Origin of the sequence: Rhizobium sp. 16-488-2b (assembly GCF_017741815.1) — a bacterium.
GTDB lineage: Bacteria > Pseudomonadota > Alphaproteobacteria > Rhizobiales > Rhizobiaceae > Rhizobium.
The window spans coordinates 173,015-223,023 of record NZ_JAGHMF010000031.1; the positions used below are offsets into that span (position 1 = coordinate 173,015).

Annotated in this window: 41 protein-coding genes and 1 pseudogene (1 of these 42 cut by a window edge); 25 read left to right on the forward strand and 17 right to left on the reverse strand. The window is 57.4% G+C overall.

The genetic code is table 11. The features are described 5' to 3' along the window. Positions 1 to 285, forward strand: partial view of an ABC transporter substrate-binding protein gene (locus J5286_RS23065; protein WP_042474731.1) — the end only. 1,245 nt of this gene lie to the left of the window's left edge; the window shows 285 of its 1,530 coding nt (coding positions 1,246–1,530); its start codon lies off the left edge, out of view; its stop codon occupies positions 283 to 285. Positions 286 to 797: 512 nt separating this feature from the next. Continuing rightward, positions 798 to 1,037, forward strand: a complete 240-nt coding sequence (locus J5286_RS31780) for a hypothetical protein (protein ID WP_209193653.1) — start codon at positions 798 to 800, stop codon at positions 1,035 to 1,037. A 139-nt stretch (positions 1,038 to 1,176) separates the two neighbouring features. Here the strand turns inward: J5286_RS31780 and J5286_RS23075 are convergent, their stop codons facing one another. Genes J5286_RS23075 through J5286_RS23090 form a run of 4 tightly spaced genes read right to left on the reverse strand, consistent with a single transcriptional unit; the run spans position 1,177 to position 7,106 of the window. Next, entirely contained in the window at positions 1,177 to 2,829 is a 1,653-nt protein-coding gene (locus J5286_RS23075) for a hydantoinase B/oxoprolinase family protein (protein WP_209193654.1), read from the reverse strand. Continuing rightward, complete coding sequence (locus J5286_RS23080; RefSeq protein WP_042474725.1) at positions 2,826 to 4,880, reverse strand: hydantoinase/oxoprolinase family protein; 2,055 nt, start codon at positions 4,878 to 4,880, stop codon at positions 2,826 to 2,828. The genes J5286_RS23075 and J5286_RS23080 overlap by 4 nt, the downstream gene beginning before the upstream one ends. 37 nt (positions 4,881 to 4,917) lie before the next feature. Continuing rightward, on the reverse strand, positions 4,918 to 6,231 hold the full coding sequence (locus J5286_RS23085; protein ID WP_015084394.1) for an NAD(P)/FAD-dependent oxidoreductase: 1,314 nt from the start codon (positions 6,229 to 6,231) through the stop codon (positions 4,918 to 4,920). 20 nt (positions 6,232 to 6,251) lie between these two features. Further along, positions 6,252 to 7,106 carry an SDR family NAD(P)-dependent oxidoreductase gene (locus J5286_RS23090; RefSeq protein WP_245206677.1) on the reverse strand — a complete coding sequence of 285 codons (855 nt, stop codon included), beginning with the start codon at positions 7,104 to 7,106 and terminating at the stop codon, positions 6,252 to 6,254. Positions 7,107 to 7,237: 131 nt separating this feature from the next. On the opposite strand from J5286_RS23090, the gene J5286_RS23095 reads away from it, so the two are divergent. From J5286_RS23095 to J5286_RS23110, 4 genes are read left to right on the forward strand one after another with little or no spacing between them, the layout of a single operon-like run. Next, positions 7,238 to 8,947, forward strand: coding sequence for an ABC transporter ATP-binding protein (locus tag J5286_RS23095; RefSeq protein ID WP_209193678.1), 1,710 nt, complete (start codon positions 7,238 to 7,240; stop codon positions 8,945 to 8,947). After that, positions 8,947 to 9,918: an ABC transporter permease gene (locus J5286_RS23100; protein WP_209193655.1), complete on the forward strand. Its 972-nt coding sequence runs from the start codon at positions 8,947 to 8,949 to the stop codon at positions 9,916 to 9,918. The genes J5286_RS23095 and J5286_RS23100 overlap by 1 nt, the downstream gene beginning before the upstream one ends. Continuing rightward, positions 9,915 to 10,742 (forward strand): ABC transporter permease, encoded by an 828-nt coding sequence (locus tag J5286_RS23105; protein ID WP_209193656.1) that lies wholly within the window; start codon positions 9,915 to 9,917, stop codon positions 10,740 to 10,742. The genes J5286_RS23100 and J5286_RS23105 overlap by 4 nt, the downstream gene beginning before the upstream one ends. Before the next feature lie 26 nt (positions 10,743 to 10,768). After that, entirely contained in the window at positions 10,769 to 12,298 is a 1,530-nt protein-coding gene (locus tag J5286_RS23110) for an ABC transporter substrate-binding protein (protein WP_209193657.1), read from the forward strand. A gap of 128 nt (positions 12,299 to 12,426) precedes the next feature. Here the strand turns inward: J5286_RS23110 and J5286_RS23115 are convergent, their stop codons facing one another. The 4 genes from J5286_RS23115 to J5286_RS23130 form a co-directional block, all read right to left on the reverse strand. Continuing rightward, complete coding sequence (locus J5286_RS23115) at positions 12,427 to 13,476, reverse strand: LacI family DNA-binding transcriptional regulator (protein ID WP_209193658.1); 1,050 nt, start codon at positions 13,474 to 13,476, stop codon at positions 12,427 to 12,429. A 230-nt stretch (positions 13,477 to 13,706) separates the two neighbouring features. Next, positions 13,707 to 14,762: an aldo/keto reductase gene (locus J5286_RS23120; protein WP_209193659.1), complete on the reverse strand. Its 1,056-nt coding sequence runs from the start codon at positions 14,760 to 14,762 to the stop codon at positions 13,707 to 13,709. A 68-nt stretch (positions 14,763 to 14,830) separates the two neighbouring features. After that, entirely contained in the window at positions 14,831 to 16,645 is a 1,815-nt protein-coding gene (gene edd / locus J5286_RS23125) for a phosphogluconate dehydratase (RefSeq protein ID WP_209193660.1), read from the reverse strand. A 29-nt stretch (positions 16,646 to 16,674) separates the two neighbouring features. Beyond that, on the reverse strand, positions 16,675 to 17,421 hold the full coding sequence (locus J5286_RS23130) for an SDR family oxidoreductase (protein ID WP_042474704.1): 747 nt from the start codon (positions 17,419 to 17,421) through the stop codon (positions 16,675 to 16,677). A 305-nt stretch (positions 17,422 to 17,726) separates the two neighbouring features. Here J5286_RS23130 and J5286_RS23135 point away from each other — a divergent pair, with 305 nt between their 5' ends. The 8 genes from J5286_RS23135 to J5286_RS23170 all read left to right on the forward strand — a co-directional run bounded on the left by J5286_RS23135 (position 17,727) and on the right by J5286_RS23170 (position 25,285). Further along, positions 17,727 to 18,521 (forward strand): GntR family transcriptional regulator, encoded by a 795-nt coding sequence (locus J5286_RS23135; protein ID WP_015084405.1) that lies wholly within the window; start codon positions 17,727 to 17,729, stop codon positions 18,519 to 18,521. Positions 18,522 to 18,919: 398 nt separating this feature from the next. After that, the gene (locus J5286_RS23140) at positions 18,920 to 19,867 is read left to right on the forward strand and encodes an extracellular solute-binding protein (protein WP_209193661.1); all 948 of its coding nucleotides are present in this window, start codon (positions 18,920 to 18,922) and stop codon (positions 19,865 to 19,867) included. Positions 19,868 to 19,986: 119 nt separating this feature from the next. Continuing rightward, a complete protein-coding gene (locus tag J5286_RS23145) occupies positions 19,987 to 21,114 on the forward strand; it encodes an ABC transporter ATP-binding protein (protein WP_280637017.1) in 1,128 nt (375 codons plus the stop codon). Positions 21,115 to 21,116: 2 nt separating this feature from the next. Continuing rightward, a complete protein-coding gene (locus tag J5286_RS23150; RefSeq protein ID WP_042474699.1) occupies positions 21,117 to 22,016 on the forward strand; it encodes an ABC transporter permease in 900 nt (299 codons plus the stop codon). Beyond that, a complete protein-coding gene (locus J5286_RS23155; protein ID WP_209193662.1) occupies positions 22,013 to 22,831 on the forward strand; it encodes an ABC transporter permease in 819 nt (272 codons plus the stop codon). The genes J5286_RS23150 and J5286_RS23155 overlap by 4 nt, the downstream gene beginning before the upstream one ends. A 64-nt stretch (positions 22,832 to 22,895) precedes the next feature. Beyond that, positions 22,896 to 23,879 carry an SIS domain-containing protein gene (locus tag J5286_RS23160; RefSeq protein WP_209193663.1) on the forward strand — a complete coding sequence of 328 codons (984 nt, stop codon included), beginning with the start codon at positions 22,896 to 22,898 and terminating at the stop codon, positions 23,877 to 23,879. A gap of 136 nt (positions 23,880 to 24,015) precedes the next feature. Continuing rightward, positions 24,016 to 24,858, forward strand: coding sequence for a PfkB family carbohydrate kinase (locus J5286_RS23165; protein ID WP_209193664.1), 843 nt, complete (start codon positions 24,016 to 24,018; stop codon positions 24,856 to 24,858). Between the two features lie 181 nt (positions 24,859 to 25,039). Then, positions 25,040 to 25,285, forward strand: a complete 246-nt coding sequence (locus tag J5286_RS23170) for a hypothetical protein (RefSeq protein ID WP_245206679.1) — start codon at positions 25,040 to 25,042, stop codon at positions 25,283 to 25,285. Positions 25,286 to 26,049: 764 nt separating this feature from the next. Here J5286_RS23170 and J5286_RS23175 read toward each other — a convergent pair. The 8 genes from J5286_RS23175 to J5286_RS23215 all read right to left on the reverse strand — a co-directional run bounded on the left by J5286_RS23175 (position 26,050) and on the right by J5286_RS23215 (position 34,550). Next, on the reverse strand, positions 26,050 to 26,670 hold the full coding sequence (locus tag J5286_RS23175) for a TetR/AcrR family transcriptional regulator (protein WP_209193665.1): 621 nt from the start codon (positions 26,668 to 26,670) through the stop codon (positions 26,050 to 26,052). Between the two features lie 301 nt (positions 26,671 to 26,971). Beyond that, positions 26,972 to 27,592, reverse strand: a complete 621-nt coding sequence (locus J5286_RS23180; protein ID WP_174080954.1) for an LOG family protein — start codon at positions 27,590 to 27,592, stop codon at positions 26,972 to 26,974. A 100-nt stretch (positions 27,593 to 27,692) separates the two neighbouring features. Then, positions 27,693 to 28,301, reverse strand: a complete 609-nt coding sequence (idi, locus tag J5286_RS23185) for an isopentenyl-diphosphate Delta-isomerase (protein ID WP_174080866.1) — start codon at positions 28,299 to 28,301, stop codon at positions 27,693 to 27,695. A 112-nt stretch (positions 28,302 to 28,413) separates the two neighbouring features. Continuing rightward, complete coding sequence (locus J5286_RS23190; protein WP_174080867.1) at positions 28,414 to 30,039, reverse strand: B12-binding domain-containing radical SAM protein; 1,626 nt, start codon at positions 30,037 to 30,039, stop codon at positions 28,414 to 28,416. Between the two features lie 76 nt (positions 30,040 to 30,115). After that, a complete protein-coding gene (locus J5286_RS23195; protein ID WP_174080868.1) occupies positions 30,116 to 30,874 on the reverse strand; it encodes an isopentenyl transferase family protein in 759 nt (252 codons plus the stop codon). A 571-nt stretch (positions 30,875 to 31,445) separates the two neighbouring features. Next, entirely contained in the window at positions 31,446 to 32,189 is a 744-nt protein-coding gene (eutC, locus tag J5286_RS23205; RefSeq protein WP_209193666.1) for an ethanolamine ammonia-lyase subunit EutC, read from the reverse strand. Next, positions 32,186 to 33,583, reverse strand: a complete 1,398-nt coding sequence (locus J5286_RS23210; RefSeq protein ID WP_174080870.1) for an ethanolamine ammonia-lyase subunit EutB — start codon at positions 33,581 to 33,583, stop codon at positions 32,186 to 32,188. The genes eutC and J5286_RS23210 overlap by 4 nt, the downstream gene beginning before the upstream one ends. 139 nt (positions 33,584 to 33,722) lie before the next feature. Beyond that, positions 33,723 to 34,550 carry an N-formylglutamate amidohydrolase gene (locus J5286_RS23215; protein WP_209193667.1) on the reverse strand — a complete coding sequence of 276 codons (828 nt, stop codon included), beginning with the start codon at positions 34,548 to 34,550 and terminating at the stop codon, positions 33,723 to 33,725. A 315-nt stretch (positions 34,551 to 34,865) separates the two neighbouring features. Here J5286_RS23215 and J5286_RS23220 point away from each other — a divergent pair, with 315 nt between their 5' ends. The 10 genes from J5286_RS23220 (at position 34,866) to hisN (ending at position 46,374) form a co-directional block, all read left to right on the forward strand. Then, complete coding sequence (locus J5286_RS23220) at positions 34,866 to 36,380, forward strand: amidase (RefSeq protein ID WP_174080872.1); 1,515 nt, start codon at positions 34,866 to 34,868, stop codon at positions 36,378 to 36,380. Continuing rightward, positions 36,353 to 37,918: an ABC transporter substrate-binding protein gene (locus J5286_RS23225; RefSeq protein ID WP_209193668.1), complete on the forward strand. Its 1,566-nt coding sequence runs from the start codon at positions 36,353 to 36,355 to the stop codon at positions 37,916 to 37,918. The genes J5286_RS23220 and J5286_RS23225 overlap by 28 nt, the downstream gene beginning before the upstream one ends. 62 nt (positions 37,919 to 37,980) lie before the next feature. Next, the gene (locus J5286_RS23230) at positions 37,981 to 38,961 is read left to right on the forward strand and encodes an ABC transporter permease (RefSeq protein ID WP_209193669.1); all 981 of its coding nucleotides are present in this window, start codon (positions 37,981 to 37,983) and stop codon (positions 38,959 to 38,961) included. A 1-nt stretch (position 38,962) separates the two neighbouring features. Beyond that, entirely contained in the window at positions 38,963 to 39,880 is a 918-nt protein-coding gene (locus tag J5286_RS23235; RefSeq protein WP_080705456.1) for an ABC transporter permease, read from the forward strand. Beyond that, positions 39,881 to 41,692 carry a dipeptide ABC transporter ATP-binding protein gene (locus tag J5286_RS23240; RefSeq protein ID WP_209193670.1) on the forward strand — a complete coding sequence of 604 codons (1,812 nt, stop codon included), beginning with the start codon at positions 39,881 to 39,883 and terminating at the stop codon, positions 41,690 to 41,692. It abuts the gene before it with no gap. Then, positions 41,682 to 42,440, forward strand: a complete 759-nt coding sequence (locus J5286_RS23245; protein WP_209193671.1) for a DeoR/GlpR family DNA-binding transcription regulator — start codon at positions 41,682 to 41,684, stop codon at positions 42,438 to 42,440. Before J5286_RS23240 ends, J5286_RS23245 begins: the two co-directional genes overlap by 11 nt. Further along, positions 42,433 to 43,695, forward strand: coding sequence for a Zn-dependent hydrolase (locus tag J5286_RS23250; RefSeq protein ID WP_209193672.1), 1,263 nt, complete (start codon positions 42,433 to 42,435; stop codon positions 43,693 to 43,695). Before J5286_RS23245 ends, J5286_RS23250 begins: the two co-directional genes overlap by 8 nt. Next, on the forward strand, positions 43,688 to 44,617 hold the full coding sequence (locus J5286_RS23255; protein ID WP_209193673.1) for a phosphotransferase: 930 nt from the start codon (positions 43,688 to 43,690) through the stop codon (positions 44,615 to 44,617). The genes J5286_RS23250 and J5286_RS23255 overlap by 8 nt, the downstream gene beginning before the upstream one ends. 11 nt (positions 44,618 to 44,628) lie before the next feature. After that, complete coding sequence (locus J5286_RS23260) at positions 44,629 to 45,567, forward strand: choline kinase family protein (RefSeq protein ID WP_174158441.1); 939 nt, start codon at positions 44,629 to 44,631, stop codon at positions 45,565 to 45,567. A 3-nt stretch (positions 45,568 to 45,570) separates the two neighbouring features. Beyond that, on the forward strand, positions 45,571 to 46,374 hold the full coding sequence (hisN, locus tag J5286_RS23265) for a histidinol-phosphatase (RefSeq protein WP_042474640.1): 804 nt from the start codon (positions 45,571 to 45,573) through the stop codon (positions 46,372 to 46,374). Positions 46,375 to 46,429: 55 nt separating this feature from the next. Here hisN and J5286_RS23270 read toward each other — a convergent pair whose 3' ends face one another. Then, positions 46,430 to 47,188, reverse strand: coding sequence for a DeoR/GlpR family DNA-binding transcription regulator (locus J5286_RS23270; RefSeq protein ID WP_042474637.1), 759 nt, complete (start codon positions 47,186 to 47,188; stop codon positions 46,430 to 46,432). 1,601 nt (positions 47,189 to 48,789) lie between these two features. Between J5286_RS23270 and J5286_RS31365 the strand changes: the two are divergent. Next, positions 48,790 to 50,009, forward strand: a pseudogene (locus tag J5286_RS31365) (methyl-accepting chemotaxis protein); the annotation flags it as partial.

The following is a 50,009-nucleotide window of genomic DNA, read 5'->3' on the forward strand; positions in this document are numbered from 1 at the left end:
TATGGCCCAAGTCAGATCGGCGCGCCGGGGCAGGTGACAAACTTCTCCCATTGCGAGGCTGCCGACGCAGAAATCAAGGCGGCGAAGGCTGAAACCGACCAGGCAAAGCAGGTCGCTCTTTGGAAGGAAGCCCAGAGCAAGATCATGGCGAATGTCTGCTCTGTGCCGCTGGTCGAAAGCCGGTTGATCTATGATCGCAAGGCGTCGCTGGATTGGGGATACGACCTCAAGGGCGCAATGAACCTCGGCCCGATCGTGACGGAAAAAACCCACTTTACTGAATGAAATGATGTGGCGATCCCTAAGGGGTCGCCACACAAACATTTCGCCGCCGCTGCAACGCAAGTTGCCGATCCCGACCGTGTTCTGCTTCACTTTTGAACGGCAATTCCCGTCTGATTGAATCAAACTGGGGTTGGCGCATAGGTCGCGGGATGACTGGATTGCAGTCTTTGACGCTACCGCTATTGCGTTGCCTTTGCGGCGGACTAATTTTTGGGCGTGAGCCTGACAGCATGCAATTGAGACGTTGCTACCAATTGTGATCTCGGCCTTCTTCGCGTCGAAGGATCGCGCACGCAGTCGGAGGTCGGCGATCGATTTGTAGCGGCCGATTCGGTTTCGACCAGCGCCCATTCCGGCCTTCAGCCGATCGCCATGTCCTTGCCCGGCGGCTTATAGCGTTGTGTGATCGGGAACCGCGGGTCCAATCATATCAACGCCAGTACCGATGCCAAAAAAGCCTGCCGTCAGGCTGGCGTAGACCGCACACCAAGCCCAGCGGCAGGCCGACACGATTGCGAGATCTGAATAGCGCCGCTGGCTGCCTCGCGTTCGTTGGCTTTGGTGCCTGCCACGACGACGACAGCACTTCTGCCTCCATCTACACCAGCAGTTTTTCCGCGCCTGCGAAGGCTTGCCTCGTATTCCGACCAGGTCGTCAACTTCATCTTGCCGATGCGATGGCGGCGAAAGGCATTGTTTTTGGGGAGCGTATTAGCGCGGCGCAGCTGTTTCCATCAGACCCGCTTTATTGATCACAATAAAGGATACGGGCACCAATGCCGGTCGAAGCTGATCTCCGTCGTCACCCATTTCGCCGCGATTTGCCCGTAACGATATACTGCTATTTGTGCCAAAGCTCCCTTTGGCACAAATAGGCGGAATTCCTCATATTTAGGCGCTCACTGCGCGATGAGGGTTCTGCTTCGAACTGAAGCCGTAGACGCGTTCAGCGAAATCGGAGGTGATGCGCTCCTCTTTGATGTCGCGGCGAACAGCCTCCGAAGATCGACCGGATGATGAGCCATAACCGCCGCCGCCGGGAGTCACGATCTCAACGATCTGTCCCGCCCTTAACTGGACTGTTCCCGGAAGATTTTGCTGCCCGTTTCCGAAATCGAAATGCGAGCCAGCGGCCTCCAGACCGCCATCGAGCCCCCAGGGGTGGACAGAAAAGCGTGCTCCGTCGACTGCGCAGCGGCAATCTGCCTCGATACGGTAGACACGTCGCAAACCCATACCTCCGCGCCATGTGCCGGCCCCTGCTGAACCGTTAGCGAGTTCGTAGCGCAGCAGTGTCAAAGGATATTCGAGTTCGAGTGCTTCGACGGGAAGGTTGGATGTGTTTGTCATGTGGACGTGGATACCGCTCAACCCATCCGCCGTCGGACGCGCGCCGCCGCCACCTCCGATCGTTTCCAGATAGACCCAGAGCGAACCGTCCTCGCGCGTGCCGGTAAAGAGCGCGCCGGTGCAAGCGCCGTTGCCAGCAGCGGTCACTTTGCCAGGCAAAGCTTTTGCAAGCGCACCCTGAACCAGGTCGGCAACCCGCTGGCAGGCGATGATGCGCCCATCAACAGCCGCGGGGTGCTTGCAGTTGAGCAACGATCCGTGTGGCGCCTCAACGCTGATCGGCCGCGACAGACCGGCATTCGGCAGAATGGTCGGATCGATGACCGCTTTTACGGCATAGTAGCAGGTAGCGAGTAAGGCGGTGTAGATGACGTTCAGACCGGCAGCGACCTGCGACGGCGCATCGAAGGCCAAGTGCATCGCATCGCCCTTGATGGTAATGTCGACCTTCAGCTCCATCACGTCGGCGAATTGGTTGCTGTCGAAATAATCTGTGAAGCTATAGGTGCCGTCCGGAATTGCCGCGATGCCGGCGCGCATCTTACGCTCGGCGTAATCCTGCAGGGCGTCGCCCGCCGCCAAGACCTTATCGCCGCCGTATTTGCTGCAGAGATCCTGCATGCGCTGAACGCCGAGCCGGTTGGCAGACATCTGCGCGCGAAGGTCAGAAAGCCGTTCGTGAGGAACCTGGCAGTTCAGCAGAAATACGTCCTGCAGGTCCTGCTGGAGCTTGCCCTCGCGATAGAGGCGGACTGGCGGCAGGCGTATCCCTTCCTGGTAGATATGGGCATGTCCCCGATCGGCAAAGTCGGCGTGGTGGGCCGTGTTCACTGCCCACCCGACCATGGTCGGACCGTGGAAGATCGGTTCGGCCAGCACTATGTCCGGCAAGTGAGTAGCGCCGCCTTCATAGGCATCGTTGCCGATGAAGACGTCGCCGGGCTTGATGTCATCGGCTGCAAAGCGCTTGTTGATGTGTGGGATGATGCCGATAAAGCTGCCGAGGTGCATCGGAATATGCTCGGCTTGGCACAAAGTGTTGCCATGCCGGTCGAACAAAGCCGTCGAGCAATCGCGACGCTCCTTGATGTTGGTCGAATAGCTGGCGCGAACCAGCGCCTCGCCCATTTCTTCTACGATCGACGTCAGCGCGCTGCCGATGACTTCTATGGTGATCGGGTCGATCTTGGTCATGACTGCGCCTCCAGAATGAGGTTGAGATAGGGATCGACCGTGGCCTGCATGTCCGGAAGGATGACGGTCGTGGTGTCCATCTGCTCTACGATTGCGGGTCCCGCGATGCGGTTGCCGGGCTTCAGCTTCTCGCGCGTGTAGACGGGGCAGCTGACGAAGTCCTTGGCTTCGTCCATGTAGACCTGCCGGGAGCCGATGACGGCCGCCTGGCAATCCAGGCCAGCGTCGGGCTGCGGCACAAACTCGGCTTTGTTGACGACACCTACCGCCTCCAGGCGGAGGGTGACGATCTGGATCTGCTCGCCTTCGGCGATGAACCCGAACCGCTGCAGATGGGCCTGTTCGAAGCCCTTGATCAGGGCATCGAGCGTGTCGGCACCGACAGTGCCTGCAGTTACGGAAACCTGGAGTTCATAGTTCTGGCCGACATAGCGCACATCTGCGGTGCGGTTGACGATGCGGCGGCCGGCTTCGATGTCCTCCTGGGCGAACCAGGCATCGGCCTGAGCCTCAAGTGCTTCGAAACCGCTGATCATCGGCTCGACGGCGTCCTGGCTCACCTTCATTAGCCGCGAGATCGCGAAGTCGGAGCGCAGGTCGGTCAGAAGCAGGCCGAGTGCGCAGAGCGTGCCGGGGGTGAGCGGCACGATCATGCGGCTCATGTCGAGTTCTTTGGCAAGGCGTGCAGCATGCAGCGGGCCTGCGCCGCCGAAGGCCATTAGCGCATAGTCGCGCGGGTCATGACCGCGCTGCACGCTGATGAGGCGAATGGCCTTCGCCATATTGGCGGTCACGACCGAGATGATACCCTGTGCCGTCTCCATCAGTCCGAGACCGAGCTGGTCGGCCAGTCTTTGAACGGCCTCGATGGCAAGGTCGCGGCGCACCTTCATGCGCCCACCGAGAATTTCGACGGGATTGAGCGTCTGTAGGACGATGTTGGCGTCGGTCACGGTCGCTTCCGTGTTGCCCCGTCCGTAGCAGACCGGCCCCGGATCCGCTCCGGCTGAGCGTGGGCCGACCTTGAGCAGGCCGCCGCTGTCGACGAAGGCGATCGAACCGCCGCCGGCTCCGACCGTGTGGATATCCAGCATCGGCGCCTTGATCGGGTAGCCGTGTACGTTCGCTTCGCCGGTGAGCTTGCAGACGCCACCCTGCAGAAGTGCGACGTCACTTGATGTGCCGCCCACGTCGAAGGTGATGATATTGTCGAAGCCCGCCATGCGGCCAACAGCCTGCGCTGCTACGACGCCGGTGCTCGGACCGGAAAGAACGGTGCGGACTGGGAGCTGGGCTGCCATGTCAAAGCCGATGACGCCGCCGTTCGACTGGGTCAGCTGCGGGGCGACCGGCACGCCGAGTTCCGACAGGCGAAGTTTCAGCCGGTCAATGTAACGCTGCATGACCGGGCCGAGATAGGCATTTACGACTGTCGTGGACATCCGCTCGTATTCTCGAAATTCCGGCGCCACTTCATGTGAGGCGCTGACGAAGACGTCAGGCATCTCCTCACGAAGGATCTCGACCACGCGCTTCTCATGTGCGTTATTCAGGAAGCCGTAGAGGAAGCAAACGGCAATTGCTTTGACGTCCTCTTCGGCGAGCTTGCGCACGGCCGCGCGCAGCTTGTCCTCGTCGAGCACGCGGTCCTCTGAGCCATCGCATTTGAGGCGTTCTGGAACTTCTTGCCGACGGTCGCGGCTGACCAGGGTTTCCGGCTTTTCGGCGTTCATGTCATAGAGACTTGGGCGCTTCTGACGGCCGATTTCCAGAAGATCACGAAAGCCGTCGGTGGTAATCAGCCCGGTGGCGACACCTTTCAACTCGATGAGTGCATTGGTGGCGACCGTCGTTCCATGGCCGAGGAAAGCCACATGGGCCGCGGTGCTGGCAACGGTCGCAAGCCCTTCCGAAACACCATCTGAGATTCCGCGCGAAGGGTCATCAGGTGTCGACGGTACTTTCCAGATGTCGAGTTTCCCCGTCTCCTCGTCGAATAAGCAGACATCGGTGAACGTGCCGCCGGAATCTACGCCAATTCTCAATGCCATGTCTTCACCCTCTTTGGCCAAGGTTTTGGCGAGCGGATCAGGCTGCCTTGGTCTTCTTGAAACGATCGAAGCGGAACGGAGCGGGGTCAACGCACGGCTGTGCGTCGGTGACGAGATCGGCCATCAGCTTTCCAGCACCAGGCCCAATGCCGAAACCATGGCCGGAGAAGCCGCTGGCAATAAAGAACCCGGGAATGCCGCCCGCCGGTCCAATGACTGGGACCGCATCAGGCGTCACGTCGATCAAACCGGCCCAGCTTTGGGTTATGCGGCTGTCAGCGAAGGCTGGAAACGCCTTGACGAGATGCGCAAAGCCTTCCCGGTTAAAGCGTTCGAATGGCATTGGATCAAGAATGCGCACATGTTCGAAAGGCGAAATTTCGTCCGCTGCCCAGGAGCGAGGCGTTCGCCATTCGTCGACGAACCGGCTGCCGACGCGGAGTTTGAGCTCGCGCCAGCTTTTGATCAATGTCGGTGCGAAATCAGAGAAGAGACGAAAGCTGTCGGGCACGATTGGAGCGATATTGGCGTTTCGCATGGCGATCGTGAAGCTACCGTCAGACCGCCTGCGGAAGGAAAAATTGTCGGCGCCAACGGGCATGTCTGGAACCCCATCAACAGACGTCGCTCGCGCCACCGATGCGAGAATCTTGAGCTGCGGAAAGTCGATGCCCATGTTGCCGCTAAAGAGCCGTGACCAGGCGCCGCCGGCAAGGACGACAGACGAGCAGGCGATGCGTCCGCGCTCGGTGACCACGCCGCTGACAGCACCTGCAGAACGTTCTATCGATCGGACCGCGCAGCCCGTGATGACGTGTGCGCCGGCGCGGATCGCGCCACGGGCTATCGCCGGCGCAGCCTTGAACGGTTCGGCACGGCCGTCGGTGGACGTATGCAGGGCAGCGGTAAAGCCATCGGCCATGCCGGGAAGATGCTGGCGCAATTCCTCGCTCCGCAGCAGGCGGGAATCGAGACCAAATTCGCGCGCATGCACCAGCCAAGCTTCGTACTCAGCCTCCTGGCGCGCATTGCGACAAAGATAGGCAACGCCCGTCTGCCGAAATCCAGTTTCCTCGCCAATTCGAGCGTTGAGGCCCTTCCAAAGCGAAAGGCTCTCTATCGCTAGCGGCAGTTCCGAAGCATCGCGTCCCATCTGCCGCACCCAGCCCCAATTGCGGCCGGACTGCTCGCCCGCAATGAGACCTTTTTCGCAGACTGCGACAGATACGCCGCGCTCGGCCAGCTCCAACGCCGTCGAGATGCCGACAATCCCGCCGCCAATCACGACGACATCCACCTTTGATGGCATGGCCTGATTGGAGGGGACAGCGTCGGGAATAATACGTGACATAATTTATCTCACTGGCTTTATTAGAGTGTGTCTTCGAGCCGGCAGTTGACCAGCATCTCCGCCATTGCAGCATTGTTGGGCAGTTCGATTGCGGTGCGCACGAGTGAGGCCAGCGTTTCCGGTTGGATCATCTCATCGGGCGTGACCTTATTGGTGTAGGAACTCATTTCGGTGCGCACGAAGCTCGGGCAGATCGCCGTTGCACGCACGCCTTTTTCCCACGCCACCTGGCGCGTCGTATGGGTCAGGCCCATCACGGCGAACTTCGTCATGTTATAGCCGACGAAGGCGTTCCTGACCCGCTTTCCCGAGAGCGAGGCTATGTTGACGATGCGCCCGGCACCCGTCGCCTCGAGGTGAGGCATGCAGAGGCGGGTGAGGCGCAAGGGTGCCTTCACGTTAACTGCCCAGAGCCGGTCGAGCGCCTCGTCGTTGTCGTCCATCAGGGAGACCTGCTCGCCGAGGCCGGCATTGTTTACGAGAGCATCGATCCGTTGAAACTTCTCTGCTGCTGACGCCACCCATCGATCCGAAGTTGCCGGTTCATAGGCATCAAAATGCGCATAGTGCAGTCGGTCGTTTTCAGGACCGAACTGCGTTTCCAGCATTTTGACGTCGCGAGCACCGAGGCTTAAGCGATAGCCATGCTCGGCGAGTTCGCGTGCGATTGCGAGCCCGATGCCGCGGCTTGCTCCAGAAATCAGTACTACGCGTGAGCTATGTGCCGTCATTGTCAAATCTCCTGGGCGCCATCGTCTGGTCGAGAATTCGTTTGTCTTGACGGTAAGCGGGCTTTTCATTTCTGACAAGTGCATTGTGGTAGAAATCGCCAAAAAAGCTTCAAAAACTCCCACGATTGAAATGACAATTGCCAAAATGCGAGCATCCACTTGACGAAGTTTGGCGTTTTATGGCTTAATCACTCAAAATACGTGCACAAGCGCTCAAAAGACTACGGGAACGGACTCTTCGACAAAGGAGAGTGAAACGCAGATCGGATCGCGGTATGCCGGGTAGGGAAATTCTAAGAATCGATAATCTTTCCATCGCCTTTAGGACGGATGGCGGCCTACGGGCCGTTGTCAACGGCGTCTCACTTGCACTGACATCAGGCGAAATTCTGGGCCTTGTGGGTGAGAGTGGCAGTGGAAAAACTATCCTGTCGCTGGCAGCGATGGGTCTTCTGCCGCACAACGCCACGGTTACGAGCGGACGGGTCGAGTTTGCCGGCGAAAATCTGCTGACAGCTCGTCCCGACGTCTTGCGTAAGTTGCGCGGCAAACGCATTTCAATGATTTTTCAGGATCCGATGGCGTCGCTCGATCCGGTGTTTACCTGTGGAAGCCAGATTGTCGAGGCAATCCAGCTGCACGAGCGGATAACTCGCCGCCAGGCCGGCGAACGTGCGCGGGATCTTCTGGCAAAGGTCGGGATCGCCGATCCGGCACGCTGCATGCGCTCCTACCCTCATGAACTGTCCGGCGGGCAATGCCAGCGCATTATGATCGCCATGGCGGTCGCCTGCAAACCCGACGTCATCATCGCCGACGAACCGACGACGGCTCTCGATGTTACGGTACAAAAACAGGTTCTTACCCTGCTACGCGATCTCAATCGGGAAATCGGAGCAGCAATTCTGCTGATCACGCATGACCTCGGTGTTATCTACGAGGTCGCTGACCGCGTTGCTGTCATCTATCGTGGTGACCTGATGGAGCAGGCCTCCACAGGCGACCTGTTTAGGGCGCCGCGAAGCGCCTACACCAAGGCGTTGATCGCCTCCATGCCATCGGCCTCCACGCCACAAAGCCGCCTTCCAGTCATATGCAGGGATGACCTTGGCCAGATCTCAAGCGTAGTCGAGGTTCGGCCGTCACAGAAGGAGCGCCTTTCGAAAAAGCCTGAGGGTGAAACGCTCCTCGAAATTCGCAATCTGACGAAAACGTACTGGCTTCGCGAGACTGCTCTTTCGGCGCCGAAGCCTTTTCGTGCCGTCGACGATGTCAGTCTGGTTATTCCGGCCCGGTCGACAGTCGGGCTTGTCGGTGAGTCCGGTTGTGGGAAATCGACGCTCTCGCGCCTTGTCATGCGCTTGATGCAGCCTGACAGTGGCGCCATCGAGTTTGAGGGCCACGATCTCGTTTCCCTTGATCACGACCGGTTACGTGCTGCCAGGCGCGACTTTGCGCTCGTGTTCCAGAACCCTTATGGCTCGCTCAATCCACGACAGACGGTCACCGATCTTGTCGCGGCGCCCATCGACATCCACCAGCGGGGACGCGATCGCGAAGCGGCGGTCGCCAGGCTCCTCGATGCGGTCGGCTTGCCCCGAGATGCCATGGGCCGTTATCCACACGAGTTTTCTGGCGGCCAACGCCAGCGGATCGTTATCGCTCGCGCTCTGGCTCTCAACCCAAAGCTTCTCATTTGCGACGAGGCCGTCTCGGCGCTCGATGTGTCCGTTCAGGCGCAAGTTCTCAACCTGCTGCACGATCTGCAGGACGAATTCGATCTCACCTACCTGTTCATCTCGCATGACATGTCCGTAGTCCGCCACGTTAGCGATACGATCGCAGTGATGCAGAAGGGCAAGATTGTCGAAATCGGCCCTGCTGCAGAGGTCTTCGACAATCCCAAAGAGGACTATACCCGCACACTCCTGAGCGCAGTGCCCAAGATCGGCACTGGCCGGCCAGCCGCTCTGGAGGCGCATTGATGGAGACCTTATCAACATTTGTCATCACACTGGGATCGAGGCTTGTTACCGCACTGGTTCAGCTCTGGGTCATTGCGACCCTCGTCTTCTCCATCATGTACATCATGCCCGGCGATCCGGTGCTGTTGCTCTTGGGACCCGAGAGCAATCCCTCTCCGGAGACGGTCGCCGCCATGCGTCATCAGCTCGGTCTCGACCAGCCCGTCCTGGCGCAATATCTCAAGTGGCTCGGCAATGCCGCAACCGGCGATCTCGGGAACTCCCTTGATGGCGTTCCCGTTGTCGAATACGTGACGTCCAGCCTCCCCAAGACTATCGAACTTGCGAGCGCTGCTATCGTCCTTGCCGCCATCATCGGCGTGCCGGTCGGTATATCGGCGGCCCTACGCCGCGGACGTTTTCTCGACGGTCTGTTGACGTCGCTCTCGACCCTTGGGATTTCGGTTCCTGTCTATATCCTCGGCTCGCTTCTCATCCTTCTTCTTAGCCTCAAGCTCGGATGGCTCCCTTCGAGCGGCTATACCGACATTTCCCGAAACGCATTTCTGCATTTCCAGAAGCTGACCTTGCCGGCTGTCACCCTCGGCCTCGGCCTAGCCGCTTCGATCGCTCGCATGACGCGCTCGTCGATGCTCGAGATCCTGGGCCGTGATTTCGTGCGATCTTTGCGGGCAAGGGGAATGCCCGAACGGCGCGTGATCTGGATTCACGTCCTTCGGAATGCAGCGATCCCGATTGTGACGATCGTCGGCCTGCAACTCGGCAACCTGATGGGTGGCACGGTACTGGTCGAAGCCCTCTTCAACTGGCCTGGATTGAGCACCCTTCTCGTCACGGCCGTTTCCAACCGCAACTATCCCCTGGTCCAGGGCAGCATCCTGACCATCGCGGCGTTGTTCATTCTGATCAATCTGTGCGTCGACATCCTCTACAGCCTTCTCGATCCACGCATCCGCCGGAAACGCGCATGAAGACGACCTTTGTTTTTCGCCGACCGCTCGTCGCCGCCAGTCTGCTTGTCGTGACGGTGGTCCTCGGGATCGCACTGGCTGGGCCTCTTCTCGCCCCGCACGATCCGCTCGCAATCAACCAGAACGCGGTCAACCAGGCGAGTTCGGCGCAATACCTGCTCGGCACCGACGAGTTCGGTCGCGATATCTTATCGCGTCTCCTGATAGGCATCCGTCCGACGATGATGGTGGCGGTTATCTCCACCACCATTGCCGCCATAGGCGGCACGGCTTGCGGCGTCGTCGGCGCCTATAGTCGGCCGGTTCTGGCCTTCTTCGTCATGCGTGGCGTCGATATCATGCTGAGTTTCCCGGCGATCTTGCTTGCGCTGCTCGCCGTCGGTTTCTGGCGCAGCGGGGTCGTCAGCCTCAGTGTGGTCATCGGCATCATCTTCATCCCGCAATTTGCACGCGTCGCGCAATCGGCGACGCTGCAGGTGATCAGGCAGGAATTCGTCGAAGCCGAGCACGCCATGGGCGCGCGCTACCTTAGAGTCGTCTTGCGGGCGATCCTGCCGAATATTCTGTCGCCACTGGTTGTTCAGGCAACATTGACGATAGCAGCGGCGATCCTGCTTGAATCCGGCCTGAGTTTTCTCGGTCTCGGCATCGTGCCGCCCGAACCATCATGGGGGCAGATGATCGGGACGGCGCGCGGCTATCTCAGCCAGAATCCCATGTATGTTGTTTGGCCCTCCGTGTGCCTCGCGCTCACTGTTCTCGCCATCAACGTCCTCGGGGACGCGCTTCGCGATTACCTCGACCCGAGACTCCGTGAGAACTGACACCTTCAACAAAGAGAGGGAACATCATGAAGAGAATTCTCCAAATGGCTCTCGCTGTGAGCCTTCTGGGGCCGACGGCCACGAGTGCGCTCGCAGGCGGCACCCTTTACTTCGGACTTTCGGGAGAGCCGTCGACACTCGATACGGTCGTCCAGCCCGGCACGTCAGGCCGTACCGTCAAGCTGGCGATCCATCGCGGGCTTGTAAACTATGGTATCGATGGCAAAATCTCACCGGAACTGGCCGAAAGCTACGATGTCAGCCTCGATGCGAAGGAGTTCACCTTCCACCTACGACAGGCAACATTCCATGATGGTTCGCCCGTTACCGCCGCGGATGTGAAGGCCTCCCTGGAGAGAATTCTCGACCCGAAAGGAAAGGGCGCCTTCCGCAACGAACTTTCGATCATATCTAAGATCGAAACGCCGGACGAAAAGACCGTCAAATTGACCCTTTCGAGCCCCTCGGTTGCGCTCATCGACTATCTCGCCCTACCGGAATCCGTCATTGTGCCAGCGGCGTGGCTGGCAAAGAATGCCGACAACCCGACCGCTTCGCCGATCGGCGCTGGCCCTTTCCAGTTCGTCAGTTGGACGCGCGGCCGTGAAATTGTCGTCAAGAAGTTTCCCGGCTACTACAAGAAGGGCAAGCCGGATCTCGACGAGGTTCATTATGTCTTCTACAGCGACGAGAACACACGGGTAAACGCCCTGAAATCCGGAGACGTTGACATCATCGACTACGTGCCCGCGAAAGATGCCGCCGATCTCGAGAAAGGGCCTGATACGGAGCTTTTGAGGAACACCGGTCCGTTCATGGGACTGCAGTTCAATACCAAGTTTGAACCGTTCTCAAAGCCTGAGGTTCGCCAGGCGATCGCCTATGCCGTCGATCGTAGCGTCATCATCAATACCGCCTTCAACGGCCTGGGCAGTCCGATCTACGGGATTGCCATTCCGAAGGGTTATATGGGCTATTCCGAAGCCAAGGCGAACTATTTCTCGCATGACATCGAGAAGGCCAAGGCGCTGCTTGCCAAGGCCGGATATCCGAATGGCTTCGAGGCACGACTGCTTGCATCGTCGCAATACAGTTTTCACCAGAATACGGCGATCGCCATTCAGTCAGAGCTGGCCAAGATCGGTATCAAGGTAAAGCTCGATCTACCCGATTGGGCAAGCCGCATGGCGAAGGCGACGGGGGCTGATTACGATTTCACCGTGCTCGGTAGCCTCGGTGAAATTACCGATGCGGACTGGCTGAGCAACTACTATTACGGCGGTGACAAGCTCGTCCGGACCAACAATTCCCCGTATTTCAATGATCCACAGATCAATGAACTGCTCGACAAGGGCAGGGCAACGGTTGACAAGGCCGAACGAGCGAAAATCTACGATGCTTTTGTCGATAGAGCGCTCGAACTGTCGCCGCTTGTCTATTTCATGTGGCGCGAACAGAGCTACGCCGTCAAGAAGGGCGTAACCGGTTTCACAAACATGCCTGGCTTTCTGACCTTCCAGTCCGGCCTTAGCATCGAAAACACGAAAATCGAGTGAACTTGCAGGCTGCCGGATGCGACGAGCGCGTTCGGCAGCCGATCCTTTCGGCAAGAAATGCTCGGCCTCTGGCCCGAGGAAAAGTAGCTTCTGACATCTCGCGTTCTTCGCTCGACAATCGTCTCCCTCTAAACACCTCTCACCGAGCCGCGGTTTATAAGTGATGCCGGTAGCAAGGTTTCCTTTCCAGGACCCGTGGCGTCGCCCATTATCCGCGCGATAAGATTTGCCGTGGCAGCTGATGCAAGCTCTCTGATGGGTAGCGAGATGACACTCAGAGGAGGCGCTATCGCTGCCGTCCAGTCGGCATCGTCAAAGCAGACAAGCGAGACGTCTTCTGGTATTGTCAGGTTCAGTTCGCGAAGCGCTCTGATTAAGACGAGGGCCACCGAACTGTCCGTCGCCAGAAAAGCCGTAGGACGGTCTGGAGAGTCGCATAACGCGCGTACCAAACGGGCGAGATTATTGGTCCCCCGACCTCCTCGAATAATCCGGTTCCCGGCAATCTGGTTTCCGGCATCGTGTAGCGCTGCGCGGTACCCATCGATACGTTCGCTAACCGATGAAATCAGGTCCTTCTGCTGTGGGTCAGACGGAGCATTTGACACGAGAGCAACCTGTCGATGGCCTCTCTCAATGAGAGATTTCACCGCCTGATTGGCGGCTCGAAAATTGTCCACTGCAAACGTATCCGCGCTAAGGAGAGGTACTCGCCTATCCAGAAGAACGATGGGACAATCCATATCCCTTGCACCGGCAAGGTGCTCGACGTCGATACTCGAGGCTGGCGAAACGATCAACCCATCGACCCGTTTGGCCAGCAGGGCGCGAACTGCATCACGTTCGAGTTCGATATCATCGTCTGTCGTGGCGAGAAACACAACGAAGCCGCTTACGCTGGCAATGTCCGTAACGGCGCGAATTGCCTGGGCAAAATGAAAACTCTCTATATTTGGAATAACGAGGCCGATCGCCTTGCTGCGACCAGTCGCGATACTACGGGCTAGTTGGTTCGGTCGATAGGCTAGCTGTTCGGCGGCGTCCAAAACGAGCCTGCGAGCATTGGGGCCGGTCGATCCGTAATTTCCAAGGACGCGCGCTGCCGTTGCTCGTGACACACCGGCCAACCGTGCTACGTCGATGATCGTGGGAGGAGAACAACAACCGTTATCTTTCACTGGCCGCTCGCATTTCGGTTCGGCGGAGGGATCGATGGCTAGGTTTGAACCTGTCAACGCATCGTACTGATAACAGGTGTCGGAGCTTGCTGGCCGGTATACGAATGACGGTAGATCTCACCGCCTGTTCAAGGTCTCCTTCCAAAGGCGCGCGACAACGATGGGTTTCTCTCGAATGCATTTGATGGCTTGGTGGAGGTCGGCGCGCTCGGCGCCGACCAAGGAGTCAACTATGCCAAGTATGAGGAGAGCAAATTTAAGTCAGCTTCGCAAAGCCTGTCGGTCGCCTCATTGCGCTGGTGCCAGTAGGGATAGAGCAGCGGCGGAACGCTAACGTCGTCGAGCCGCTTTCGCTCTTCGGCGCTCAGCTTCAGATCCGCGGCTGCAAGATTATCCTTGAACTGTGCTTCCGTGCGTCCTCCGATGACGACAGAGGTGACAGGCTTTCGACCGATCAACCAGGCGAGTGCCACCTGCGCTGCGGAAACGCCACGGCCGTCGGCAATTGAAACAAGGGTATCAACGATGCTCCAGAGGCGGTTTTCGTCGCGGATCGGAGGTTCCTTCCAGCCGGCGAACTGGCGGCTACCCTCCGGTGCTGCCTGATTACGTTGATGTTTACCGGAGAGCAGGCCCCCTGCAAGTGGGCTCCAGATAAGGACCCCAAGACCTTGATCTACGGACACCGGAAGCAGCTCATATTCGGCATCACGAGCTTCCAGCGTGTAGTGAATCTGCTGGCTGACAAAGCGTTGACGTTTCTCCCGATCGCTGACGCCGAGCGCTTTCATGATGTGCCAGCCGGAGAAATTCGAGCAGCCGATGTAGCGCACCTTGCCGTGACGGACGAGCGTATCAAGCGCTTCCATAGTTTCTTCTAACGGCGTTTGTCCGTCCCATTCATGCAACTGATAAAGATCGATGACGTCGGTCTTCATGCGACGCAGGCTCGCCTCGCAAGCCTCGATCAGATGATAGCGGGAGTTGCCGGCATCATTTGGCCCTTTGCCCATCGGGAAACGCGCCTTGGTCGCGATCAGTACGCCGTCCTTGCGCTTACCACCCAGAATGTCGCCGATGATCTCTTCGGACTTGCCGTCGGAATAGACGTCTGCCGTGTCGATCAGATTGACTCCGGCATCCAAGCAAAGATCGACGAGGCGTTTAGCCTCGGGGACACCAAGGTCGCCGACCTTCCGGGCCCAGCCGACGCCGCCGAAAGTCATTGTACCCATTGTGACAGTTGATATTTTGAGGCCTGAACGGCCAAGCTGACGGTATTCCATGAGACTCCTCCTTTTGGAATATGATTTTCGTAGGGATGGCGGCCAGACAAATCCGGTCTATTCAGACACTATCTGAGTACGCTTCCGCCTTGGTCGGCGGCGCCCACGAGCGCACGAAAGCCTGCAAATAGTTCTCGTCCCATCCCGGAATGCTGCGAACTGAGGTCTTGGGTAGCAGTCGCACGGGATAGAAACTCTCGCTCGTCGCCTAGAAGGGTAAGCGTCCCATCGTTCGCGTCGAGTCGGATGAGATCTCCGTTACGAATTTTGGAGATGGCGCCACCATCCGAGGCTTCTGGAGTAACGTGGATCGCGGCAGGCACCTTGCCTGACGCGCCTGACATCCGCCCGTCCGTGACGAGCGCTACTCTGAAGCCCCTGTCCTGCAGGACGCCGAGTGCAGGCGTCAATTTGTGCAGTTCGGGCATGCCGATACTCTTCGGACCCTGGAAGCGGACAACTGCGATAACGTCACCATTCAACTCGCCGGTCTTGAATGCCTGCTGCAGCTCGTCCTGAGTGTGAAAAACGCGTGCAGGCGCTTCGATCACGCGGTTTTCGGGTTTCACGGCAGACACCTTGATAACCGACCTACCAATATTGCCAGTCAGCACCTTCAACCCACCATTCGATGAGAACGCATCGCGTATTGGTGCCAACACCTTGGGATTACCCGACAATGCCGGCGCGGGCTCGAACGCCAAGTCACTACCGCAAAGCTTAGCCTGGACGGTGTACCCGCTGAGTCCGCTTCCGCAAACGGTCTTTACGTCATCGTGGAGAAAACCCGCATCGATCAATTCGCGAATCAGAAAGCCCATGCCGCCTGCGGCCTGAAAGTGGTTCACGTCGGCAGGGCCGTTAGGATAGACGCGTGCAAGCAACGGCACCACCCCACTCAGGTCGCTCATGTCTTCCCACGTGACGTGTAGGCCGGCCGCCTGCGCGATGGCAATGATGTGTATCGTGTGGTTCGTCGAGCCGCCGGTTGCAAGGAGCCCGACAATACCGTTCACGATCGCCTTCTCATCGACGATCTGGCCGATCGGGGTGTAATTCTCGCCCCCAACGGTAAGTGAAAGAGCACGTCGAGTGGCCTCGCGAGTAAGGGCATCACGCAAATCCGTGTTCGTGTTGACGAAGCTCGAACCTGGAAGATGAAGCCCCATGATTTCCATGAGCATCTGGTTAGAATTCGCCGTGCCGTAGAACGTGCAGGTGCCGGGAGAGTGGTAGGACTTCGCCTCGGCGACGAGCAATTCGTTGCGATCAACTTTACCTTCCGAGGACAGTTGCCGGATCCGCGTCTTGTCCTCGTTTGAGAGGCCGGACGTCATTGGGCCAGCCGGCACAAACACGGCCGGCAGATGACCGAACGTGAGTGCCCCGATCAGAAGGCCAGGGACGATCTTGTCACAAACGCCGAGGTAGACCGCGGCATCAAACATGTTATGGCTGAGTGCAATCGCCGTTGACATGGCGATGACATCGCGGCTGAACAGGGATAGGTCCATTCCTGGTTGGCCTTGGGTGACGCCGTCGCACATAGCCGGGACGCCGCCGGCCACTTGCGCTGTCGCGCCGATCAATCGCGCTGCGTCCTTGATGATTTCGGGATAGGTGCCGTAGGGCTGGTGGGCGCTCAGCATGTCGTTGTATGACGTAACGATGCCCAGGTTCAGCGACTTTGAGCCGGTCAGCCTCGCCTTATCAGATGGTGAACAGGCGGCGAAACCGTGGGCAAGGTTGCCGCATGACAACGCCGAACGGTGGACGCCTTTCTGCTTTTGAGCCTCGATACGGTCGAGATATTCCCGACGCGACTGAGTACTCCGAGCCGCGATGCGGTCGGTGACGATTTGGACAGACTTGCGCACAGACATCTAAATGCTCCCACGGCACCCATTGATCACTAAATACCGGGCTTCAAGAAACCGCCGCTGGGAAGAGGTTTCAGGTACTGGGCTATCGGGGAGACTTCGCCAATGTAGACGCGGGCAGGTCGGGTTACGATGAATGTGACGTAGTCTGCAACGTCTTCGGGCTGCAGCAAGGTTTCGCGGTCGTCGATGTGGTTCTCGGAACGCTGCTGAGTATCAACAGCTCCCGGGCAAACCGCCGTCGCCTTGACGCCAAATTCGATCCCCTCCGCATCCGTCGTCTGGGTGAAGCCAAGCATGCCGAACTTCGACGCAGCGTACGCCCCAAATTTCGCCGATGCCACTTTGCCCGCACGAGAAACAATGTTGACGATATGGCCGCTCCGTCGATCGCACATATGTTGGAAGAAGGCCTGCGTGCAAAGGAATGTGCCCTTGAGATTGATCGCCATCATCCAATCCCAATCCTCTTCCTTGATGTTCGGGATCGAATTGTGAATAGCAACGCCAGCATTGTTCATCAGGATGTCGACCGCGCCGAAGCGATCGAATGCGGCCTGGGCGAGCGCCGTGACTTGCGATTTGTGCTGAACGTCCGTTTGAACAGCAAGCGCCTGGGGTCCGATCGCGCGCACCTCGTCCGCCACAGCCTCGATCTGATCCGCCTCGATCGCGGCGAGGACGATGTTGCATCCTTCCTTTGCCAGTGCGAGAGCGGTGGCTCGCCCAATACCCCGGCCGGCTCCGGTGATGACGGCAGTTTTTCCTGCAAGTTTCATGGTTCTTCACTTTCTAACGAAGCTGTCTGCGGGCAGTTGTCGCCCGAGTAAAAGCTATCTGGGCGACTTCCAACATGGTCGCTCTTCAGAGCGGCTGGAGCCCATTCAGCACCGGTTTGACCAGAGCGGCTACAATCTTCCTTGGTATATACCAATCTGTCAAGCATTATCGACCTCGACAGGCAATTGCCCCGTAGCTCCCGCCTTTTCGAAGCTTTTCCATTCTTTTGCGGTGGTAAAGCAGGATTCTTTGTCGATAATAGCGGAGTGACAGTCGCAAGCATACCAATTGGAATGGAGAGCCCTTGGACACCGAGCCAATGTACATCCAACTGCAGCAAGATCTCCTGCGGTCTATTCAAAACCGTGAATTCGAACAGGGGAGCCGTTTTCCGTCTGAAAGGGAGTTGTCACAGAAGTTTCGAACGAGCCGTGTGACAATGCGCAAGGCTATAGATCGCCTGGTGCAAATGGGCGTGCTCGAGCGCCGAGGAACCAGCGGTACATATCTACCGGATCGTCTTTTCGACCGGCCCATAAGTGAACACGTCGCCTACAGTATTTCTGACGTCGTAGAGAAGGCGGGCCACGTTCCCGGATCAAAGCTGCTCTTTTTCGAACGGAAGGTCGCGGACAAGGCAACGGCGGCCAAGCTCAGTATTGCAGTGGGTGATCCCATCATCTCCATCCAGAGGCAACGCACTGTAGATGGCATTCCAGTTTGTGTGGAGTTCAGCTTGATCCCGGCCAGAATGGTACCGGGCCTATCCGCTGCAGATGTAATTGAAAACAAATCGCTTTATGCTCATCTCCGCGACACGTATCAACTCAATTTGCATAACAAGTCTTCGAGCATAAGTATCCATAGAGCTACGGAGGCGGAAGCGGAGTTTCTGAATCTCTCAGCGGGCGCTTCTGTTCTAAGGTTTGACGGTGTTACCGAAACAATTGACGGCATTCCCTTTGAGCATCTGCGATCGCTGAACCATCCCGACTATGTGAGTTTTTCCATCGAGCACCGGGACTACAACGCAAGTGAGGCAACGGCTTCGCCCATAACGATGATGATGGGCGGTAGGACACCACACAAAGGTGGCTAGCCTCTTCGAGACCGCTTTAAGTCCGAACAGATTTTCCACCCCGCCAAAAATCTTATTGACAGCACATTAATCGGATGTATCTTGGTATATACCAACTGGCCTGAACATGCAGACCAGTTGAGTTGGGACGTTGCTACACCCTGGCTCGGCAAGTGCCGACTCGCGCAGTAGCTTGAACCGTTCAAGCTATGGGATTGCCCTCCTTTTAACTGGGAGCGGAGGGCGACGCGTCTCACTGGTATATGCCATGCGGTCTGAACCGCCATAAAAGGGGAATTCCAACCATGAATGCCATACGACATAGGTTCGCGGTTCTCGCCGCTTCAGTATTCGTCCTTTCCGGGGCGGTTGCTTCCGCCAGCGCTGCAGACGTCGTTATCGTCGGATCCGGCGGCGTCGTGCAGGACGCCTTTAAAAAGGCGCTTTGGGAGCCGGCCGGCAAGAAGCTTGGTCTGACCGTTGCGGACGACACTTCGCAAAGCTGGACCGACGCCAAGGCGCAAGTCGATTCCGGTTCGGTGAGCTGGGATATCATCAACATCAACATTGGCGAATGCCAGCTTGCTGCGGACGCCGGCATTCTCGTCAAGCTGCCGGCAGACATCGTTGACCGGAGCAAATTTTCGCCTGGTTCGGTGAACGACTACTGCGTCGGCAATACCGTGTTTTCGCAGATCATGGGCGTCAGCACAAAAAAGTGGGGCGGCGATTACCCCAAGAACATGGTGGATTTCTTTGACGCCAAAAAATTCCCCGGCAAGCGCGGCCTGACCCGCGGCCCGCGTGGCAATATCGAAGCGGCTGCTATGGCGCTCGGCAAATCTCACGATGAAGTCTATCCATTCCTCTCAACTGAAGCCGGCCTGAATGCGGCATTTGCCAAGCTTGAAGAGCTGATCAAAACGTCGGACGTCGTCTGGTGGGATAGCGGTGCGCAATTGACCCAGCTCATCGTCGATGGCCAGGTCGATCTGTCTTACGGCTGGGATGGCCGCATCATCACGGCGATGGACGCCGGCGCGCCGGTTAAGCCCGTTTATCAGGACGGCATCATTCAGTCCGATGGTTGGGCGGTTGTGAAGGGTGGACCCCACACCGGCAACGCGATCAAGTTCGTGAAGGAAATCTCCAAGGCAGAATATGTCAAGGATTTGCCGAAATATGTCGCCTATGGCGGCGCCAACTTGCTTGCTTATGACGGCTACGATGAAAAAACATTGTCGCGCTTGACGTCATCGCCAAAGAACGTCGAGGGGCAATTGCCGCTCGGGGTGGACTTCTGGAACAAGAACGGCGCTGAGCTGTCGGAGCGTTTCGACGCGATGCTTCTGTCTATCAAGAAATAAGAATTCGGAAAGTCTGGCGGCGAAACGCCGCCGCCAGACGGCCTGTCTTCAAGCTGCGCTCGCCACAAACCGATATAACGGATCACGCGCGTAGCAACCTCGACACTGGGAGTAGTTCATTGTTTTCGCCAAGTCACACACTGCCGTCGGAACATAGTGCAGCAAGCGCGCAGTCTCTGCCGATTTGCATTGCCGGCGTCACCAAAACGTATGGGCCCGTACACGCTCTGAACGACGTCAGTCTCGACATCCGAAGCGGCGAGTTCATGACATTGCTGGGTCCTTCAGGCTCGGGAAAGACCACACTCTTGATGACGCTTGCGGGGTTTATTCGGCCGGATCACGGATCGATCAAGTTCGGCGAGGAGGAGATGTCGTTCACGCCGCCCCATAAGCGCGGGGTCGGGATGATGTTTCAGAACTATGCTCTGTTCCCGCATATGAACGTTTTTGCAAACATTGCTTACCCGTTGAAGATCGCCAAGCGTTCTAAATCTGAAATCAAGGACGCAGTCGACGAGGTCTTGGAAACTGTGCAGCTTCCCGGTTATCAATCCAGACGGATCTCGGAGCTTTCGGGCGGCCAAAGGCAGCGTATCGCGCTTGCCCGCGCCATCGTCTTCAAACCAAAAATCCTGCTCATGGACGAACCACTTTCAGCGCTTGACAAGAATCTGCGTGAAGCGATGCAGGTCGAGTTGAGATCGATGCATGAACGCCTCGGCATGACGACAGTCCTGGTGACCCATGATCAGCGTGAAGCGTTGACCATGTCGGACCGTGTCGCCGTTTTGCGTGGTGGTCAGATTTCGCAACTCGATACGGCCTCGCAGATCTATAACGCGCCCACAAGCGCCTTCGTGGCAGCGTTCATGGGAGAATCTAATTTTCTAAAAGTCGCCGTTGCGGGATCGAAATGCTCTTACAGGGGTAAGGAGCTTAAGGTTGCATCGAATGCTGTAACCGATGGGGCAGGCCTCCTGGTCATTCGTCCGGAGAAACTGGAGATCGTAGCTTCCCCCGACGGACACGATGCTTTCAATATTTTTGATGGCGTCCTGGAGCGCACTTTGTTTCAGGGCGAAAGCTACCTGGCCTTTATCCGCCTCCCGGACGGCAATTTGCTCAACGTTCGGCAGCACTTGAACCAGGCCAGCCGTGCCGCAATTCCTCAACCCGGCTCGCAGGTCACCCTTTCGCTTCATGAAAGCGAAACAGTTGTCGTCGCTGACGACGTGGAGCGCTGATCATGAGCATCGTATCCACCTCAGATGCATTCAGGCAAAACGAAACGGAATTGAGACGGGCGGACCGCCTTGAGGGCTTAGGTCTGCTGTCGCTCGCCATCCCCGGTATTTTACTGCTCTTCGTCACGATTATCCTCCCCTTGGCGGTTATGACTTATCTCGCCTTTATCGGGAAAGAGGGTACTTTCAGTTTTGAAAATTTCACGCGGCTTTGGACAAGCCCAGTTTATTTTTTGGTGTTCAGGATCACCTTTTTGGTCTCTCTGTACACAACCTTGCTGGTGGCCCTGATCGGTTATCCGCTCGCCTATTGCCTGGTACAGCTACCCAGTCGGATTCAAAACGTCGCGCTTTTGTTTGTCCTGCTGCCGTTGTGGACTGCCGTTCTGGTGCGTACCTATGCATGGCTCGTGCTGCTGCAAAGCAACGGCGTCATCAACGAGGCCCTCATGCGCTTGGGTCTTATCAACGAGCCGCTCGCTTTGACTCAAAACCTGACGGGCGCGCTGATAGGCATGGTCCATATCATGCTCCCCTTTATGGTAATGCCGCTCTACGCGTCGATGAAATCGATCGACAATGATTTGATGGCGGCTGCGGCCAATCTGGGAGCTAAGCCGGCGCGTGCCTTCCGGGATGTGTATTTTCCGTTGTCGCTGCCTGGGTTTTTCTCCGGAACACTCATGGTCTTCGTTTTGTGCCTGGGCTTCTATGTCACGCCGGCCGTGCTAGGCGGCGGCACCGTCATCATGGCGGCCATGCGTATCGCGGCAAATGTCACCCTCTATTCCAATTGGGGTGCAGCGAGCGCGCTTGGCGTGGTGCTACTTGTGATCACGATTGTGTTGGTCGTCGGCGCCGCAATCTTGGCACGGCGCGCAGGAATGGGAGCGGTGCGATGAATTGGTTTCTTCAACCTGCATCCAAGACGCAGATCACGCATTTGCAACGCCTCTGGCTTTATGTGCTTTCGGTTCTGACACTGATCTTCCTTGTCGCGCCGACGCTCATTGTCATTCCAATGTCGTTCTCGCCATCGGACTTTTTGGAATTTCCGCCACGGGGTTTCTCGTTACGTTGGTATGAAAACTACTTCTATTCCACGGATTGGATGACCGCTACCTTCGTTTCGTTGCGCGCAGCCATTCTCTCGATGCTCTGCGCGACGAGCCTTGGAACGGCAGCGGCTTATGGAATTTGGGCTGGTCGTTCGAATGGCCGTACGCTGCTGTGGGGACTTTTTGCCATGCCGATGGCAATCCCGATTATTATTTTGGCAATCGGTGCATTGTTTGTCCTGGCCAGGCTTGGACTCGTCAACACGACAACCGGCCTGGTGGCGATGCACACCGCTCTTGCCCTGCCGCTCGTGCTCATTGTTGTCACAGCAGGCCTTGCATCCTACGACATCAATCAGGAACAGGCCGCCAGAAGTCTTGGTGCAACACGTCCCTACGCGTTCTTCACAGTCACGCTTCCGCAGATCAAGTTTTCAGTCATCTCGGCGATGCTGTTCTCCTTCTTTGCGTCATTCGATGAGGTCGTCGTGGCGATGTTCATATCGAATGGCCCCCACGCAACCTTAAACCGGCGAATGTTCAATTCACTTCGAGATTCCGTGGATCCCACGATTGCAGCGATTTCGACCTGCCTGATAGCGGTTTCGATTGTTTTGCTGGTGCTCGGTCAAATCTTCAAGCCGCGCACCACTCATTGAGCGAGCGCGGCTGAATAAACCTGAAGCTTTTACCCAACGTCTGACTAGATAAAGGAATGATCAAATGACGACCCAAAAGACTGATGCCCAGATCGCAGCTGCGGTGCGGGCCGTAGCGGAGCGTGAAAGTGTCACGGACATCTTCTTCGTTGCTTGCGGCGGTTCTTACGCCATTATGCTGCCAAACCAGTATATTGTTGAGCGCGAGGCGGAACAGATCAACGGGATCGCGCTTAACGCGGCCGAATTCAAGGCTCGCGCGCCCAAGCGCCTTGGCAAGACTTCCGTGGTCATCCTTTGCTCCCATTCGGGCTCAACGCCGGAAACGGTCGAGGCGGCCGAGATCGCACGCAAGGCCGGCGCCCTGACAATTTCGCTCACGCACGTCCTCGGCAGCCCTTTGGATCAAGCATCCGAATACACCATCCCATACACCCATGAGCCCGCGGCGATTTCGTCGGCGCATTCGATGGCTGTTCTTTCGCGCCTCACGTTGGGTATCCTGAAGGCCCGTGAAGGAAATAAAAAGGCAGACGATTTTGACCGCGCTCTCGCAGTGCTACCAGGCATCGTAGAAAACATTATCAAGGATCGTCGCTCCGCGATCACGGAATTCGCTGAAGCGCACAAGCGCGAAGCCGTTATTTACACGATGGCCTCCGGTTCCAATTTCGGCGTGGCCTACTCCTACGCGATTTGCATCTTCCAGGAAATGCAGTGGGTTCACTCGGCTGCGATTAACGCCGGTGAGTATTTCCATGGTCCGTTCGAGATCACTGATTTCGACGTCCCCTTTATCCAACTCATCGGGGTTGGACCCTCGCGGACGATCGATGAACGCGCACTGTCTTTCGTTGAAAAATATAGCAAGCGCGTAACTGCCCTCGATGCAAGGGATCTTGGCGTGTCGAAGCTGCCCGAGACCGTCGCCGAATATATGACACCCCTCATCTTCCAACCCGTTCTTCGGGCCTATGCGGATAAGCTTGGAGAGGCGAAGGGTCACCCCCTGACGGTCCGCCGTTACATGTGGAAGCTCGAATACTAATGGTCTGGGAGGCGGTTCGCAGTTCGTGTCGCCTCCCAAAACAACTGCCAGGGGTGAACTACCACCCTGAGTCCAGCTTCACGCCCGAGGAGCCCTGAGCTTCCGGTGTGATTGCGCTACGCTTGGGAAGCTATAAATGTCCAATGCTATTTCTCGCCAGGCTGGACTCGTCAGCATCGGCGACAACGTGGTCGATCACTACATTGACCAACGAGTATACTATCCGGGTGGCAATGCCTTGAATGTCGCCGTTCTCGCACGTCGATTTGGTCTAGGCGATGTTGCCTACATAGGTCTGATCGGTGACGATGAGGAGGGCGCCCATGTTCATTCTTCGCTCCTCGCTGAAGGTCTGTCCGACGCTCATTTGCGTCGAGCGAAAGGCGAGACGGGCAAAGCAAAGGTAAATATCATCGATGGTGATCGGGTCTTTATCGAATCCAACCAAGGCGGCGTGCGTAAGCGGCTAATGCTGCGGATGGACGTCGATGACATTGACCTGATTTCCCGTCTCGGCCACGTGCATTCATCGTGTTTCAGTTACATCGAGCCTGAACTGCCTCGCATCCGTGCAGCCTCGAGAGAACTGTCGTTTGACTTCTCCACCGAGCGAGACCGCGACTATCTCGCAGCGATTTGCCCCCTTTTGACGCTGGCGTTCTTTTCTGGATCCGATCTGTCGAATGACGAAGCCGATAGCTTTATCGGAGAGATGCATGCTCTGGGCGTGGCCTCGGTTTGTGTGACGCAGGGTGAGCGCGGTGCGGTTTTTAGCGAAGGTGGGCGCGTAACGCGGCAAGGAATCGTGCAGGCGAAGCTCGTTGATACAATGGGAGCCGGGGACGCTTTCATCGCGGGTTTTCTTGCCGCGCGTATCAACGGGGCGTCGCTGGAACCGGCTTTGGCTCATGCAGCAGGATCTGCGGCGAAAGCGTGCGAGTGGCCGGGGGCCTTTGGTCACCCGCATCCTGCGGAGTAGGTGACGGGGCTTCGGCCAACATTCAGGGGCGATAGTCTCGCTGACCGCTAGCAGTAAATGGCGTCTGGGCGCCACCGTCTTCCTCCCGGGGAAAGTCGTCGACCGCCTTTTGGCGGACTCGAGTGAAAGGAGGGTCGGCGACCTTCCTGGGGGGCAGCAGGGCTTTTGGCGGTAGTGGGCAATGCTGTGGACGCCGTGCATCGAGCTTGCTTGCATCTCGATGGAAAACATTCGCTGGAGTAAGTCGGTGAAAGACAAAAAGATTGATGAGAAGTGGCAAGATCTCGTTTCACACTATCGGCCATTAGGTATCAAAGCGGTGCTTGCGGCAACAACTGTCCGGTCTCCTGCGCGCCCGAAGAAAAGTGGTCAATCGCCGTCCGATAAAATACCTTTAGCCACGGGGCGGGTTGATCGCGCGGAATGATACGAATTTGACGGCATTGCTGGTCGGTGCTGTTAGAACTCCTCCCGGGGCACCTTGGCTGCCGTCTCGCAGATCGCGGCGGCAGCCACTTTTCGTGGGAGCAATGGCGTCTTGGCTTCAACCGACACTTCGATGCTGGCGCCCGGTACGACACCTGCCGCCGACCGCGGCGCAACTTAGTGCGATCTCTGTCATGAAGGAATGGATACTTTCCCCGCTTGAAAAGACCTGCATTCGGTGGATTTCTCAAGGGAGGACCGTCGCCGAAATCGCGTCGATTGAGGGCAAATCCGTCGCCGACATCGAGAACTGCCTGCATAGTTCATTGGTCGTACTGAAGGCAAAGTCGATTGAGGAGGCCATTCAGAAAGCAGATCTCAGTAAGTCCAATTGACTTGATCGAAAGGCGCTCTTGCCGTCGGCTTGAAAAACGGAACCAACTTTGCTGCCGAGAACTGGGGGACGTGACTGCCCACCGGTTCAGCTTTCATATGCGCACGTTGCATCTGATCGATCTCTTGCAATATGTGTAGCAGCCGTTTGCCTGCTGTCGTGGCAAACGGCCTCAGGAACGATGGAAGTTCCATAATATCTACTATGTGATATGTTATAACATTACAACACTGCCTCGCACATGGCTCAACGCGAGTTCGGAACATACGACGTTGGAAGCGGCCAACCTTCAAGGCCACCTGTTCACAGACAGCGGCATCGGAAAACGCTTAGGCGATATGTAAATACCAATCACCAAGCGAAATACTCGTTTATCTAGTGACCAAATCGGCGCGCTGGTACGAGGAAAGCATCGCCTGAACGATACGCAAGCCATCGGTTTTCAAATCAAACCCCGAATTTTCTTCCAGCCAGGTCTGAAACGTTCCCCGCATCATAAACCAAAAGGTATATGCCGCAGTGTCGGACGTCCAGGGAGCTAGCAATTCCTTCCTAGTCTCTGCGGATCCAAAGACGCTACCTAACGTCGCTCGCACCTCCTGGTGGAACTTGAGGTCTTCATTATAGAAGGCGGCTGTATCGGAAACTTTCTTATCATAGATCTGGAAAATCCGCCTGCAGTTTTCGTTGTCAGCGAGGTAGTTAATGGCTGATGTGGCACATTCAGCAACCGCCTTCAACGGCTTCTCAACCATTCCTGCGTCATGGAGTCTGCCCAGTTTTCTTGCGTGCCAGCAAAAATCATCGCGCAATGCCAACAGAATGTGCATTTTTTGTCCGAAATGCCACTGGACGGCGCCCGTTGTTACGGCCGCTTCGCCGGCAATTTCTTGCAAGGTGGTGTCATCGTATCCTTTTTCGATAAAAATAGCTTCGGCAGAGCGTAAAATCCGCGTCCGGGTAGCTGTAGCCTCTTCCGGCGTCCTTCTCATGACTTACCTGTCCTGTGGCCAATCGCATAAGTCCTCTTGGGAACGCACCTCACCCCGGCATCCCGCGAGAGATAGGAAATAAGAGATCGGCCATGGTTTGCCACAGCGATTTCGTTACAAAATTAACAAAGGGATCACAGGTATGCAGGGCCACCGCCGCTCGTGGTACCCTCTCGTTTTATAGACAACGCAATTCACAATTCACTACCGTTCAATGCAATTCATATCATTAACTCGCCTCTGTGACTGCTACAGCTGGTTATCGGCAGCAACGATGAGGTAACTGGCAAAGTGGGCTCAGTTAGCGGCGGAGCGCACCTAAGAAATCGCTCTGTTCTGAACGTGACTTTAGCGTGGCGCTACCTTTTGCCATCGCAGACAAGAGCGCCTCAGCGTCCTCCTCGACGAGGAGGATGTTGCGATGGCTTGCTGTCACGAACGCCTCGTCAACAACGTGATCAAGAAAGGATTCGAGCTTCCTATAAAAGCCTGCGGTGTCGAGCAGCCCACAGGGTTTACTATGATAGCCAAGCTGAGCCCATGTCCATACTTCGAACAGTTCTTCAAGCGTTCCCAATCCCCCTGGCAAGGCGATAAAGCCATCCGACAGCGCTGCCATCAGCGCTTTGCGCTCGTGCATGGTCTCGACAATGCGCAGATCAGCGAGACCAGTGTGCGCAACCTCATTCTCGGCCAGTGCACGCGGGATTACCCCAATAACCTCTCCGCCATTGCTTCGGGCTGCATCGGCGATCGTCCCCATCAAACCGATCGAAGCGCCGCCATACACTAATCCGATGCCTGACGTCGCGAGAGCTTTGCCGAGGCGCTTTGCTGCGCTCACATAGTCTGGTTTCCGGCCGTTGTTTGAGCCCGAAAAGACGCAATATCTCAAACGCTCCTCCCATCGACAAACGAACATTACGCAAGATTGGCTTTGAATATTCAAACCCACCAAGATCCGTTTCGAGCGCCCAGACCAGGGCACGGAATAGCGCGGCCAAATCGTCGTAACCAACGTCTCATATTTTTGCTCTGGCGGCTTCTGGCAAGCTCAGCTCATCCGCTATGGGCCATTGCGATGGATCCGCATTAAACGATGCGAGCAGTTCGACTTGCGCGCGACACCATGGCGACACCAGCAAGCGCCCATCCTGTAAGCTTTTGACAAACCATTGCCAATCCACCCACTGCCACGCAGACACCTCATTCAGATCGGGTGTTACGCTCAAGGTTTGGCAGCGGGCGGTGAACACGGGGCACAATTCATGTTCGGTGATCCCATTCGTCATTGCTGCGCGATAGGAAAACTCGGGTAGCACAAGACGAATGCCATTTACCTCTATCCCCAATTCCTTTCGAACCCGGCGCTCGATTGCTTCAATCAACGATTCACCCGGCCGCGGGTGCCCACAGCAACTATTGGTGAGAACACCGGGCCATGTAATCTTGTCCGATGCCCGCCGCGTCACGAGCAGCTTCTTGTCGCCATCAAAAATGTAGACCGAAAAGGCAAGGTGCAGCGGTGTATGGGCGTGATGGATTTCGGACTTTGGAGCCGTGCCGATGGCCTCACCATGCTCGTTGCACAAAATGACCTTTTCGGAGAGTGTATTCGTCGAAGTGTTCATCAAACACCTCCAAGGTTGGAAAGCTGCATGCAACCTGATCGGTGGACGGTCATCAGCGTCTTCAGAAATGGCAACGTGTGGAAGTGAACGCATGGCGTCGTTAAACTCAGGGTCAAGCCGTCGTCACACCATATCCATTAAGTTGCTCGAGAAGTTGACTTTCAAGACGCTGCGCTTGCCCTTCGTCCTCGACGTCCGCACTGATCATTCCGAGACGATCGACTAATTTTTCTACTACGGCGTTCCGACGTCCGGAGTCATTGCTTATAAGCGGACCCTCGAAATCGTGTTGCCAAGATCGGAAGTTTGCGGTGTCGCTTTTCCAGCGAACCTCCCTTAGAGTTTCGAGCTGCAATCGCTGCGCTGTATCGGAGTCCATCCCGTTGTGGCTCCAGATCCGTGCCTCGCCGCTCGGGTCATCAACTTTGAGGTTGAAGCGTTCTGCATCTTGCCAAACAGGCATAGTCTCGTCCTGAAGCATGCAAACGTAAAGAGCGAATTCTCCGGAATACTCGTTGACAAGGAACGCCTTGGTCTCCTCGAACATATCGGGAGTTTCCCCTGGATAACCGACAATAAACGACACGAAATGTTTGATCGTGCTTCCGTCTAGAAGCTCGTGAGCTACACGATTTGCTCGCGCCGTGACTTTCTTGTCCATGTTCCTGAGGCTCGCATCGCTCATTGACTCGAAGCCAATGAACAGAGATTTGCAGCCGGCGTCTTCGAGCTGATGGACGAGCTCGGCATCTTTGATTGAATTTGCTCGCGTGTATGCTTCCCATTGAATGTCGATGGTAGCTAATTTCGGCAAAAGCTCCCTGAGGCGCTTCGGAGGTACGGTAAACGTTGAATCCAACGCTTTGACGTAGCTTGCGCCGTTTTGAACTTTATAGTGCTCCCAATCGCTCGCGATTTTATCTGCGGACTTATATCTCCACAGGGGCGATGCAGCCGGGAATGAGCAAAATTTGCAACTGAACGGACAACCCCGCATCGATTCGTAAGGTACAACCGGTGCATGACCGGTTAGCGCGGGTGACGGGTATTGGTCCAGGTCGATATAGGCGATCGGCGTAAGCCGTGGTCGGCCATTTACATCGCGAAACACGAGATTAGGAACGCTGGTGGGATCACCTCCCTTGAGCTTATTGAGCAAATCCGGCAGCGCAAATTCAGCATCTCCGCGAATGATAAAATCGACGCTCCCATGATCTCGCATAATCTGCATGAACTTGAGATTGCTATATTGACCACCAAGGATCAGGATTGCATCGGGGAATCGCAGCTCGATCCAACTTATCGCCTGAAGCAAGCTGCGCCGGTCCCAGATGAAGGTGGTTGAGAGGAGAACGACATCGTAAGAACCAGCGGGTTCGTCTCCAACCCCTTTCCAGATATTTTCAGTTGGCATCGCGTCGAACTCAACTCCCCCCTCAGTGAGAATGGACTGCAGCGTGAAGGTCGTGAGGTGGAACGTTCGAGCCGGTTGGGACGCGCCTTTGGCAGCAGAGCTATTGCTCATAGCCCTTGCCCCGCCGCCATCTCGACGTGCACGAAGCAACGGCACGCCCCCCCCATCGTCGGCTTTATACTGAAGGCGCGAGAGATCAAATCGGGCCCTACCAGAGCCGACGGCAGCCACTTCAGGATTGATAAGGAGCTCGAAGGATGAACCACGCAGCAGCCTGTTATCGGGAAATTCCGGCCCCATTCCGGAGATGAGCAAGATAGTCATTTTACCTCACGGTTGGCAAAGTTTCAGATTGACGCGTAGCTCGAAAGTAAGCTTTTGCTGAATCTCATGAGTAGACCTAGCCCAACGATCTAAGGTCCGGTGGGCTCCCGGTATCATGTGGAGCCGAGAGAGGAGTGAGGCCAACATTCCCGCCTTCTTGCCAGTCAGGGAAGTCGCGCTCTTGCCACCGCGCGTGTTCAAGATATTCCTCGGCAATGGCCGCTATCAGCGCCTCCCGCCGCATCGGATCGAGATGTAACAACTCGCTGATTTCGATGTTATTTTCCCTGGCGAACTGTATCGCGCAGCGATATCCGTCGATGTCCTCCAATACTGGCCGGAGAACTTCCTGGTTCCAGAGATCCGCCAACTCTTCCAGCAGGGATGGGCGCTCGTCCTTGATGGCAAACATTTCCGTAACTCGAAGTCTTGCCCGCGGCAGGAAAACATCCGGAGCCGCAAGACGCAGGCGCCTTACGTGCCACCTGAAACCGGCATTCCAATAGGAGTCCTTGGCCATGCAGTTCAGAAGGGAAATCGAACCGCCTTCGAGGATGAGGCCAGGGGAAGATTTGCGATCCTCTATTTCCGATATGAGCTGGAGATGAGCGGCCTCTGCTTCCATCACGCCTTCGGTGAGTGGGCGCGAATCTAGGTAGATTCGCTGGGTGGATTGCAGCTCCGACTCTAAAGGACGCCCGCTGCCGGTGGCGATTTGAGGGCAGCATTGTACTCGATCCAGCGCGATAACCGGCCATCCGGTCTCTCGTGCAATTTGGATTGCCAAGTCTGTTTTTCCGCTGCAGGTGGGTCCATAAATAAGATAGATTAGCATTCGCATCTCGCTCTTTTTTGGTAACTGGTGCCATCGGGCGTGACGCGGCACGATCTGATAACCGTGCCGCTTGATCGGGTATTGAAAAGTATGCGCCGCGCACAGTATAAAAAGAACAAATGTCCGAATTCGAAGTCTCGAATTCAGAAATAATGATAGTATTTGTTCCGGGTGCAACCTTAGCAACGGAGATTGGTGTTCGCAATACGGATGAAAACATTAAATATATACATTAATAATGTAAATATACTGATTGTAATGCCAGAATCCCAATGCTTGTACTAGAAGTTTCGTTTCAATTGACATCGATTCCCCAACCGACCCTGCGGGTGATCAACTTGCAGGGTGTGCCGCCGCTAAACAACGACCATGTGCTGGACGGCGCGCATACCCGACCCTGAATGTGGTCATAAACAATGCAGGTAGGGGCAAGACCCTCGGGGAGACCGCATTGCTCGAAGGAAAGAGCGTAGCGGAGATCGAGGACCATTTGCGACGTGCGGTGCTCTCGCTTGGAACAAAGTCCATCAAGGAAGCGCTTTATAAGGCCAACCTTCCCGAGCCCTATTGACTATGCATCCCCGTGCGTCAGCGTACTTGCCGTGCCTTCGGCGTTTTCCTTGAGGTCAACACCGGTCAGTTGCAAGCGCAGCGCTTCTCGAACGATCCAAACGATCTTGTCGGCCGCAACCTCATAGCTGAGCCCGTCGGCGTGAATATTCGAAATGCAGTTGCGTTCGCTGTCGCGTCGTCCCGACTGCGGTTGGAACGTAATATAGACACCCAGACTGTCGGGCACGCTTAGCCCCGGCCGCTCGCCGATTAGCACGATCGCCACCTCAGCACCGAACGCCGCCGCAGCCTCATCGCCGAATGCCACCCGCGCCTGTTCGCCCAATATCACCGCGGCGATACTGAATCCCCCAAGACGCTTAATACACGCTTTGAAGAGCGGGACCGCATGGCGCTCAACCGCCGATGCCGACAGCCCGTCCGCGATAACGAACGCGATATCGTGGCGTTCCCCCGACACCGGAAGATCGGCAGCAAGCGGCTGACGACCGAGGTCCGGGCGCGCTAGATAGACGGTCCGGTCCGCCGCACACGACCTGATACGGATCGTCGGAACTGGCGCAAGTTCCTTGGCGAGAGCAACGAAATCGACTCGGCCATGGACGGCGTCCCGCGCCCTGGCATGAGCAAGCTGAAAATCTAAAATTGCCGCTGTGGGCAATGCGTCGCCCGCCCTTCCAAGTCCAATCCGGGCACGTGTAGAATTGCGGAAACGCTCAAACGGGTCTCGGCCCCAACTCATGCGGACACCCCGTAGCTCAAGAGATTGTGAGAGAATTGGCCCGAGGCGCTGGCAGGCGCCAGACGGCCCGAATGATCAAGCATGCCCATGCGATGAAGCCAGGCTTCGAATTCCGGTGCCGGCGGACGGTTGAACTGATGCCTGAGCCCAAGAATATCGTGGTAGGAAAGGCTCTGGTAGTTGAGCATGACGTCATCAGCGCCGGGGACAGCAATCAGGAAGCTGACACCTGCGACGGTCAGCAGCACCATAAGATTGTCCATGTCGTCCTGGTCTGCCTCTGCATGGTTGGTATAGCAAACATCGACCCCCATCGGTACGCCGAGCAGTTTTCCGCAGAAATGATCCTCTAGCCCGGCACGAATGATCTGCTTGGCATCGAACAGGTATTCAGGACCAATGAAACCGACCACGGTGTTGACGAGCAGCGGGCTGAATTCCCGCGCCACGGCATAAGCCCGCGCCTCGACCGTCTGCTCGTCCACGCCATGATGGGCGTTCGCCGAAAGAGCGCTGCCCTGCCCGGTCTCGAGGTACATGACATTGGTTCCGACGGTGCCGCGCTTCATTGACATCGCGGCTTCATTGCCTTCCCTGAGAACGGCAAGATCGACGCCGAAACCTTTGTTGGCAGCCTCGGTGCCAGCAATTGACTGGAAGACCAGGTCGAGCGGTGCTCCGGCCTCGATTGCCTTGATGGAGGTAGTAACATGGGTCAATACGCAGGATTGAGTGGGAATCTCGAACCGTTCGCGCAGCCGGTCGAACAGGACCATCAACCTGGTGCAGGCATCAAGATTGTCGGTCGCCGGATTGATGCCGATCAGCGCATCGCCTATCCCATAGAGAAGCCCGTCCAGTGTCGAGCCGGCCACGCCTTCCGGGTCGTCGGTGGGATGGTTGGGCTGCAGCCGGCTCGAGAGCCGTCCCGACAAGCCGATGGTGGAGCGGAAAGCAGTGATCACGTTGCATTTGCCGGCAACCGTGATCAGATCGTGATTGCGCATGATCTTGGAGACGGCGGCGACCATTTCCGGCGTGAGGCCCGACGCGAGCGCCGCCAGCCTTTCAGTCGTCGCGTCGTAGGAAAGAAGCCAATTGCGAAACTCGCCGACCGTCATATGCGAAACCGGCGCGAATGCTGCCCGGTCATGGCGATCGATGATCAGCCGGCTGACCTCGTCGGTCTCATACGGGATCAGCAGATCCTGCAAGAAAGTTTTGAGCGGCATGTCGGCGAGCACACAGCGGGCAGCCACCCGCCGCTCATTGCTTGACGCCCCTATGCCCGCAAGCACATCGCCCGACTTTGGCGGCGAGGCACAGGCCATGACGGATTTCAAATCCTCGAAGACATGGCGCTCGCGCCCTAAAATGATCGAATACATTGTCATCCGCTCGTGGCCATGCTTCAGGCCAAAGTTTGGGGTTGGAACGCGGCCACCCTGAGAGTTGGTGGCAGGCTCGCGCGGTCGGTTTCGAAGGCAGCTACGCAAGAACCGTGCCAGGCGTTACGACGGTGACCTTGCAACATCACGACTGCGGGCCGGCAGGCGTGTCGATTGACGTGGGTGCGGCGGGCAATTTTCCGCGCTGTATTTCTGATACGCCCCTTTGGATGAGGGTGGCGAGATACGCCGCAACGGCTGCTTGTCCATCCGCGCGCGCCAAAAGGTCGTTTCGAACCTCTATCATGACGTTCGGTATGCCGTTTGCGATGCCATGCTCGATAAGTGTGTGCGTGACCCCATCCGCCGGACCGTATGGTTGGTTCCTCATGACGACATAGTTTTGATCGGTTCCTTCGGCTTCCGCGAGGATCGCATCCGCGAGCCTGGAGTCGCTGTCATGCAATACTCCGATCTCGACTTCGCGCCGCCTGCCGAAATAGATCGGGGTAAAACTATGGATGGTCACAAGGATGGTCGCGCGCCCCTCAGTTTTGCGTGCGCTCAGAATTTCAGAGAGGCCGTCGCGAAAGGGCAGATAGATTTCCCTGATCCGCGCCTGACGATCTGCTTCCGAGATGTTCTGATTTCCCGGAACGTCATAGATCTCGCTCTTTCCGACGATTGCAGACGCGGCCTCCGGCGGGCGATTGCAGTCGTAAACGAGTCGCGAATAGCGCTGGTAGCAGAGAACCGCATCGAGAGATGTCGAAAGATATCCCGCGACTTTCAGTGCACCGGGATCCCAGGCGATGTGACTTGAAAGTGCCGACGTATCAAGACCGAGGTCGCCGAGTGCTCGCGGGATCAAACGCGAAGCATGCTCACAAACGACCACAATGTCGCCGAGCGCGGCCTTGTTTTCGATCGCGATTGCAGAGTCACCAGCGCCGAGCAACGAGAATTTACCCATTTTAGTCTCCGTTGATATCCACACCATATCAACGAAAACAATAAAAGCAACATGATCTCCACATAGCTTGATATCGCCTTCTTTACGGGGCGATGGTTCATCTCCGCCACGCCTCTCCTTCGCTCACCGTTTTCGGAAGGCTGCCGAAACCCTAGGCAAAATGCCTGCAAACTATGCCTCTTTGTGAGGCAATCCTGCGCGGTGCGTGTCCAATTCGATTTCTTATGCCGATGCTCCTGCTGCGTGCTGGGATGACCCACGTGACGATTTTTCCGGCCGCAAAAATTCGAAAGCACTCATCGATCGTGTTGACAAATGCAACAAGTCCACATAAATCCACATTCCAAGGAGATCGCAATCGTGGATTTTTCAGTTCTTTCGCTCAGCTCAGCAATTGCTTCCGGCAAGCTCACGTCCGAAGCGCTCGTTAAGGAATGCCTGGCGCGCATCGCGCGGCTGAACCCCATCGTCAATGCTTTCAGTCAGGTGTTTGAAGAACAGGCTCTTGACGAGGCGCGAGCCTGCGATCGTGAAGCGGCCGAAGGTCGGTTCCGGGGTCCTCTCCACGGTATCCCGATGGGCGTCAAAGATCTCTTCTTCGTCGAAGGGCAGCTCTGCCAGCGCGGATCTCGTGCCTACAAGGATTTCGCTCCCAAGGCGACGGCGCCGATCGTCCAGCGGATGATTGACGCCGGATCTATTATCATCGGGAAGACGACGACCACCGAAATGGGGTGGTCCGGTTCCGGCTTTTCCGAATTCTATGGTCCGACACGCAATCCCTGGGACCCTAAGCTCACCAGTGGTGGTTCGAGCTCCGGTTCGGGTGCTGCGCTCGCGGCTCGGATGGTTCCCTTCACATTGGGGTCCGACGGTGGTGGTTCCGTGCGCATCCCGGCGGCATTCTGCGGTGTGTTCGCCATGAAGGGCTCGCTAGGGCGCGTTCCGGCCTGGCCTTGGAGCGCGACGGAGATGTTGTCCCACGCCGGCCCGATGAGCGTCTCGGCAAAGGATAGCGCTTTCTTGTTCAATATCGCCAAGGGGCCTGATCCGCGAGACCATCAGGCACTGCCGGACGACGAAGCCGACTACACCGAAACGCGATCGACAAAGTCGCTGCGGATTGGTTTTGCTCCAAGCCTCTTTGGGTTCAAAGTTGCGCCGGAAATCGATCGGGTCGTGCGCGAAGCAGTCGATGCGCTCACGCAGGCACTCTCGATCGATGTTCGTTCGGTTTCCCCGGACTGGGAAGATCCGATCCGTATCTTTGAAACTCTCTGGGTTGCCGGCCGGGGCGTCGCCTATGGCTCCCAGTCCGACCTGTCCGATTTCGGCAGCGGTTTCCGCGCCCTTGTCGAAGCTTCTGCGGGCTACAATCTCAATGATTATCTTTCGGCCGCGAAAGCGCGCGCGGAATTTGCTGGTCGCGTACACGCACTCTTCGAAGACATCGACCTGCTCCTCTTGCCAACCATCCCGGTCGAGCCGTTTTCGGCGGATCGGGAGGCGCCCGAGGGGTTCCAGTCGCCCTCGGAGGTCCTCGCGTGGACAGGCTGGACGCCCTTTACATATCCCTTCAATCTTTCCGGCAACCCGGCAGCCTCATTGCCCTGCGGCCTGACCGTCAACGGGTTGCCCGTTGGCCTGCAGGTCGTCGGCCGCCGTCATGCCGACGCACTTGTCATGGCATTTTGCCAGCAGGCCGAAGACCATATTTTCAAAAACAACAATCCTCCGCTTGTCGTTGCTGGCGACAAGATGGGGTGGGGAACGCCCAGCAAATCAACTGTGGAGATGTCGTCATGGAGTTCAATAGAAGATCGCTCTTAAAGAGTTCGGCGCTTGCGGGCATCGCGCTCGGCATGCCTGTTCTCAATACCAAGTTCCTGGTCAATCCGGCCAATGCCGCGGAAAACAAGGTTCTTAAATTTCTTTCGGCCGAAACTCTGACCGGCAACTGGGACCCCTCGTCTCACACGACGCTGGCGCAGATCAACCTTGAAAGCTTTGTGTTCGGCTATCTGACCCGCGCACCGATGACGCCGGAAAAACCTGACGAACTCGTCATGGAACTGGCGACCGAGATGAAGCTGGTCGACGAGCACACGCTCGAATTCAAGCTGCGCGAAGGCGTCACCTTCCACGACGGCAAGCCGTTCAGCGCCAAAGACGTCAAGGCAACGTTCGAATATGCCAGTCGCCCGGACCGGCCGGCTGCTTGGTATCCCGGTCCATGTGAAGTCGAAGTCGTCAGCGATTACGTCGCGCGGGTCAAAACCGACAAGGCCGGCTACCCCGCAAGCCTTTTCTGGTTCCTTTCTTCGTTTCTGCCGATCATGTCGGCAAAGGACGTTGCCGACCCCAAGACGCTATCTGCCAGACCGAACGGCACCGGTGGATTCAAGTTCGTCAAACAGGACGGCAACACGACCGTCCTCGAGGCCTTCGACAATTTCTACCTCGGCAAGCCGACGATTCCCGGCATCAATTTCAGCTTTGTCGGCGACGCGACGACCCGGACACTGGCACTGTTGAACGGCGAGGCCGACCTTATCGAACGCCTTGAAGCGGAACAGGTCGAAACGATCGAAAAGACCGGAGGCTTCCAGCTTCACAAGGCGATCTCGGTCGAAAACAAGTATCTCTGGTTCCGTTGCTCGAAGCCGCCCTTCAACGACTGGAGACTGCGTCGCGCCGTCTGCCACGCGATCGACCGATCGGTGATCGACGATATTCTCGGCGTTTCTGGCCATGCCTCGAACTGCTATGTGTCTCCGGTCAAGTTCGGCTATGTCGATATCCCGAACTATCCAAAGTACGACCCGGACCAGTGCCAGAAGCTTTTGGCGGAAGCCGGTTTCCCGAAGGGCGAAGGACTGCCCGAACTCGAATATATCACATCGGTGGGCTTCTACCCGAAGACGAAGGAATATGCCGAGGCCATCACGGCCATGCTTCAGGAACAAGGCTTCCCGGTAAAACTCAACGTCATGGAAGTCGCGGCCTGGGGCGACGCGCTCTACGATCGTCCCGGCGGCGGGCCTGGTCATATGATCGACTGCGGCTGGTCGACCGGTTCGCCGGAGCCGGACCTCGTGCTGCGCACGCATTTCCACTCGACGACGCACCGCATCTGCGGCATCCAGGATCCGGAAATCGATGCTGCCCTCGATAAGGAGCGCAACGCCTCGAAGCCCGAGGAGCGCAAGACGGTCATTCAGACCGAGCTGATGTCGTTGCTGGCGACCAAGACGCCTTCGTTCTCTCTCTTCACGTCAGTCTTCATCCACGGCATGCGTGATGGCTTAAGTGGTCTGTACATCTATCCGAATGGTATGATGGACGCCAATAAGGCGACATTGGCCTGATCCAGCGCTGCGGCCGCTGCCTCGCTGCGGCCGCCTTGGCCCCGAGAGACTAGGGTAAGTTCATGTTTCTTCTATCATTCCTGTTGAGACGGCTTCTGCAGGGAAGCCTGATCATCCTTCTCGTCATATTCATCATCTTCACGTTGTTGCGTGTGGTGCCGGGTGACCCCGCGCGCCTTATCGTGGGCGGCATGGCCCCCGATGCGGTGGTGGCGATGAAGGCAAAGGAACTTGGTCTTGATCGGGCCATACCGCTGCAATTTGTATCCTATCTTGGCCATTTGGCGACCGGTGATCTAGGCACGTCGTTCGTCAGGCCGAAGAGCGGTGCAAGCCTGGCCGGTTCGGCCTATAACGACCCGACACGGGAAGAGCGGGCGAAAGTTCTCGACCTTATTCTCGATACATTGCCAATGACCCTGCAGCTCGCTGCCGTCGCATTGGTCATCGCCTTGCTTGTTGCTGTTCCACTCGGCCTCGCCGGCGGGCTGTATGAGGGCCGCTGGCCTGACAAGCTCGCCCTCGCATTGGGGTCGATCTTCGTCTCGACGCCGAATTTCTGGCTTGGCATTGTTCTGACGCTTTTTCTGTCGGTGAAGCTCAGGGTACTGCCTGCGATCGGCTATAAGGGCTTCGAGTACACCATTCTTCCGGCAATCGTGCTGGCGGTGGAGATTGCGCCGTTCATCCTACGTACGCTGACCGTTTCTGTTGCGCAGGTGTTGCGCGAGGACTTCATTCAGCTTGCCCCGGTGAGAGGACTCAGCCGTGGACGCACCATCTTCTCGCATGTGCTTGGCAACTCGGCTGTCCCGCTGATCAACCTGCTCGGCGTACAGCTCGGCATGCTTCTGGGCGGCGTTTTGGTGGTCGAGTTCATCTTTGACTATCCAGGCTTGGGGCTCTTGACGATCAATGCCGTTCAACAGCGCGACTTTCCGCTCATACAGGGCGTCGCGATTTTCATTTCCGTGATGTTCGTGGTGATCAACATCCTGGTCGATCTTATCGCGATGACTATCGATCCGAGACTGGAATATTAAGATGACCGATATCGTAGAACAGAGCGCCGGCGAGCGCACCATCGTCAAGCGGGGCACCACACCGACCCGGCGCATGTTGCAGATTGCCGTGGCGCGCCTCGACTTTCGCATTGGCCTCATTGGCTTCGGATTGCTGCTTGGACTTGCGATTCTCCTGCCATTTATCAGTTCGGTTGATCCGCTCAAGATGGCGTACAACCACAAGTTTGTCCCACCATTCCCTTCCGAAGGCTGGCAATGGCCGTACGTGCTCGGTACCGATCAGCTCGGCCGCGACGTCCTCATGCGCTGTCTCGTCGGACTGTGTTATTCGCTGTTCATCGGTGCGACGACCGTGATCCTCATGTTCATCGTAGGCTGCAGTCTCGGTCTTCTTGCTGGTTTTCGTGGCGGTTGGCTTGATACGGTCATCATGCGGCTGACCGATGCTCAGCTCTCAATTCCCATGATCATTCTTGCCATCACCATCCTCGGTGTGTCCCGCCCAACAGTGCCTGCCATCATCCTCGTGCTTGGTCTTTCAGGATGGCCGCTCTATGCGCGTGTCGCCCGTTCAGTTGCTCTCGGGGAACGCAGCCGTGGTTACGTTCTCGGCGAGCGTGTGCTCGGCGCGTCCGATCTTCGAATCATGCTCCTCTTCGTGGCTCCCGTTGTGCTTCCGCCGATCGCGTTCGTTGCGGTTCTCGACATCGCCCGCATGATGATCTTCGAGTCGATCCTGGGCTTTCTCGGTCTCGGGGTTCAGCCGCCGACACCGACATTCGGGAACGTGATTGCGGATTCACGAAAGTATTTGCTGAACGCATGGTGGATCGCGACGATGCCCGGCCTATTCATGCTGATATCGCTGACTTGTCTGAATCTGATGGGTTCAGCATTGGAACGCGCGCGCAATGCGGTTCTGAGAGGGGATGCGTAAATGAGTGATCCAATTCTCACTGTCTCCAGTCTCTCAGTCGATCTCCTGCGGGATAGCAGCAAACGGCGCATCGTCGACAATGTGGGCTTTGCCCTCCAGCCAGGCGAAGTTCTCGGCCTTGTCGGCGAGGCCGGATCGGGCAAGTCGGTGCTTGCGCGCGCAATGGTGAACTCCATTCGCGCACCATTGGAAGTCTCTTCGGGGAAGGTGATCTTCGAAGGAAAAGATGTCCTCTCGCTGGATGCCCGGGGGCTCAGGTCGATCAGAGGGAACCGCATTGGCTTCATTGGTGCAAACCCCATGGGTTCGCTCGATCCGCGGCTGCCAATCGGCCATCAGATCATCGAGAAGCTTCGATCTATCCGGCCTGATATCGGTAAGGCGGAAGCTAAGGAAAAGGTTCTCGATCTACTTGGCCGGGTGCATATTCCATCGCCGCGCTCTCGTTTTCATGAGGCACCTTTCCAATTCTCCGGCGGCATGATGCAGCGTGTAATGATCGTCGATGCGCTCGTTTCCGAGCCATCGCTTGTTATTGCGGACAATATTACGCAGCCGCTCGACGTTACGGTCGCTGCCCAGATTATCAGGCTCATCGACAATCTCAGGGAAAGTCTCGATACGGCATTCCTGTTTATCTCTTCGTCGTTGCCCGTGGTGTCACAGATCGCCGAGCGGACGCTGGTTATGCAAGGTGGCCGCATCGTCGAACAGGGCAAGACTACTGATATTACTGCCAATCCGCAGCAAGCCTATACGCGCGCACTACTTTCCCGCATTCCATCGATATGGAAGAACGTATCGGCACCGGAGGCAAAAGACGGTGAGGCTGTCCTGACCGTCGAGAATGCAACACGAACCTATAGCGTACGCCGGCGCGATGCGTTCAATGCCTTCAACGAAGTCAAGGCCGTACGAGACGTGTCCTTTACCGTCAAGGCAGGTGAAAATTTTGGCATTGTCGGTGAAAGCGGTTGCGGCAAATCCACGCTTACGCGCCTGCTTGCGTGGCTCGAACAGCCGAACGCCGGACGCATTGCGTTCCTCGGGAAAAACCTCTCGAGTCTCTCCGCTCGTTCGCTGACCGAGATGCGCAAATCGTTCCAGCTGCTGTTGCAGGATCCCTACGGATCGCTGCCGGCGGGCATGTCGATCATCCGCATGATCGAAGAGCCGCTTCTGATCCACGGGGTCGGCCGCCGCGATGCGGAGCAACGCGCACGAGAGGCCATGCGCGAAGTGGGTCTTCATGCGGAACTTGCCGATCGATTGCCGGTGGGCCTTAGCGCCGGTCAGCGCCAGCGCATCAACATTGCCCGGGCGCTGGTGCTCAAGCCGCGCCTTTTGATCCTCGACGAGACCTTGTCGGCGCTCGACCAGGTCGAGCAGGCCGAGCTTCTCGATCTCTTCAAACGGCTTCAGGCGGCGCACGGGTTTTCGTATATTTTCATATCTCACGACCTGGCGCTGGTCCGTCGGATCTGTCACCGCGTTGCGGTCATGTATCTTGGGCGCATCGTCGAACTGGCGGACAACAGAACCCTTTTCGAACATCCCCACCACCCGTACACGCGGGCGCTGCTCAGCGCCATGCCAACGTTGGAGGAAAACCGTTTCCCGGGCGCGGAATACCTCCTGGACGGCGAGCCGCCAAGTCCTATTCATCTTCCTGTCGGCTGCTCGTTCCGCTCGCGCTGCCCCCGCGCGCAGAGCGACTGCGAAAAGACCGATCCGATGCTGCAGGGTTCCGAGGGCGGGAATTACGCAGCCTGCCTGCATCGGCACGAGGACGAGGCGGTCCATGTCCAGTGAGATCCGCAAGGAGGTCATCCTGGAGCGCCTCGGCCGTGATCAACGCGTCAGCGTTGTCGAACTTTCTGCCGAATTCGGTGTTTCGGGTGAAACCATTCGCCGCGACCTGAAGAACCTCGAAGCAGAAGGTGCAGTGCGCCGCGTGCATGGCGGCGCAATTCCCGCGGGTCGTACCGCCGACACGCCGATTACCGAGCGCATCAAGCTCAACTCGATCGAAAAGGATGCGGTTGCCAGCGTGGCGCGTAACCTGATCAATGACGACTGTGTGATCTTCCTCGATACAGGCACGACGACGCTTGCGCTTGCTCGCCGGCTGATCGGCTTCAAGAAGCTGCGGCTCTACACGAATTCCTTGATGATCGCGCAAGCGGCCTGCCAAAACTTCGGCGTGAGCGTGCACGTGACGCCGGGAAATCTGCGCCCGATCGAACAGGATCTGGTCGGCTACGACACGCTTTCTTACATCCAGCAGTTCCACTTCGACATGGTCTTTATGGGTGCGGCGGCAATCAACGTCGAATATGGCTTCATGGACTATGAAGAGGACGAGGCACGAATTCGTCAGATCCTGGTCAGAAGATCGTCGCGAAGCGTCATGCTGGCCGATCATTCCAAGTTTGGAAGGATCGGCAATGTGATCACCGCTCCATTCGAAGAAATCGGCACGCTCGTTACAGACCGGCGTCCGCCGGAAGATATCCTTGGCGCCGTTCGGGCTGAAGAAATGGAGATCATTCATGCTTGATGCAGGGACAATCCCGCGAAACGATTTCGATGCGATCTTCGACCGGATCTCTGCTATCGGCGCCGAGCCTGGAGCAGGCGTGACACGTTTAGCGGCAACCGCCGAGGACGGCATGGCGCGAGGCGTTTTTGCCGTTTGGATGGAGCAAGCGACCGCGCACATCACGCATGATGCAATTGGCAACCAGTTTGCCTGCTTCGAATGGGCCGGTCGGGATGCCCCCTGGATTTTTGCAGGCTCGCATCTCGACACCCAGCCGCGAGGCGGCCGTTTCGACGGTACACTTGGTGTGCTGACAGCAGGACAAGCTGCGCTAGATATTCACGCGGAGGTTCAACGTGGACGGTGCAAACCGCACTATAATCTCGCGGTCGTCAACTGGACGAACGAGGAAGGTGCTCGCTATCAACCGAGCCTCACCGGCAGCGCCGTCTTCTCCGGCGCTCTCGCACTCGGTGATGCACTTGAACTGCGCGACGGGGACGGCATATCCCTTAAGGACGCGCTCGCGGCGGTCGGTATCAACGGCGAAAGCGGGATAGTTCCTCCCTCCCCCGCGGCCTATGTCGAGCTGCATGTCGAGCAGGGACGGAAACTGCTCGAAGCGGGCCGACGGATCGGGATCGTCGAAGGAACCTGGGCGGCGCGCAAGTCGACCGTGCGCTGGATCGGTCGAGCAGCGCACACCGGCCCGACCCCGATGGCCGATCGCCGCGATGCACTTCTCGCCGCCGCGCGAGGGATTGCCGCCTTCGAAGCGGTCGTCGCCGCAAGCTATCCCCACCTCCATCGATCGGCGGCGCGCCTCGTGGTCGAGCCCAACTCGCCGAACGTTGTGGTCGACCGAGCGACTGTCTGGTTCGAACTGAGGGGGCCCGACGTGTCGGAACTGGACGCAGCCGGCGAGCTCGCACTTGCCGCGCTTCAAAAGGCGGCCGCCGATACGGTCACGCAGCTGGAAATCGTCACCGATACTTTGCGGGACCCTGCCAGCATGGATGGCGGGCTGATGGCGCTTGTCGGCCGGGCGGCCCGCTCTTGCGGTTTCGAGCCGTTGACCATGCGTTCCGTCGCAGGCCATGATGCCGTTGCCCTGCAAAACAGTGGCATACCGTCCGCCCTGATCTTCATTCCGAGCGTGGATGGCATTGCCCATCATCCCGACGAGCTGACCGAGCCGGACGACGTGCAAGCTGGTCTGACGGTGCTGACGACCACACTTCGCCATCTCGTTGAAGGAGGGCTCCATGCATGATGATGCTACAATTCAGACTGCGCTCGAAGCGGTCGGCCTTTCGGGCGCCACCCTCTCAGGTCCGATTGGCGGCGTGGTATCGCCCATTCACCGCGCTGTCGAAAATCTCTGCTTTTTTGCAAGCAAGGCCGATCAGCCGCGGGTTTTCGTCAAACGTTTCCACGATGACATGTCCCAATTTATCGCACTGGATTGCGTTGCGGAGGCCAGCCGCAAGGCGGGCGAACTGGGCATTGCCCCGCGTCTCATCCATGCAGATCCCGCCAACGGCGTACTGGTGTTCGAGGCGCTTGATGAGGAATGGGCCTGGGGCCATGCCGATGTCCTTCGCCGCCCGCGGGTTCTCGAAAATCTTCTGACGGCGAAACGCACCTTCCAGAAAGCCCAACCGCTTGCGGAAGCGCGCAGTGTTTTCGATCTCGTTGCCGCCTACCGGCAAGTTGCCGAAGAACCGTGTGTCATCCTGCCAGCACCGGTATTCACCGTCTCGGCCGCCGTCCAGCGGATTGCCGGCGCCATCGCCGCCGCGGGTGTCGATACGGTCCCATGCCATGCGGACGGCGTCTCGTCGAACGTCATGGTCGGGCCGGACGACGGGGTTCGGCTGGTCGATTTCGAGTGGGCGCGCCAGGCGGACCCCGCGTACGATATCGGAACCGTGCTGGCCGAACTCCTCCCCTTCGATGGTGAGGCGCTGCTAGCGATCGAGATCGCAACCGGAAAGCCGGATGCCGGTGTGCTGGCGCGCGCCCGTCTCTACGGTGCGGCCGACGATCTCATGTGGGCGCTTTGGGGCTTCATCAATGCCGCCCACTCGCCACGCAAGCATGTTGAATTCTTCAAATATGCCGAATGGCGGCTTTTGAGAGCCCGCACAGTCATCGAAGGACCACGCTTCGAGACATGGCTGAAACAGGTCTGACGGAGAAAGCGATGAGACGTAGATTAGGCGAAGGCGCATCGCAGGCGGAACGGGCGATCGAGCAGGCGATCGCAGCCGTCGCGGATTGGCGGGACCTCGATGTTTCCTACGAACCGGTGCCCGGCGGCATCAGCAACCCCAATTGGCGCGTCTACGTCTTCGGTGCGCCACACAGTTTCTTCGTGAAGATTCCTGGCGCCGGAACCGAAATGTTCATCGACCGAAGAACCGCGAACGAAGCTGGGCGCAAGGCGCACGAAGCCGGCGTCGGGGCTCGGATCATCGACTTCTTCCCCGAAACCGGGGTCGAGGTGAGTGAATTCGTCGAAGGGCTGAGAACATCGACCAATGCCGACTTTCTGGATCCGGTCATACGCCTGAATGGTCTTCGCGCGCTGAAGGCCTTTAACGACACCGCGCCGCTTTCGCAGCAAAAGACGACCTTCGATATGATCGACGAACATTTCCAGCAGGCTCTAGATCTGGGCGGCGAGTTTCCGAGCGACTTCAGCTGGATGAATGCGCGCTATCGCGAGGCGCGCAGCGCACTGGAGGCGTCAGGTCTCGATCTGGCGCCGTGCATGAACGATACGCTGGCCGGCAATTTCCTCCTCCATTCCGATCGCCGGGTCATGCTCGTCGATTTCGAATATGCGTCCACCAATGATCGCGCCGCCGAACTGGCGCTCTGGTTCTGCGAGATGTGCTTCTCGCCCGAGATTGAGAAGGAACTGATCGAGGAATATTATGGTCGGGCGGACCCGAGTATCCTGGCGCGGATCTCGCTATTCAAGGCGCTCGTCGACCTCAAATGGGCGACTTGGGCCATGGTGCAGAACGAAGTCTCACGTCTGGATTTCGACTTTTTCAAATATGGATTCTGGAAACATATGCGGGCACGTTTCGTGATGAACAATCCGCTATGGTCGCAGTGGCTGAAGGCGGTCTGACACATGCACATTCAAACCAACGAAAACCTGGTCTCGCCTGATTTTTTTCGCCGCTTGGCGGCTGTAGCTGCGCGTGAGGCATTGCCGCGGTTTCGACTGCCAGGCGCAGTTGTCAACAAGGCCGCAGGTGGGTTCGATCCGGTTACCGAAGCCGACCGGGAAACGGAAAGAGCCATTCGGGATCTCGTTCGGGCTGAATATCCTGGCCACGGTATTTTGGGCGAAGAGTTCGGTAATGAAGGGGCGGATGCCGGCTATGTCTGGGTCATTGACCCGATCGACGGAACACGATCCTTTATCTCCGGTATTCCACTTTGGGGGACTCTTGTTGGACTGACGGAGAACGGCCAAGCCGTCGCCGGCATGATGGCGCAGCCTTTTATCGGCGAATTGTTTTATGCAGCCGGCAATGGCGCTTTTTACGAAGGACCACGTGCCGAAGCTGGAGTGCGGCTTTCGACAACTTCGACGCAAAACCTGGCCGATGCGACCCTGTTCACGACGACGCCGGCCATCTTCGAACCTGATCGCAGAGCCAGCTACGACCGGCTCGAAAAACAGGTTCGCCTCGCCCGCTACGGAACCGATTGCTATGCCTATTGCATGCTTGCGGCAGGCCAGATCGACTGCGTCGTTGAAGCGGGCCTCTATCCCTACGACATTGTTGCCCTGATCCCGATCATTGAACAGGCGGGCGGCGTTGTGACCGACTGGGATGGTAGGCCCGCCGAGCAGGGCGGCGGGATCGTCGCTGCTGCAAATGCCGCGCTTCACACTCAAATCATGGGCGTTCTGCACGGAGAGTGACCCCGTCTCTCCTTCAGCTGGCGGATATTACCAACCTGATGCTTTCGGCGGACGGTCAACCGTGGATGATTTCAAGGCCGCCCCTTTTGGCCGCCGCCAGAATATCCGTCGGCGGGCGCTGATCGGAAACCAACGTGTTTACGCTGGAAAATGCGGCGGTAATCACATTGCCGGTCTTGCCGCACTTTGAATGGTCGGCCAGCATGATGCTTCGGGCGGTCTGCTTCAGCAGAGCTTGGCGGATTCTCGCTTCGTCCTCTTCGTAGTCCATGAAGCCATATTCCGCCTTGATCGCCGCCACACCCATGAAGACCATATCGAAGTGGAACTGCTGGATGTAGGACAGTGTGTCGTAGCCGACCAGATCCTGTTCGATCGGGCGGAGATTTCCAGGTGTCATCTGGACCCGGACGCCGAAATGCTGGCAGGCGGCTTGCGCGACCATCAGGGAATTCGTGTACAGCCGTAGCTTCTTGAAGCCAACCAGGTGTCGCGCAAGGGATAAAGTGGTGGTGCCGGTATCTAGAAAAATGGCACAGTCATCGTTGATCAGGTTGCGCGCCATCTGCGCGACCACATCCTTTTCGAGCGCATTAAACCTGATTCGATCGGTGATCGGTACGTCTGCGGTGCGCCCGGCCGGTATAGCGCCACCGTGAACACGCCGCACGACCCCCTCGGCCTCTAGGTCCTTCAGATCGCGCCGAATGGTTTCACCCGAGACACCAAACTCCGCGGAAAGCTCGAGAACGCTGACACGCTGGTCACGATCGAGCCGTTCCAGAATGACTTCCTTGCGGACTTCGCTCGACATTGACAGCTTCTTCCTCGGGTCGGTGCGGGCCGGCAGCAACGTTGATGCTGACAATCCCTGTAAGCGGCGAACCTATCTCGCAAATCTTTGGAGGTAAGGTTGGCGAGATGCGTTGGTAAGTGTGGTGACCGTGAACCGGAAAGCCCACGACGTTTTCCTTGGATTTGTGTATTTATGTGGTGTTTGCGGATCTTTCAAACGAAAATGCACTGATCTCCACGGCATGAGAATCCGGAAACGCCCCCTGCCCGCCCGCGAATCGCTGCTGGTGTGATGTCCTGTGAACTTTCGTGTCACAGAAACACCCATTTCAGTACCGTGCTCCGGTGAGGACGAACTCCCGCCTAGCTCCGCCCCTATGTGGATATGTTGCAATTTTGAAGCGATATCATCGGCGAATTGAGGTTGAATACACAAAAACAACATTGAAGAACCTAAAAAAGGTTCGACGGGAGTTTCGTACAAACTATTGAAAATAGTGGGGAAGATACGATCTGTAACGGATTTTTCAGAAGTATCAGCAATGATGGTTTGCAACTGTTTGAACTCGAAATGGATTCAAAATGCAGATTTCCCACAATTCTTTGCGACTCTTCCACCGCATGCGGTCCATCAAAGCTAAGTTTGCGGCCGTGATCATAGGAACAGCAATCGTTTCTTGCGCGTCTGTCGGGGCATTGAGCTATCAGATCGGAAAGAACGGTTTGATAGAGGCGAGCAAGATCCGCCTCGAGGCAATCGCAGCAAATCAGTCGAAGGCGCTCAGAGCCTATGATGAACGGGTAGCGCAGACGCTGACCGAAATTGCACAGAGCCAGTCGCTCGGGGAAATGACGGAGCAGGCCGGAAAGGCCATCGCAATGTCTGACCAGAAGGTACGCGAGGCGTTCCAAGACATGTCGAAGACTCCTGAACAAAGAGCAGCTTTCGACGGATCGACGGTCAAGATGCTCTATTCCGTCAAGCATAGCTCGGTGCATGGGCCACTGTTCAGCGCCTGGAAGAATGCCGATCTGAGCGATATCTTCGTCATCGATAACAATGGCCAGCTGGTCTACACGGTTACCAAGGGACCGGAGTTCATGGCGACCGTTCAGGACCCGAAGAACGCGTCCCTGAAGTCGCTGTTTGATTCATCCGTCGCCGGGCCCGCCGATCAGGTGTACCGGACGGGGTTCATACCGTTCAAAAGCGAGGAAAGCGACGTTTCGGCTTTTCTTGCTAAGCCACTTGCCAACGTCGTCTGGGGCTCTGTTGTCAAACGTGGCACCGTCGTGATCCGGATCGCACCAGCCAAGCTTCTGGCGCTCGTTTCGCCCGAAGGGCTTGGCCGGAGTGTTGACGAGGCTTTTCTTATCGGCGCCGATGGCACATTGAGGGCCGGCAACGTCGCGGAAGGCGGCTTAGCGCCGGAGCTGGTCCAGGCTGCCCGAGACCAAAAGAGTGGCTCCCTCTTCGCCGACGCCGCCAGCGGCTTAATTTTTTATTCCTATGTACCGGTCACGCTTTTTGGGCAACCGCACCTTCTGGTCATTGGTCAAGACAAGGCGAAGGTTCTTGCCTCAGCGGATGAACTAGCAAAATGGGCTGGTCTGACCACCTTGGCTGTGCTGTTCGGCATGGGGATCGTGGGTTACATCTTCTCGTCCCGCCTCACGAAACCCTTGAAAGACATCACCGGCCTGATGAACCGCCTAAACAACGGTGACCAGACGATCGAGATCCGATCCGTGTCGCGTTCCGACGAAATCGGCATTATGGCGCGGGCGCTCGAATCCTTTCGTCAAAGCGCCGTCGACAAGGTGCGAATGGAGGATGAGGCGATCCACCGCAACGGGCTGCTCGAACAGGAGCGACAATTGCGCGAGACCGAAAGCGCAAGAAGCGCGGCAGAGCTGGAAGTGGCCATGTCGGCGCTGGCGACCGGTCTGAAGAATCTGGCCGAGGGGAAACTGGATCATCGCATTGAGCATCCTTTCGCCCCGTCGCTCGATCAGCTGCGACAGGATTTCAACGGTTCGCTGACGCGGCTGCAGGCGACGATGCGCCAGATCCGCGACAATGTCGAAATGATCCAGGGCAACGGCAACCAGATGGCCGAGGCGGCTGAGGATCTTGCCAAACGTACCGAACAGCAGGCTGCTTCGCTCGAAGAAACGGCCGCCGCCATCGACGAGATTACCGTCACGGTTCGCTCGTCGGCGGAGCGTGCCAAGGATGCCGACCAGATCGTCCGCCAGGCCAAGCGCAGCGCCGACGACTCGGCGATCGTCGTCAACAATGCGATCGACGCCATGGGCCGCATCGAAGAAGCCTCCCGTCAGATCGAACAGATTACCGGTGTCATCGACGAGATCGCCTTTCAGACCAATCTTCTTGCCCTGAACGCCGGCGTCGAGGCAGCTCGTGCCGGAGAGGCTGGCAAGGGCTTCGCTGTCGTTGCCCAGGAGGTGCGCGAACTGGCGCAACGCTCCGCCAAGGCAGCCAAGGAGATCAAGGTCCTCATCAACAAGTCGACGACCGAGGTCAATACCGGCTCGCATCTGGTGCAGGAAACCGGCGCGGTCCTTGCGAAGATCAGCACCCAGATTGTTACCATCAGCCAGCACGTCGAAACGATCGCCCGTGGCAGCCACGACCAGTCGAGTGCCCTGCAGGGGGTCAACTCCACCGTCAATCAGATGGACCAGATGACACAGCACAATGCGGCGATGGTCGAGGAGACGACGGCCGCAAGCCGCGAACTCGCCTCCCAGGCCGACAGCCTGCTGGGGCTGGGTCAGCAGGTCAAGATTGAAGGAAATGGACGAGAATTGGGCTT

Excerpts from the sequence above, each read along its gene's own strand:
- J5286_RS23075 (WP_209193654.1), bottom strand. The coding sequence starts at position 2,829 with ATGACCAAGATCGACCCGATCACCATAGAAGTCATCGGCAGCGCGCTG.
- J5286_RS23080 (WP_042474725.1), bottom strand. The coding sequence starts at position 4,880 with ATGGCATTGAGAATTGGCGTAGATTCCGGCGGCACGTTCACCGATGTC.
- J5286_RS23085 (WP_015084394.1), bottom strand. The coding sequence starts at position 6,231 with ATGTCACGTATTATTCCCGACGCTGTCCCCTCCAATCAGGCCATGCCA.
- J5286_RS23095 (WP_209193678.1), top strand. The coding sequence starts at position 7,238 with ATGCCGGGTAGGGAAATTCTAAGAATCGATAATCTTTCCATCGCCTTT.
- J5286_RS23100 (WP_209193655.1), top strand. The coding sequence starts at position 8,947 with ATGGAGACCTTATCAACATTTGTCATCACACTGGGATCGAGGCTTGTT.
- J5286_RS23105 (WP_209193656.1), top strand. The coding sequence starts at position 9,915 with ATGAAGACGACCTTTGTTTTTCGCCGACCGCTCGTCGCCGCCAGTCTG.
- J5286_RS23110 (WP_209193657.1), top strand. The coding sequence starts at position 10,769 with ATGAAGAGAATTCTCCAAATGGCTCTCGCTGTGAGCCTTCTGGGGCCG.
- J5286_RS23120 (WP_209193659.1), bottom strand. The coding sequence starts at position 14,762 with ATGGAATACCGTCAGCTTGGCCGTTCAGGCCTCAAAATATCAACTGTC.
- edd (WP_209193660.1), bottom strand. The coding sequence starts at position 16,645 with ATGTCTGTGCGCAAGTCTGTCCAAATCGTCACCGACCGCATCGCGGCT.
- J5286_RS23130 (WP_042474704.1), bottom strand. The coding sequence starts at position 17,421 with ATGAAACTTGCAGGAAAAACTGCCGTCATCACCGGAGCCGGCCGGGGT.
- J5286_RS23150 (WP_042474699.1), top strand. The coding sequence starts at position 21,117 with ATGAGCATCGTATCCACCTCAGATGCATTCAGGCAAAACGAAACGGAA.
- J5286_RS23155 (WP_209193662.1), top strand. The coding sequence starts at position 22,013 with ATGAATTGGTTTCTTCAACCTGCATCCAAGACGCAGATCACGCATTTG.
- J5286_RS23160 (WP_209193663.1), top strand. The coding sequence starts at position 22,896 with ATGACGACCCAAAAGACTGATGCCCAGATCGCAGCTGCGGTGCGGGCC.
- J5286_RS23165 (WP_209193664.1), top strand. The coding sequence starts at position 24,016 with ATGTCCAATGCTATTTCTCGCCAGGCTGGACTCGTCAGCATCGGCGAC.
- J5286_RS23170 (WP_245206679.1), top strand. The coding sequence starts at position 25,040 with ATGCTGTGGACGCCGTGCATCGAGCTTGCTTGCATCTCGATGGAAAAC.
- J5286_RS23175 (WP_209193665.1), bottom strand. The coding sequence starts at position 26,670 with ATGAGAAGGACGCCGGAAGAGGCTACAGCTACCCGGACGCGGATTTTA.
- J5286_RS23180 (WP_174080954.1), bottom strand. The coding sequence starts at position 27,592 with ATGTTCGTTTGTCGATGGGAGGAGCGTTTGAGATATTGCGTCTTTTCG.
- idi (WP_174080866.1), bottom strand. The coding sequence starts at position 28,301 with ATGAACACTTCGACGAATACACTCTCCGAAAAGGTCATTTTGTGCAAC.
- J5286_RS23190 (WP_174080867.1), bottom strand. The coding sequence starts at position 30,039 with ATGACTATCTTGCTCATCTCCGGAATGGGGCCGGAATTTCCCGATAAC.
- J5286_RS23195 (WP_174080868.1), bottom strand. The coding sequence starts at position 30,874 with ATGCTAATCTATCTTATTTATGGACCCACCTGCAGCGGAAAAACAGAC.
- eutC (WP_209193666.1), bottom strand. The coding sequence starts at position 32,189 with ATGAGTTGGGGCCGAGACCCGTTTGAGCGTTTCCGCAATTCTACACGT.
- J5286_RS23210 (WP_174080870.1), bottom strand. The coding sequence starts at position 33,583 with ATGACAATGTATTCGATCATTTTAGGGCGCGAGCGCCATGTCTTCGAG.
- J5286_RS23215 (WP_209193667.1), bottom strand. The coding sequence starts at position 34,550 with ATGGGTAAATTCTCGTTGCTCGGCGCTGGTGACTCTGCAATCGCGATC.
- J5286_RS23220 (WP_174080872.1), top strand. The coding sequence starts at position 34,866 with ATGCAACAAGTCCACATAAATCCACATTCCAAGGAGATCGCAATCGTG.
- J5286_RS23225 (WP_209193668.1), top strand. The coding sequence starts at position 36,353 with ATGGAGTTCAATAGAAGATCGCTCTTAAAGAGTTCGGCGCTTGCGGGC.
- J5286_RS23230 (WP_209193669.1), top strand. The coding sequence starts at position 37,981 with ATGTTTCTTCTATCATTCCTGTTGAGACGGCTTCTGCAGGGAAGCCTG.
- J5286_RS23235 (WP_080705456.1), top strand. The coding sequence starts at position 38,963 with ATGACCGATATCGTAGAACAGAGCGCCGGCGAGCGCACCATCGTCAAG.
- J5286_RS23240 (WP_209193670.1), top strand. The coding sequence starts at position 39,881 with ATGAGTGATCCAATTCTCACTGTCTCCAGTCTCTCAGTCGATCTCCTG.
- J5286_RS23245 (WP_209193671.1), top strand. The coding sequence starts at position 41,682 with ATGTCCAGTGAGATCCGCAAGGAGGTCATCCTGGAGCGCCTCGGCCGT.
- J5286_RS23250 (WP_209193672.1), top strand. The coding sequence starts at position 42,433 with ATGCTTGATGCAGGGACAATCCCGCGAAACGATTTCGATGCGATCTTC.
- J5286_RS23255 (WP_209193673.1), top strand. The coding sequence starts at position 43,688 with ATGCATGATGATGCTACAATTCAGACTGCGCTCGAAGCGGTCGGCCTT.
- J5286_RS23260 (WP_174158441.1), top strand. The coding sequence starts at position 44,629 with ATGAGACGTAGATTAGGCGAAGGCGCATCGCAGGCGGAACGGGCGATC.
- hisN (WP_042474640.1), top strand. The coding sequence starts at position 45,571 with ATGCACATTCAAACCAACGAAAACCTGGTCTCGCCTGATTTTTTTCGC.
- J5286_RS23270 (WP_042474637.1), bottom strand. The coding sequence starts at position 47,188 with ATGTCGAGCGAAGTCCGCAAGGAAGTCATTCTGGAACGGCTCGATCGT.